Source organism: Niveispirillum lacus (assembly GCF_002251795.1).
GTDB classification, from domain to species: Bacteria; Pseudomonadota; Alphaproteobacteria; order Azospirillales; family Azospirillaceae; genus Niveispirillum; species Niveispirillum lacus.
In genome coordinates this window covers 344,639-402,309 of record NZ_NOXU01000030.1, presented here as the reverse complement: position 1 = coordinate 402,309, position 57,671 = coordinate 344,639, and the positions used below count along the sequence as shown (strand labels likewise).

At 61.9% G+C, this 57,671-nt stretch carries 50 protein-coding genes (2 of these 50 running past the window's edge); 31 read left to right on the top strand and 19 right to left on the bottom strand.

The annotated features are described in order from the left end of the window. Window positions 1–798: the 3' portion of a GGDEF domain-containing protein gene (locus tag CHU95_RS14755; RefSeq protein ID WP_094457076.1), read on the top strand. 429 nt of this gene lie to the left of the window's left edge; only the last 798 of its 1,227 coding nucleotides appear in the window; its start codon lies beyond the left edge, outside the window; the stop codon is at window positions 796–798. 22 nt (window positions 799–820) lie between these two features. Here the strand turns inward: CHU95_RS14755 and CHU95_RS14750 are convergent, their stop codons facing one another. Continuing rightward, a complete protein-coding gene (locus CHU95_RS14750; RefSeq protein WP_094457075.1) occupies window positions 821–1,300 on the bottom strand; it encodes a phasin family protein in 480 nt (159 codons plus the stop codon). A gap of 819 nt (window positions 1,301–2,119) precedes the next feature. Here CHU95_RS14750 and uvrC point away from each other — a divergent pair. The 6 genes from uvrC to CHU95_RS14720 all read left to right on the top strand — a co-directional run bounded on the left by uvrC (window position 2,120) and on the right by CHU95_RS14720 (window position 7,741). After that, window positions 2,120–4,057 (top strand): excinuclease ABC subunit UvrC, encoded by a 1,938-nt coding sequence (uvrC, locus tag CHU95_RS14745; protein ID WP_094457074.1) that lies wholly within the window; start codon window positions 2,120–2,122, stop codon window positions 4,055–4,057. A 59-nt stretch (window positions 4,058–4,116) separates the two neighbouring features. Further along, window positions 4,117–4,680, top strand: a complete 564-nt coding sequence (gene pgsA, locus CHU95_RS14740) for a CDP-diacylglycerol--glycerol-3-phosphate 3-phosphatidyltransferase (RefSeq protein WP_094457073.1) — start codon at window positions 4,117–4,119, stop codon at window positions 4,678–4,680. Between the two features lie 7 nt (window positions 4,681–4,687). Then, window positions 4,688–4,939 (top strand): molybdopterin converting factor subunit 1, encoded by a 252-nt coding sequence (gene moaD / locus CHU95_RS14735; protein WP_094457270.1) that lies wholly within the window; start codon window positions 4,688–4,690, stop codon window positions 4,937–4,939. Next, entirely contained in the window at window positions 4,939–5,406 is a 468-nt protein-coding gene (locus tag CHU95_RS14730) for a molybdenum cofactor biosynthesis protein MoaE (protein ID WP_094457072.1), read from the top strand. Before moaD ends, CHU95_RS14730 begins: the two co-directional genes overlap by 1 nt. Window positions 5,407–5,569: 163 nt before the next feature. After that, complete coding sequence (locus CHU95_RS14725; RefSeq protein ID WP_094457071.1) at window positions 5,570–6,808, top strand: sensor histidine kinase; 1,239 nt, start codon at window positions 5,570–5,572, stop codon at window positions 6,806–6,808. Between the two features lie 243 nt (window positions 6,809–7,051). Beyond that, window positions 7,052–7,741, top strand: coding sequence for a glutathione binding-like protein (locus tag CHU95_RS14720; protein WP_094457269.1), 690 nt, complete (start codon window positions 7,052–7,054; stop codon window positions 7,739–7,741). 12 nt (window positions 7,742–7,753) lie between these two features. Here the strand turns inward: CHU95_RS14720 and CHU95_RS14715 are convergent, their stop codons facing one another. After that, on the bottom strand, window positions 7,754–9,841 hold the full coding sequence (locus CHU95_RS14715; RefSeq protein ID WP_094457070.1) for a ComEC/Rec2 family competence protein: 2,088 nt from the start codon (window positions 9,839–9,841) through the stop codon (window positions 7,754–7,756). A 300-nt stretch (window positions 9,842–10,141) separates the two neighbouring features. Here CHU95_RS14715 and gltX point away from each other — a divergent pair, with 300 nt between their 5' ends. Further along, window positions 10,142–11,545 carry a glutamate--tRNA ligase gene (gltX, locus tag CHU95_RS14710; RefSeq protein ID WP_094457069.1) on the top strand — a complete coding sequence of 468 codons (1,404 nt, stop codon included), beginning with the start codon at window positions 10,142–10,144 and terminating at the stop codon, window positions 11,543–11,545. Between the two features lie 104 nt (window positions 11,546–11,649). Then, window positions 11,650–12,978: a citrate synthase gene (gltA, locus tag CHU95_RS14705; protein WP_094457068.1), complete on the top strand. Its 1,329-nt coding sequence runs from the start codon at window positions 11,650–11,652 to the stop codon at window positions 12,976–12,978. Window positions 12,979–13,211: 233 nt separating this feature from the next. On the opposite strand, the gene CHU95_RS14695 is transcribed toward gltA, so the two are convergent. After that, entirely contained in the window at window positions 13,212–13,811 is a 600-nt protein-coding gene (locus CHU95_RS14695) for a GNAT family N-acetyltransferase (RefSeq protein ID WP_245838263.1), read from the bottom strand. A 98-nt stretch (window positions 13,812–13,909) separates the two neighbouring features. Here CHU95_RS14695 and CHU95_RS14690 point away from each other — a divergent pair, with 98 nt between their 5' ends. From CHU95_RS14690 to msrB, 9 genes are all read left to right on the top strand, one after another. Continuing rightward, window positions 13,910–14,194, top strand: coding sequence for an acylphosphatase (locus CHU95_RS14690; protein WP_165772188.1), 285 nt, complete (start codon window positions 13,910–13,912; stop codon window positions 14,192–14,194). Window positions 14,195–14,333: 139 nt separating this feature from the next. Beyond that, entirely contained in the window at window positions 14,334–15,095 is a 762-nt protein-coding gene (locus tag CHU95_RS14685; RefSeq protein ID WP_207762506.1) for a glucose 1-dehydrogenase, read from the top strand. A 220-nt stretch (window positions 15,096–15,315) separates the two neighbouring features. Further along, on the top strand, window positions 15,316–16,101 hold the full coding sequence (locus CHU95_RS14680; protein WP_094457065.1) for an SDR family NAD(P)-dependent oxidoreductase: 786 nt from the start codon (window positions 15,316–15,318) through the stop codon (window positions 16,099–16,101). A 13-nt stretch (window positions 16,102–16,114) separates the two neighbouring features. Then, a complete protein-coding gene (locus CHU95_RS14675) occupies window positions 16,115–17,185 on the top strand; it encodes a phosphotransferase (protein ID WP_094457064.1) in 1,071 nt (356 codons plus the stop codon). A 172-nt stretch (window positions 17,186–17,357) separates the two neighbouring features. Next, window positions 17,358–18,443 carry an ATP-dependent 6-phosphofructokinase gene (locus CHU95_RS14670; RefSeq protein ID WP_094457063.1) on the top strand — a complete coding sequence of 362 codons (1,086 nt, stop codon included), beginning with the start codon at window positions 17,358–17,360 and terminating at the stop codon, window positions 18,441–18,443. Beyond that, entirely contained in the window at window positions 18,440–18,934 is a 495-nt protein-coding gene (locus CHU95_RS14665) for a TIGR02444 family protein (protein WP_165772187.1), read from the top strand. The genes CHU95_RS14670 and CHU95_RS14665 overlap by 4 nt, the downstream gene beginning before the upstream one ends. 164 nt (window positions 18,935–19,098) lie before the next feature. Continuing rightward, on the top strand, window positions 19,099–21,171 hold the full coding sequence (locus tag CHU95_RS14660) for a M13 family metallopeptidase (RefSeq protein ID WP_094457061.1): 2,073 nt from the start codon (window positions 19,099–19,101) through the stop codon (window positions 21,169–21,171). 81 nt (window positions 21,172–21,252) lie between these two features. Continuing rightward, on the top strand, window positions 21,253–21,693 hold the full coding sequence (locus CHU95_RS14655) for an acetyltransferase (RefSeq protein WP_094457060.1): 441 nt from the start codon (window positions 21,253–21,255) through the stop codon (window positions 21,691–21,693). A gap of 25 nt (window positions 21,694–21,718) precedes the next feature. Next, on the top strand, window positions 21,719–22,117 hold the full coding sequence (gene msrB / locus CHU95_RS14650) for a peptide-methionine (R)-S-oxide reductase MsrB (protein WP_094457059.1): 399 nt from the start codon (window positions 21,719–21,721) through the stop codon (window positions 22,115–22,117). Here the strand turns inward: msrB and CHU95_RS14645 are convergent. The 3 genes from CHU95_RS14645 to hemN form a co-directional block, all read right to left on the bottom strand. Continuing rightward, window positions 22,083–23,786: an ankyrin repeat domain-containing protein gene (locus tag CHU95_RS14645; RefSeq protein ID WP_094457058.1), complete on the bottom strand. Its 1,704-nt coding sequence runs from the start codon at window positions 23,784–23,786 to the stop codon at window positions 22,083–22,085. The two genes, msrB and CHU95_RS14645, sit on opposite strands and share 35 nt — an antisense overlap. Window positions 23,787–23,972: 186 nt before the next feature. After that, window positions 23,973–24,869 (bottom strand): 5'-nucleotidase, lipoprotein e(P4) family, encoded by an 897-nt coding sequence (locus CHU95_RS14640; RefSeq protein WP_207762505.1) that lies wholly within the window; start codon window positions 24,867–24,869, stop codon window positions 23,973–23,975. Between the two features lie 81 nt (window positions 24,870–24,950). Beyond that, entirely contained in the window at window positions 24,951–26,303 is a 1,353-nt protein-coding gene (hemN, locus tag CHU95_RS14635; RefSeq protein ID WP_094457056.1) for an oxygen-independent coproporphyrinogen III oxidase, read from the bottom strand. A gap of 149 nt (window positions 26,304–26,452) precedes the next feature. Between hemN and CHU95_RS14630 the strand changes: the two genes are divergently transcribed. The 7 genes from CHU95_RS14630 to CHU95_RS22510 all read left to right on the top strand — a co-directional run bounded on the left by CHU95_RS14630 (window position 26,453) and on the right by CHU95_RS22510 (window position 30,106). Next, window positions 26,453–27,085 (top strand): ribonuclease HII, encoded by a 633-nt coding sequence (locus CHU95_RS14630; protein WP_094457055.1) that lies wholly within the window; start codon window positions 26,453–26,455, stop codon window positions 27,083–27,085. Window positions 27,086–27,178: 93 nt separating this feature from the next. Beyond that, on the top strand, window positions 27,179–28,270 hold the full coding sequence (locus CHU95_RS14625; protein ID WP_094457054.1) for a site-specific DNA-methyltransferase: 1,092 nt from the start codon (window positions 27,179–27,181) through the stop codon (window positions 28,268–28,270). Between the two features lie 372 nt (window positions 28,271–28,642). Further along, window positions 28,643–28,792 (top strand): hypothetical protein, encoded by a 150-nt coding sequence (locus tag CHU95_RS22530; RefSeq protein ID WP_165772186.1) that lies wholly within the window; start codon window positions 28,643–28,645, stop codon window positions 28,790–28,792. A gap of 37 nt (window positions 28,793–28,829) precedes the next feature. Beyond that, a complete protein-coding gene (locus CHU95_RS22525; protein WP_165772185.1) occupies window positions 28,830–28,982 on the top strand; it encodes a hypothetical protein in 153 nt (50 codons plus the stop codon). A gap of 29 nt (window positions 28,983–29,011) precedes the next feature. Continuing rightward, window positions 29,012–29,164, top strand: coding sequence for a hypothetical protein (locus CHU95_RS22520; protein ID WP_165772184.1), 153 nt, complete (start codon window positions 29,012–29,014; stop codon window positions 29,162–29,164). A gap of 586 nt (window positions 29,165–29,750) precedes the next feature. Further along, window positions 29,751–29,900, top strand: coding sequence for a hypothetical protein (locus tag CHU95_RS22515; protein ID WP_165772183.1), 150 nt, complete (start codon window positions 29,751–29,753; stop codon window positions 29,898–29,900). Window positions 29,901–29,953: 53 nt separating this feature from the next. Further along, window positions 29,954–30,106, top strand: coding sequence for a hypothetical protein (locus CHU95_RS22510; RefSeq protein WP_165772182.1), 153 nt, complete (start codon window positions 29,954–29,956; stop codon window positions 30,104–30,106). A 20-nt stretch (window positions 30,107–30,126) separates the two neighbouring features. Here the strand turns inward: CHU95_RS22510 and CHU95_RS14620 are convergent, their stop codons facing one another. Then, window positions 30,127–32,436 carry an ATP-binding protein gene (locus CHU95_RS14620; RefSeq protein ID WP_165772181.1) on the bottom strand — a complete coding sequence of 770 codons (2,310 nt, stop codon included), beginning with the start codon at window positions 32,434–32,436 and terminating at the stop codon, window positions 30,127–30,129. Window positions 32,437–33,091: 655 nt separating this feature from the next. Further along, entirely contained in the window at window positions 33,092–34,786 is a 1,695-nt protein-coding gene (locus tag CHU95_RS14615; RefSeq protein WP_094457052.1) for an SAM-dependent methyltransferase, read from the bottom strand. A 203-nt stretch (window positions 34,787–34,989) separates the two neighbouring features. Between CHU95_RS14615 and mobA the strand changes: the two genes are divergently transcribed. Then, entirely contained in the window at window positions 34,990–35,652 is a 663-nt protein-coding gene (mobA, locus tag CHU95_RS14610; protein WP_094457051.1) for a molybdenum cofactor guanylyltransferase MobA, read from the top strand. On the opposite strand, the gene CHU95_RS14605 is transcribed toward mobA, so the two are convergent. From CHU95_RS14605 to CHU95_RS22505, 7 genes are all read right to left on the bottom strand, one after another. Continuing rightward, window positions 35,630–38,071: an ABC transporter permease gene (locus CHU95_RS14605; protein WP_094457050.1), complete on the bottom strand. Its 2,442-nt coding sequence runs from the start codon at window positions 38,069–38,071 to the stop codon at window positions 35,630–35,632. The genes mobA and CHU95_RS14605 overlap by 23 nt on opposite strands. A gap of 12 nt (window positions 38,072–38,083) precedes the next feature. After that, window positions 38,084–40,531 (bottom strand): ABC transporter permease, encoded by a 2,448-nt coding sequence (locus tag CHU95_RS14600; RefSeq protein ID WP_094457049.1) that lies wholly within the window; start codon window positions 40,529–40,531, stop codon window positions 38,084–38,086. 21 nt (window positions 40,532–40,552) lie between these two features. Then, the gene (locus CHU95_RS14595; RefSeq protein ID WP_094457048.1) at window positions 40,553–43,045 is read right to left on the bottom strand and encodes an ABC transporter permease; all 2,493 of its coding nucleotides are present in this window, start codon (window positions 43,043–43,045) and stop codon (window positions 40,553–40,555) included. A gap of 95 nt (window positions 43,046–43,140) precedes the next feature. Further along, window positions 43,141–45,624: an ABC transporter permease gene (locus CHU95_RS14590; protein ID WP_094457047.1), complete on the bottom strand. Its 2,484-nt coding sequence runs from the start codon at window positions 45,622–45,624 to the stop codon at window positions 43,141–43,143. Between the two features lie 34 nt (window positions 45,625–45,658). Next, complete coding sequence (locus CHU95_RS14585) at window positions 45,659–46,339, bottom strand: ABC transporter ATP-binding protein (RefSeq protein ID WP_094457046.1); 681 nt, start codon at window positions 46,337–46,339, stop codon at window positions 45,659–45,661. A gap of 146 nt (window positions 46,340–46,485) precedes the next feature. Beyond that, the gene (locus CHU95_RS14580; protein ID WP_094457045.1) at window positions 46,486–47,748 is read right to left on the bottom strand and encodes an efflux RND transporter periplasmic adaptor subunit; all 1,263 of its coding nucleotides are present in this window, start codon (window positions 47,746–47,748) and stop codon (window positions 46,486–46,488) included. A 35-nt stretch (window positions 47,749–47,783) separates the two neighbouring features. Beyond that, window positions 47,784–47,936 (bottom strand): hypothetical protein, encoded by a 153-nt coding sequence (locus CHU95_RS22505; RefSeq protein WP_165772180.1) that lies wholly within the window; start codon window positions 47,934–47,936, stop codon window positions 47,784–47,786. Between the two features lie 306 nt (window positions 47,937–48,242). Here CHU95_RS22505 and CHU95_RS14575 point away from each other — a divergent pair, with 306 nt between their 5' ends. Then, window positions 48,243–50,774: a flagellin gene (locus CHU95_RS14575; protein ID WP_165772179.1), complete on the top strand. Its 2,532-nt coding sequence runs from the start codon at window positions 48,243–48,245 to the stop codon at window positions 50,772–50,774. Window positions 50,775–50,791: 17 nt separating this feature from the next. Here the strand turns inward: CHU95_RS14575 and CHU95_RS14570 are convergent, their stop codons facing one another. Further along, window positions 50,792–51,238, bottom strand: a complete 447-nt coding sequence (locus tag CHU95_RS14570; protein ID WP_094457043.1) for a DUF2948 family protein — start codon at window positions 51,236–51,238, stop codon at window positions 50,792–50,794. A gap of 234 nt (window positions 51,239–51,472) precedes the next feature. On the opposite strand from CHU95_RS14570, the gene fsa reads away from it, so the two are divergent. The 3 genes from fsa to CHU95_RS14555 are packed head-to-tail and all read left to right on the top strand — an operon-like array spanning window position 51,473 to window position 53,861. Beyond that, window positions 51,473–52,153: a fructose-6-phosphate aldolase gene (fsa, locus tag CHU95_RS14565; RefSeq protein ID WP_094457042.1), complete on the top strand. Its 681-nt coding sequence runs from the start codon at window positions 51,473–51,475 to the stop codon at window positions 52,151–52,153. A gap of 41 nt (window positions 52,154–52,194) precedes the next feature. Continuing rightward, window positions 52,195–52,920, top strand: coding sequence for a DUF484 family protein (locus CHU95_RS14560; protein ID WP_245838260.1), 726 nt, complete (start codon window positions 52,195–52,197; stop codon window positions 52,918–52,920). Further along, complete coding sequence (locus CHU95_RS14555; protein ID WP_342744742.1) at window positions 52,917–53,861, top strand: tyrosine recombinase XerC; 945 nt, start codon at window positions 52,917–52,919, stop codon at window positions 53,859–53,861. Before CHU95_RS14560 ends, CHU95_RS14555 begins: the two co-directional genes overlap by 4 nt. Window positions 53,862–54,923: 1,062 nt before the next feature. Here the strand turns inward: CHU95_RS14555 and CHU95_RS14545 are convergent. Beyond that, window positions 54,924–55,334, bottom strand: coding sequence for a DUF2141 domain-containing protein (locus CHU95_RS14545; protein WP_094457039.1), 411 nt, complete (start codon window positions 55,332–55,334; stop codon window positions 54,924–54,926). Window positions 55,335–55,463: 129 nt separating this feature from the next. Further along, the gene (locus CHU95_RS14540) at window positions 55,464–56,003 is read right to left on the bottom strand and encodes a GNAT family N-acetyltransferase (RefSeq protein ID WP_133065534.1); all 540 of its coding nucleotides are present in this window, start codon (window positions 56,001–56,003) and stop codon (window positions 55,464–55,466) included. A 242-nt stretch (window positions 56,004–56,245) separates the two neighbouring features. On the opposite strand from CHU95_RS14540, the gene CHU95_RS14535 reads away from it, so the two are divergent. Continuing rightward, on the top strand, window positions 56,246–57,013 hold the full coding sequence (locus CHU95_RS14535; protein WP_094457037.1) for a TerB family tellurite resistance protein: 768 nt from the start codon (window positions 56,246–56,248) through the stop codon (window positions 57,011–57,013). A gap of 99 nt (window positions 57,014–57,112) precedes the next feature. Here CHU95_RS14535 and CHU95_RS14530 read toward each other — a convergent pair whose 3' ends face one another. Further along, window positions 57,113–57,671: the 3' portion of a tetratricopeptide repeat protein gene (locus tag CHU95_RS14530; protein WP_094457036.1), read on the bottom strand. The gene runs 344 nt beyond the window's last position; 559 of the gene's 903 nt are visible here — the last part of the coding sequence; its start codon lies off the right edge, out of view — the gene reads right to left on this strand; the stop codon is at window positions 57,113–57,115.

The following is a 57,671-nucleotide window of genomic DNA, read 5'->3' as shown; positions in this document are numbered from 1 at the left end:
TGGCGGACCGCCCCCCATGAACGCATCGTGCATGGCATGGCAGCCGGGTTCTATGTGCTGATGGCCGCAGCAGCCGGGTGGCGTTGGACCGTGGCGGTCACCCTGTCACCGGGTGAGACATTCCCCTACCAGACCTTGAATGCCAGCGTCTTCACGCTGGTGGCACTGTTCGGCCTGGGCTGGGTTTACGGGCTGATGCTGTCGGTGAACATGCGTGTACGCCAGCAGGTGCTGGCCGTCAGCCAGATTGACCCGCTGACCCGGCTGGCCAATCGCCGACAGTTGGAAACCGTTCTGAAACGGGCTCTGGCGCGACAGCGGCGGGGGGCCGGCGCCTTTGGTATCACCTATTTTGACCTGGACCGCTTCAAGGCCATCAATGACCGCTACGGCCATGCCGGTGGAGATGCCGTGCTGGTGACGGTGGCCGACCGGTTACGCGAATTCCTACGTGACAGCGATGATGCCGCACGGATTGGCGGTGACGAGTTTGTGGTGCTGTTTAGCAATCTGCGCGATGGCCACGACCTGGACTCTGCGTCTGCCCGCCTGCGACGTGCCATCGAAGGGCCGATGGTGCTGGGCAACGATGTCGAAGACGTACGCATCAGCCTGGGGGCCGCCCTCGCCCCGCGTGATGGTCAGCATATCGACATGCTGTTGCACCATGCCGATCAGGCCATGTACCAGGATAAACGCGCGCGGCGGGCCGGCGGGCCGCCGGACGATGGGGGGCAGGTCATTGCCTTCCCGCCCCCGGACGAAAAAGGCCGCCCACAGGGGGCGGCCTTCAACTGACGGCACCGTCGATCGGGAAGGATCAGGCCTTCTTGGCGGTCACCTTGGCCAGAACGCCCTGCAGCTCTTCGATGCTTTCCTTGACCCGCTTGGACAGGACTTCAGCCGCTTCGCTGTTGGACTTGGCCACCAGTTCCGACAGTTCCTTCAGATTGGCCGAGGCCTTCTCAAAGGAGGCCTTCACCAGAGCGGCCTGCTTAGCCACCTTGTCTTCCGGGGTGCCGGGGGTCAGCAGTTCGGTGACCACGGCGGAGGTCTCTTCCAGGGACTGGCGAATGATTTCAGCCTGACGGCGGGCAACAGCCTGATAGCCCTCGATCGCCAACTGGTTGGCGGCAACAATGGCTTCCACGTTACGGCGCTGCGTGGCGACCACACCCTCGAAGTCGGGGCTGGGCAGCTTGAACTCGCCGAACGCCTTCTGGAAATCGGTGAAGCGGTTCATGTCAAAAAACTTCGCCGGGTCGAAGTCCAGAAACGGATTCTTGGTGTTCGCCATCATGTTCCCCAATGCTGTCTGTCGTCAGTAACGCCGGCGGGCGACACAGGCAGGAACACCCTGCTGCGGCGCAACATTTCCGAGCCTCATCATGCACTTTGCCGCTTTTTTCGTCAACTTTTTTGTTGCAGCGCACAATATCCTTGGCAAATCAAGCCTCTGACTGTTTCGGTCCGATAGGTTTTGAGATGGGCATGGCAGCCATCCCGATTAGCGGGGCCGTGGCCAAGCGGTCTTTATTCCCAGAGCAAGGAACGATCGCCGCTGATGCCCGACCCGCGTCCCTATGGCAGGCCACCAGTCACAGAACACAGGCGATGCCTCCCCCTGACCTCTGTGTAAACGAGTTCTTAACCAACAAAGACGGGTTCAGGTTCCCAGGAACGGACGAATTACGTCCTGCCGCCTGCGTTCATGGTCCTAGTTTTTTGCACAGGCTGACAATGCGCCGCGCTACGCGGGTGCATTTGGCATTGTCAAGCCCCGCAATGCCCTTCATGACAGCCACATGTCAGCTTGACTTCCAAAATTATCAATAAAATCAATGGTCTGATTTTTTATGCCTATTTTTTATGCAAGACGATGGAACCCGCAGACTCCCTAGGTCCCGCCCCGGAAGCCCCGTACTTGTCCGCAGACTTATCCACAGATTTCGTGGAAATCCCGACCGGGGCTTCCCACCCGTCATCGCACCATCGGATGGCCAGGGCAACGGCGTTACCGCTATCTCTTCCGGCCATGGGCTATGACTTCCGGAGGAACGGGCAGCCGGTTTCAGCAGGTGATTGACCGGCGGACGGCGATGCGCCACATGCTGAAATCATGACCGACGATGCCGACCATAATCCCGCCCCCGCCGCCATCCCCGACGCTGCCGCTCCGACGACGGTGAGCAAACGCAAACGCACCGTGGCCGACCTGAACCGGGGGGTAGAGATCATCAAGGGCTATTTGCGCACCCTGCCCGACCGGCCAGGTGTTTACCGAATGCTGAATGATGACGGGGATGCGCTGTATGTCGGGAAAGCGCGCAGCCTGAAAAAGCGGGTCACCAACTACACAATGCCCGTAAAGCTGCCCATCCGGTTGCAGCGCATGATCGCCGAAACCACGCAGATGGAGTTCGTCACCACCCATACAGAGGTGGAGGCGCTGCTGCTGGAATCGAACCTGATCAAGAAACTGATGCCGCGCTATAATGTCTTGCTGCGCGACGACAAGACGTTCCCCCATATCCTGATCACCGGCGGCCACGCCTACCCGCAACTGACCAAGCACCGGGGAACCCGAACGGAGGCCGGATCCTATTACGGGCCCTTTGCATCAGCGGGCGCTGTTAACCGGGTATTGACAGCCCTGCAGCGGGCGTTCCAGTTGCGCACCTGCGCCGATACCATCTTCAACAGCCGCACCCGGCCCTGTCTGCAATATCAGATCAAGCGCTGCACGGCGCCCTGCGTCGAGAAGGTTACGGCGGCAGACTATGCCGAGCAGGTCAAAGAGGCCAAGCAGTTCCTGGAAGGACGCAGCCGTGAGATACAGACGGCGCTGGCCACCGACATGCAGGCCGCAGCCGAAGCGCTGGATTTTGAACGCGCCGCCAAACTGCGTGATCGTATCCGCGCGCTCACCGCCATTCAGGCGCATCAGGATATCAATGTCGAAGGTGTTGAGGATGCCGACATCATCGCGGCCTATCAAGAGGGGGGCAGCACCTGTATTCAGGTCTTCTTCTTCCGCGGCGGCCGCAACTACGGCAATCGCGCCTATTTCCCCAGCCATGACAAGGTGGTGGAGGTCGAGGAGGTCCTCGCCTCCTTCATTGCCCAGTTCTACGACAACAAGGCGGCCCCGCCCCTGATCCTGGCCAGCCATGATCTGGCGGAGGAGGCCTTGTTGCAGGAAGCACTTTCGGTGCGGGCCGGGTCCAAGGTGGAACTGCATACGCCCAAACGCGGCGACAAGAAGCGGTTGGTCGATCATGCCATCACCAATGCCCGCGACGCCCATGGCCGCCGGCTGGCGGAAACCGGCAGCCAGGCCAAGCTGCTGGCCGGCGTGGCGGAGGCATTTGGTCTGGCCGAGCCCCCCAACCGTATCGAGGTCTATGACAACAGCCATATTCAGGGCGCGCATGCCATCGGCGGCATGATCGTGGCAGGGCCGGACGGGTTCATCAAGAACGCCTATCGCAAATTCAACATCAAGGCCCCCGACGCCGCCGGCGACGATTTCGCCATGATGCGTGAGGTCTTTACCCGACGATTCGAACGGGCCCTGAAGGAAGATCCGGAGCGGGCTGGCGAAAGCTGGCCCGATCTGGTGCTGATCGATGGCGGCGAGGGGCAGTTGGGTGTGGTGATGGCAGTGATGGCCGAACTGGGCATCGAAGATGTGCCCCTGGTCGCCATCGCCAAGGGACCGGACCGCGATGCGGGGCGCGAACGCTTTTTCATGCCAGGCCGCCCACCCTTTGGCATGGAGCATAAAAGCCCCGTCCTCTATTATCTGCAACGCCTGCGCGACGAGGCGCATCGCTTTGCCATCGGCACACATCGGGCCAAACGGGAAAAGGCCATCAGTGCATCCCCCCTGGATGAGATTCAGGGAATCGGACCGCGCCGCAAGAAGGCGCTGCTGCTGCATTTCGGTTCGGCACGTGCCGTCTCCCGTGCCGGGCTGGCCGATCTGCAAGCGGTGGAAGGCATCAGCGAGGCTGTCGCCAGAATCATCTATGATCACTTCCATGGGGAAGGATAGGATGCGCGCCACCGACCCCTGCCTAGCCCCACCCTCTTCAACACCCTGACTTGGCGCCCATGCTGACCAGCCTGCCCAATATCCTGACCCTGTCGCGCATCGCCGTGATCCCGGTGATCGTGGCCCTGTTTTTCTTTCCGGGAAAATGGAGCGCCTGGACGGCGCTGGGGCTGTATGCGGCGGCTTGCATCACCGACTGGTTCGATGGCTATCTGGCCCGTATCTGGCGGGAAGAAAGCCTGATTGGAAAGTTCCTGGACCCGATCGCCGACAAGCTCTTGGTGGCCGCCGTGCTGATGATGCTGACGGCAGTCAGCAAAATCGACGGGCTGGCCATTATCCCCGCCATTATCATCCTCTTGCGCGAGGTGATGGTGTCGGGCCTGCGCGAATTCCTGGCCGGCCTGCGTATCTCGGTACCGGTCAGCCAGCTTGCCAAATGGAAGACCACGATCCAGATGGTGGCCATCGGCTGGCTGATCGTCGGGGCCGATGGGCCGGAAGGCTGGCCCGTCACCCTGATCGGGGAGATCGGGCTGTGGCTGGCCGCCGCCCTGACCCTGCTGACCGGGTGGGATTATCTGCGCGCCGGCCTGCGTCATATGCTGAACCCACAGGGGTGATCTTATGCTGAAGCTGCTCTATTTTGCCTGGTTGCGCACCAAGATCGGCATGGCCGAGGAACGCGTGCCCTTGCCGGCGGGCGTCACGGATGTTGCCGGCCTGATCGAGTGGCTGCGGGGCCGTGGGGCCGGCTATGCCGACGCGCTGGCCAATCTGGACGTGGTCAAGGTGGCCGTAAACCAGGAATATGTGCCCTTCAGCCATCCGGTGACCGCCGGTGACGAGGTGGCTCTGTTCCCACCTGTGACGGGCGGCTGATGAGCGTCAGGGTCCAGCAGCAGGATTTCGACATCGGGGCCGAGTTGGCGGCCCTGTCCGATGGCGATACCGGCATTGGGGGGGTGTGCTGCTTCACCGGTCTGGTCCGGGACCTGCATCCCCAGGCTGGCGAGGCTGCGGGCACGGTGCGCGCCCTGACCTTGGAACATTATCCCGGTATGACGGAACGGCAGCTGGAAGCGATTGAGACCGAGGCGCGGACGCGGTGGCCCTTGTCAGCCAGCCTGATCATCCATCGCTTTGGACGGATGGAGCCCGGGGAACGCATTGTTCTGGTTGCCTGTGCATCAGCCCACCGTGAGGCCGCCTTTGATGCCTGCCGCTTCATCATGGACTGGCTAAAGACCAAGGCGCCCTTTTGGAAGCTGGAAGAAACCGACCGGTCGGGAGAGCGCTGGGTGGCAGCGCGCGAAAGCGACGAAAATGCCGCCGGGCGCTGGGTATAAACCGGTGTGCTGAACCGCCGATGGCCGGCCCGGATCGCCCCTGCCGCCATGGGATAAACCCTACCGCCAATTCGTATCGCCCATGCGGTACTGGCGGAGAGGTTGCAGGCGACAAGTCGGACTGCCTGTGCCACATATAGGAGCAGGCAGATAACGCGTCAGCATGGCAATGCACCTGAAGGAAGACCCGGCCACGATCCTGGTGATCGGCGGCAACCAATCGCGCTACCCGGAGTCGGCCAAGCTGAAGCGGCTGACGCCATCTGTCGATCTTCGTTTCCTGCCATCCGAAGAAGGCGTGCTGGCCACTTGCCGTTCCCGCCGACCTGGCCTGCTGGTGGTGGATTTGGAGACGGTCGGCGCGCCGCTGGGTCTGGTTGCCAGCGTCAAAGCCGCCGACCTGCCGGTTGATCCGATCATCATCATGATTGGCGACGATGTCACCGCACAGCAGCGCACCCAAGCCGTGGAAATGGGCGTTCTGGAGGTGATGGAACGGCCGGAAACGCTGGTGGAATTACAAATTCGGCTGTTGGCGCATCTCACGTTGCGGGATCGGCTGACCCAAGCTGAACAACGGGCAGCGGAGCGGAACCAGCGACTGAACGAAGCCATGGAACTGCTGAAGGCAGCCCAACGCAAACTGGTGGACCAGTCGCAGAAAACGCAGATTGAGGATCGCCGCCGCACCAGTGAAGTGGTTGCCGGGGCCGCCCATGAATTGCGCACGCCGCTGCATGCCATTATCGGTTTTTCAGAACTGATCCGCGACGAAGCCCATGGGCCCCACCGCGATCCGCGCTATCGTGAGTATGCTGTCGATATTCATCAGGCGGCCACCCATATGCTGGCCATCGTCGATGGCACCCTCGATCTGGCCCGCGCCGAAGCCGGTGTAGAGCCGCTGGAAGTGCGGGAAATCGATATCGGCCGTACCGTGCAGGACAGCGCCCGTATGCTGCGTCAACTGGCCGAAGGTACGGGCATCATCCTGGACATCAAGGTACCGGACGTGCCGCTGCACATCCGCACCGATCCGGAAAAGATCCGCCAGATCGTGATCAACCTGGCCTCAAACGCCATCAAATTTACCCCGCGCGGCGGTCGTGTGACCGTGGAAGTGGCAGGACAGGATGATGGGGGCGCCGTGATCTTGGTGATCCGCGATACCGGCATCGGTATCGCAGACCAGGATCTGGCCACGGTGATGAAACCCTTTGGCCAGGTGCGTCAACCCGACAAGCCGCACCCTAAAGGGTCCGGCCTGGGGCTACCCTTGACTCGCCGCTTTGTGGAAATGCTGGGCGGTGTTCTGGATATCTCCTCTGTTCCCGGCAAAGGTACAATCGTCAGTGTTCGCCTTCCCCCCGATGTGCCCGGAGCGACGGGCCCGCAGGGCTGAATAGCCGGACGATCATCGGCGTTACCATTTGTGCAGGGATGGTAGGCCGCCCAGAGGAGGGGTGAAGGATTTCGCCCCGGCTACCCTGATGGCGGTGAGGGGGGGGTGATCGGCACAGGGGTCGGGACTGTGCCCGGTCTGCATTCATATGGCGGCTGTGAGCAGCCTCACTTTCGCCATGATCGCTTTGCCGATAGGGTGGCCGCCATCTTCGCCAACCCGTCGCTGCAAGGATCGCCGACGATGACCATCCAGCTTCATGTCTGGCCCACACCCAATGCCTACAAGGTTTCCATCGCCCTGGAGGAAATGGGCCTGCCCTATGCGGTGCATGCCGTCAATATCGGGGCCGGGGACCAGTTCCAGCCCGATTTCCTGAAAATCGCGCCCAATAACCGCATGCCAGCGATTGTCGATCCCGATGGCCCGGACGGCAAAGCGCTGAGCCTGTTTGAAAGCGGCGCCATTCTGATCTATCTGGCGGAAAAGACAGGAAAATTCCGCCCCAAGGACCCCGCTGTCTGGTACACCCATATTCAATGGCTGATGTGGCAGATGGGCGGCGTCGGCCCGATGTTCGGACAGGCCGGACATTTCATCCTTTATGCCCCTGAAAAGGTGCCTTATGGCATCGAACGCTATCGCAATGAAGCCAAGCGGCTGCTGAAGGTGGCCAATACACGGCTGGGTGAAGCGGCCTTTCTGGGCGGCGATGACTATGGCATTGCCGATATGGCAACTTTCCCCTGGGTCCGCAATGCACCGAAATATGATATCGACCTGAACGATTATCCCCATGTGCAGCGCTGGTTCAACGCCATCGCCGCCCGCCCGGCGGTGCAGCGCGGTCTGGCATTGCTGGCCGATAAGGTGAAACCGGCCGGCACCCCCCTGTCTGACCAGGAACGGGAAAATCTGTACGGCAAAAAGTAAGACGAGCGACCATCATTGCCAGGGCCGCGCCCCCGGTGCGGCCCGTACGCTGTCCACATGAATGGCGTTGTCACGCAGATAAAGCGCGTGGGCGCCCCGGTCGGCAACCTGTTTCAGGTCGATGATCAGGGGGATATCGCAAGGTCCAGCCACCTGACCGGTGACCAGGGCATCGGCCCCGGATACGCATAAGGGCCCCAGCGCCGACCCCGACAGGGCGATGGCGACGGTGCGGCCATGCCGCCGGTAAAGACAGGCATCAGGCCGGTCGCAGGTGAGACGCCCATCCGGCGTGCCGACCCTGGCCCAGGTGCGGGGCGCGTTCACCCCATCACGCTGGGCCCATTCGTCGCTGTCAAAACGGCCAGCACGGCGAGTAGAGACGGCCAGTCCCCCGTCGGCCAGCCGCACCCCCACCACCTTACCATCATCATTGATCCGCAGATCGGGTTGCGCATTCAGTGGCAGAAACAGCAATCCCGTCACAATCCCGATCACGCCCAATAAGCGCACCCGCCCCTGCCAGAGACAGAGCCACAGGCCCGACAGGGTGATCAGGGCCAGGCCCGCTGTTGGCAGCAGCGGCAATTGAATGGCGGCACCGGGCATATCCGCCACCCAGTGCGCTGTCCATAAAATCGCCGCCGCCCCCCAGCCCATGGCCGTGACAGCCAAACCCTCCAGCCCGAACGGCATCAACAGATAGACGGCCAAGCCCCAGGGCATGACCCAGAAACTGGTGATGGGCACCGCAATCATATTGGCCAGCAGACCGTAATTCGACATCTGCTGAAAGTGGTGCAGCCCGAACGGGATGGTGGCGATGCCCGCCACCAGCGAGGTGAGCGACAGGCTGGCCAGATAGATCAGACCCTGGCCCAGCCAGCCGCGCCCGCCTTCCTGACGCTGAGCGGCGATCCAGGGGGTTGCAACCTCGAACGCGGCAATCAGTGCCACAACAGCGGCGAACGACATCTGAAAGCTGGGCCCGACCATGGCGTCGGGCTGGACCAGCAAGACCACCAAAGCCGCCACCGCCACAACCCGCAGAGAAAATGGGTTACGGTCCACCAGGATGGCCAGCAGCATCACCCCGGTCATCAGCACCGACCGCTGTGTCGGCACCGGTGATCCCACCATCAACATGTAAAAGACCGATGCCGCCAGCGCGCCGACAGCCGCATATTTTTTGATCGGGTGGCGCAGGGCCAGCCACGGCCACAAGGCCATGCCGCCGCGCAGCAAAAAGAACACCAGCCCCGCCACCAGGGCGATATGCAGGCCGGAAATGGACAAAAGATGCTGCAGGCCCGACTGCCGCATCGCCACCATGTCCGCCTCCGGGATGGCCGTAGGCTGGCCGTTCAGCAGGGCCGTCACCATGCCGGCGGTCGCGGCGTCGGGCAACCGGGCCGCTACCCGTTCGGCGATGATGTTCCGCCACTGTTCCAGGGAGAACCCATCGGCCGTCACCCCGCCCCGCCGTTGCACCGGACCCAATGCAAAACCAGTGGCGCCCACCCCTTGAAAATAAAGATGGCGACGGAAATCAAAGGCGCCAGGTTCCACCGGTGCATTGGCCGGGCCCAACCGGGCGAACAGGCGCACATTTTCGCCAATCGCCGGCACCACACCCATATCCCGCACCGAGATACGGACCAGACGCGGCGTGATGGCGGGGTCCAGCCCGGCCACACGCGGGTCAGCCAGGAACAGGCGCATACCGGATTCCAGACGGTCGATCTGCACCACGCTCCCGGTCACGCCCACCGGACCGATTGCCATTTGCAGGATCGGCGATGCCACCAGCGCCGTGCGGATCTGTGCCGTCGTGAAGCCCAGCGGCAGCGCCACCAGCAGAATCCAGGCCGGCAGGCCCCAACCCGGCCACCGGACCTGCACCAGCCAGGCCGTCAACACCGCCGCCGCCAGGACAGTCGCGCCCGACCAGCGGGGCGGTTCATGGGCAAGCGCAAAATAAAGGCCGATCCCGACCCCGAGCAGCACCGGAAACCACAGCACCCACCGCCCGCTTTCCGCCAGCAGCGCCGTGGTGACCACGGAAATCCCTGTCCATCGTCCCAGTCCCACCACCGGCATGAAGCCCCCACTGATCGGGCGATGACATACATCCAGCGGCTGTGACAGCCGTTTCCACCATGATCAAGGATGACCGGTAACATTACAAGGAGATGAAAACCGTATCAGATACACTCTTTTCTGGCCATCAAGCCCTACCCTGCCCGCGGCCTGGACTGCTGAACGGGGTCCGGCAAGGGTGTACCCACGACTTTTTAAGGGGGGAGTATCCCCGGCCCGGCGCTGTTCACGGGCGGCAACGCTGTGCTAAACCACCCCGCAAACAATCATTCTCCCGTTTGGGACCATAAGAGTTCTGCGATGATCGTCACCCGTTTCGCCCCCTCGCCCACCGGTTACCTTCATATTGGCGGCGGCCGCACGGCCCTGTTCAACTGGCTGTTTGCCAAGCATCACCAGGGCAAATTCCTGCTGCGCATTGAGGATACGGACCGCGCCCGGTCGACCGACGCCGCCGTGGACGCCATTCTGGAAGGGCTGAAATGGCTGGGCCTGGAATGGGATGGCGAGGCGATCAGCCAGTTCCAGCGTAAGGACCGGCATGCGGAAGTGGTGGCACAGATGCTGGCCAATGGTACGGCCTACCGGTGTTACTGCACCCCAGAGGAACTGGAGGCGATGCGCGAGGCCCAGAAGGCCGCCGGCCAGCAACCACGCTATGACGGTCGCTGGCGTGATCGTGACCCGTCCGAAGCCCCCGCTGGCGTGGCGCCCGCCATCCGCCTGAAGGCCCCGCGTGAGGGCGAGACGGTGGTGAAGGACCATGTGCAGGGCGAGGTGAAGGTCCAGAACAGCCAGTTGGACGATCTGATCCTGCTGCGCTCCGACGGCACGCCCACCTATCTGCTGGCGGTCGTGGTCGATGATCATGACATGGACGTCACCCATGTCGTGCGCGGCGACGATCACCTGACCAATACGTTCCGCCAGATCCAGATTTATAATGCGATGGGCTGGAAGACCCCGGAATTCGCCCATATCCCCCTGATCCATGGGCCGGACGGGGCCAAGCTGTCCAAGCGCCATGGCGCGCTGGGCATCGAGGCCTATCGTGACATGGGCTTTCTGCCCGAAACCATGCGCAATTATCTGCTGCGCCTGGGCTGGGGCCATGGCGATGCCGAAATCATTTCGACCGACCAGGCCATTGAATGGTTCACGCTGGAGGGCATTGGCCGCTCCCCCTCGCGCCTGGACTTCGCCAAGATGGAGAACCTGAACGCGCATTATATCCGCGAGGCGGATGATGCGCGTCTGGTCGCCCTGACCACACCGTTTATCGAGGCCAAGATCGGTCGCGCCCTGTCGGATGTGGAAAAGGCGCGCCTGCTGCGGTCCATCCCTGGTTTCAAGCCTCGGGTGAAGACGCTGATCGAACTGGCGGACGGGTCGCTGTATCTGTTCGCCAGCCGTCCCCTCACGTTGGATGAGAAGGCCGCAGGCCTGCTGACGCCGGAGGTGCGGGCGCAGATTGGCGCCCTCGCCGCCCAATTCGCCGAAGCCGGTGAATGGACAGCCGGCACTTTGGAAGCCATTGTCCGCGATTTCGCAGAGACCAACGGCCTGAAGCTGGGCAAGGTGGCGCAACCCTTACGCGCCGCCCTGACCGGTACCTCGGTTTCGCCGCCGATTTTTGAGGTGGCGGAAATTCTCGGACGCGAGGAAAGCCTGTCGCGTTTAGAAGATGTCAAAAACCATGGTTAAAAAAGTGCTGTTGCGTTGCACTCGCTGCGGCGCGGCACTAAACTCCGCCCCACTCTCAAAAACGGGGCAATAACCCCTAACGAAACCCTTGAGGACGTGCCGACATGAGCCAGACAACCCAGACGGCGGGCGATGGAACCGCCGATACGGTGACCCTGATCGATAACCGGACCGGCAAGAAGCTTGACTTGCCTATCCTGAAGGGCTCGACGGGGCCGGATGTCATTGACATCCGAAAGCTCTACGGCGCTACGGGATGCTTCACCTACGACCCCGGTTTCACGTCGACCGCGTCCTGCGACTCGGCCATCACCTATATTGATGGCGACGAAGGTGTGCTGCTGCATCGCGGCTACCCGATCGACCAGTTGGCCGACAGCTCGGACTTCATGGAAGTCTGCTACCTGCTGCTGCATGGCGAGCTGCCCAACGCCGCGCAGAAGAAGGAATTCGAGGCCACCATCACCCGTCACACGATGGTGCATGAGCAGCTGACGCAGTTCTATCGCGGCTTCCGCCGTGACGCACATCCCATGGCGGTGATGTGCGGCGTGGTCGGCGCCCTGTCGGCCTTCTATCATGACAGCACCGACATCAATGATCCCAAGCAGCGCATGATCGCCTCGCATCGCCTGATCGCGAAGCTGCCGACCATCGCCGCCATGGCCTATAAATATTCTGTCGGCCAGCCTTTCATGTACCCGCGCAACGATCTGGGTTACGCGGAAAACTTCCTGTACATGACGTTCGGTGTTCCTTGTGAGCCGTACAAGGTGAACCCGGTCATCGCCAAGGCGATGGACAAGATCTTCATCCTGCACGCCGATCACGAGCAGAATGCATCCACCTCCACCGTCCGTCTGGCCGGATCGTCGGGCGCCAACCCGTTTGCCTGCATCGCGGCCGGTATCGCCAGCCTGTGGGGCCCCGCCCATGGCGGTGCCAATGAGGCCGTGCTGAAGATGCTGGAAGAGATCAAGACCGTTGATCGCATTCCGGAGTTCATTGCCCGCGCCAAGGACAAGAACGACAATTTCCGTCTGATGGGCTTCGGCCACCGGGTCTATAAGAACTACGACCCGCGCGCCAAGGTGATGCAGCAGACCTGTAAGGAAGTGCTGGCTGAGCTGGGGATCAAGGACGATCCGCTGCTGGACATCGCGGTGGAACTGGAGCGGATTGCCCTGTCCGACCCCTACTTCATCGAAAAGAAACTGTACCCGAACGTCGACTTCTACTCGGGCATCATCCTGAAGGCCATCGGCTTCCCGACCAGCATGTTCACCGTGCTGTTCGCGCTGGCCCGCACCGTCGGCTGGATCAGCCAGTGGCAGGAGATGATCAAGGACCCGGGGCAGAAGATCGGTCGCCCGCGTCAGCTCTATATGGGCCATACGCCGCGCGACTTTGTTCCGGTCGAGAAGCGTGGCTGAGCGTAAGCATAGCCAATCCGGCAAAGCGGGTGGCCCCCAGAGGGCCACCCGTGATGCCCTTCTGTTTTCGACGCGCGCCCCGTTTCTGTGGCGTCGCCCCTCACCGGCCAATGACAATCCTGCCCCTTGGGGTAAGCGTCTTCGCCGCGCCGTGAACCTGGCCCTGCTGGTCGGGATTGTCGGCGGTTTAATATTTTCGGCGATCTATTTCCGCTGATCGCCCCCGCCCGGCATTATCCCCCGACACGCGGATCGGCGGCCAGGCGCGCCAGCGGCACCAGATCGGTCCAGCCATACGCTACTTCCATCAATTTGGTGCCCGCAAAGCCAATGGGCTGTTCGGCCAGAAGATCGCCGCCCAGCCTTTCATAAAAATAGCGTGACGGATTGTCCCGCAGCACCCAGACCAGTGCGGCCTGTGTTCCCGCCACCAGCAGATGCTGGGCCATGACAGCCAGAAACCGCCGGCCGATCCCCTGGCCTTGCGCATGATCCAGCAGGTAAAGCGCGTAAAATTCGCCGCCATAGCCGGGTAAACCCGTGCGCTGCGGGCCGCAGGATGCAAAGCCGATAATGCGACCACCGGTTTCCTGCGCGACGAAGGTCCGGCGGCCGCGCGGCGGCGCCGACCCTGACAGAAGGCTGCGCCAGCGCTTCTCGTGCGTTGCCGTGGACAGCCCGATCAGATAACGGTCGGGCAGCATGCCGGGATAGGTGCTTCGCCAGCTTTCGACATGCACCTGGGCAATGCCCGGCGCATCGGCTGGGCTGGCGGGACGGATCAGGCTGGCATTGTGCATGGCCCCCTCCGGATCGGCTTTATCCACCCCCATGCTGCCCCAGAATCGCCGCCTTGGCGAGCGACATTGACAAGCAGCACCACCTTGGGCTGGATAGCGGCAAAACAAGCGAGACATTCATGATACATTCGATGGACGACCGCCGCGCCGTCAGCGTCACCATCACGGGCCGGGTACAGGGCGTCTGGTACCGCGGCTGGACCGTTGAACAGGCACGCGCCCGACAATTGGACGGGTGGGTCCGCAACCGCGCTGATGGCAGCGTGGAAGCCCTGTTTGCCGGTCACGGTCCTGATGTGGACGCCATGCTGGACGCCTGCTGGCAGGGCCCGCCAAAGGCCATCGTCATCAATGTCAAAGTGGCCGAAGCCACCGACCCCGGTCTGACCGGGTTTGAGCAGCGACCCAGCCTGTAACCCCGGCCAGCACGCGGCGGCATCCGCTGCATGGCCTGCACGGAATGGATTGCCCCCGACCGCTGTTTCCCCTACATTCAAACAAACGTTTGAGACGGGGCCGGCACGACCCGGCACGCAGGATCGGGAGGAGAAGATCATGGTGGGACGCCTGCAGGACAAGATTGTCCTGATCACAGGGGGCGCTTCGGGCATCGGGCTGGCGACAGCGCGCGCGGCGCTGCGTGAAGGGGCCAAGGTGGTGATCACCGACCGCAATGTGCAGGGCGGCGAGGCGGCGGTCGCCGAACTGGGCGATGGGATCGAGTTCCTGGCGCAGGACGTGACCAAGGAAGATCGCTGGGTTGAGGTGATCGGCCATGTGGTCCAGAAATATGGACGGCTGGACGGTCTGGTGAACAATGCCGGCTGTGGCTCGCTGCACAATATCGAGGATGAGACGCTGGAAGGATGGCGTTTTGTTCATGCCGTGAATGTGGAGAGCACCTTCTTGGGCTGTAAGTACGCCATCAAGGCCATGAAGCAGACAGGCGGCGGCTCCATCGTCAATGTTTCGTCGGTCGCGGGCCTGATCGGGGCGGCTGATCTGGCGGCCTATTGCTCTGCCAAGGGGGCCGTGCGGCTTTTGACCAAATCGACGGCGAAATGGTGCGCGCAGCAGAACTACAACATCCGCTGCAACTCCATCCACCCATCGTTCCTGTACACACCGATGGTACAGCAGATGATCGACGCCGCCCCGGATTCTGAAAAGATGCGTCGCCGGCTGGAGCGCACGGCCCCGCTGGGCCGCATGGGCAAACCGGAGGATGCGGCCAATGTCGTGCTGTTCCTGCTGTCGGACGAAAGCCCGTTCATCACCGGGGCCGAGTATGCCATCGATGGCGGCACGACGGCGTAGTGAGGGGGCGATGCGTAAGGTCCCGTATTACCGCCTTCCCAGCGAAGGCCGGGACCCAGGGGCCAAGCGCACTTGCTCTCCGCAGCTTTGATCCATGCCGCGTCGAGGTCTGATCCTGTGGCCCCTGGACCCCGGCTTGTCGCCGGGGAGGCGGGACAGAACCAACGGACAGCCCAACACACGATTTCGCAGCCCACGGGGCGATTGAGGAGACTATCCCATGACCACGCATCCCTTGTTCGACCTGTCCGGCAAAGTGGCCCTGATCACCGGCTCCTCACGCGGGATCGGCAAGTCCATTGCCCAGGAATATGCCCGCGCCGGGGCCAAGGTCGTTATTTCGTCGCGCAAGCTCGACGCCTGCGACGTGGTGCGCGATGAGATCATCGCCGCCGGTGGCGAGGCGATCTCGGTCGCCTGCAATATCGGTCGCAAGGAGGATTTGCAGGCGCTGGTCGATGCCACGCTGGCACAATGGGGCCGCATCGACATCCTGGTCGCCAATGCCGCCATCAACCCCGTCTATGGCCCGCTGGCCAGTGTCAGCGATGAGGCCTGGGACAAGATCATGGGGTCGAACCTGCGCAGCACCTGGCAATTGTGCAACATGGTGATCCCCGGCATGGCGGAGCGCAAGGACGGGTCGGTGATCATCCTGTCCTCCATCGCCGGCCTGCGCGGCAATCCCGTGATCGGTGCCTATGGCGTGTCCAAGGCGGCGGAAGCGGCCCTGGTCCGCAATCTGGCCGTTGAACATGGCCGGGCCAATATCCGCGTCAACGGCATTGCCCCCGGCATTGTGGAGACGGACTTCGCCAAGGCCCTGACCGACAATCCCGACATCGCCAAGGCCATCATGCGCCGCGCACCCCTGGGCCGGTTCGGCAAACCAGACGAGATCGCGGGTGTCGCCCTGATGCTGGCCGCCCCGGCCGGAGCCTTTGTCACGGGGCAGTTGCTGGTGGCCGATGGCGGTGCGACCATCGCCGATCCGACGATCCTGTAAGCGGGGACCGGTCATGAGCGAGGGCAAGGGGGCGGCCATCCTGATTGATGTGCTGCCGCAGCATCGGTTTGATGAGGCGGCACTGGACACCTATCTGTCGGCCCATCTGGACGGGTTCCAGGGGCCGGCAAGGGTGCAGCAATTTCAGGGCGGGCAGTCCAACCCCACCTTTCTGATCAGCGATGCGGCGGGCGCACGCTTCGTGCTGCGCAAGAAGCCGCCCGGCAAGCTGTTGCCCAGCGCACATATGGTGGAGCGGGAATTCCGCGCCATGCGGGCGCTTTCGGCCAGCGCCGCGCCCGTGCCCAATGCCCGCCTGCTGTGTGAGGATGCGGGCATTATCGGTACGCCCTTTTACGTGATGGACCATATTGATGGGCGCGTCCTGTCGGATGTGGCGCTGGACGGGTTCAGCAACGCCGACCGGGCGGCCATCTATGACGGGATGAACGCGACGTTGGCCGCCCTGCATAGTGTGGATTGGCGCGCCGCTGGCCTGTCGGATTTCGGCAAGCCGGAACACTATATCCAGCGGCAGGTCGAACGCTGGTCCAAGCAGTTCGTGGCCACCAAGGGCGACAGCGACATTCCGGCCATGGAACGGCTGATGGATTGGCTGCCGCGGGCCGTGCCGGCGGGGGAAGAGGTCACCATTGTGCATGGTGATTTCCGCCTGGGTAACCTGATGCTGCACAAAACGGAACCGCGGGTCGTCGCCATCCTGGATTGGGAACTGGCGACCCTGGGCCATCCCCTGCCCGATCTGGCCTATAATTGCATGGCCTATCATCTGCCGGCGGGGATCAAGCAGTTTCCGGGGCTGGTGGGCGTTGATCTGGCGGCTTCGGGCATCCCCACAGAAGCCGATTATGTTTCAGCCTATTGCCAGCGCACGGGGCGGGCCGGCATTCCCGACTGGCCCTATTACCTGGCCTTCGCCTTCTTCCGCATCGCCGCCATCTGCCAGGGCGTCTATGCCCGCGCGCTGGCTGGCAATGCCGCCGACCGCAAGGCCTTGGCCTATGGCGAGGTGGCACGCGCAGCGGCGGAGACGGGCTGGCGCTTCGTGTCGGATAAGGCGTGACCGGGGTGCGGGGTCAGGCCCTGCCGCTTGCCCCTCGCTCCCCATCGACGTGATATGCCTGCACCTGGGGCGCCCCCAAAAAACAGGGCGCCCCTTTGGTGTTCTGGTTCAACAACCTTGCCCTCTGGGCGGTGATCCTGGCACCCTGGCACCAAAGACCAGGGGAAAAAGAATGACCGCAGCCAAGCGTATCGGCATCCTGACCAGCGGCGGCGACTGTGCCGGCCTGAACGCCGTGATCCGCGCCGCCGTTCATCGCGCCGCCCATTATGGTTGGGAGGTGGTGGGGATTGAGGACGGAACCCAAGGGTTGCTGGCGCGGCCCGTCCGGTATGTGAATCTCGACCTGAAAGGCGTCGATGGCGCCATGATGCGCCAGGGCGGCACCATCCTGGGCACCACCAACAAGGGCGATCCTTTTGCCTATCCAATGGCTGACGGCACAAGGAAGGACCGCAGTCAGGAGATTATCGGGGGCTTGCGGGAACTGGGCGTGGACAGCCTGATCGGTATCGGTGGCGACGGATCAATGGCCATCCTGCGCAAACTGGCGCGTATTGGCGGCATCAAACTGATCGGCATTCCCAAGACCATCGATAATGACCTGGGCATCACCGAGATGTCCGTCGGCTTTGACACGGCGGTGGCGGTCGCGACCGAAGCGCTGGACCGGTTGCAGCCAACCGCCGCCAGCCATGCCCGCGTCATGGTGCTGGAAGTCATGGGCCGCGATGCCGGCCATATCGCCCTGTCGGCGGGGATTGCCGGGGGTGCCGATGTCATCCTGCTGCCGGAACTGGCCTGGTCGGTGGCCGGCGTGGCCGACAAGATCAGGCGCGTGCAGGCCGGTGGCCGCAACTTCGCCCTGGTCGTCGTGTCGGAAGCCGTGCGGACCATGGAGGGCGTGAAGGCGCAGCAGGAATTCACCGATGGGCAGAAACGCTATGGCGGGATTGGCAATTATATCGGCCATCTGATTGCCGAAGCAACGGGGGCCGAAACCCGCGTCACTGTGCTGGGCCATGTTCAGCGCGGCTGCCCGCCGGGCCATAATGACCGGGTGCTGGCCTCTGCCTTTGGCGTGGCCGCCGTCGATCTGCTGGCCGAAGGTAAAAGTGACCGTCTGGTCGCCTGGTCCAACCGCCGGGTTATCGACATCCCCATCGAAGATGCCATCGCCACCTATGCGGCGGTGGATATCGACGGAACATTGGTCAAGACGGCGCGGGGGCTGGGGATTTATGTGGGGGATCGGTGAGCATTCCCGACCTCTGGTCCTTTTCCCTGTCGGTCTACGGTATACCAGATGTGGCAGACGCGTGCCTGACCGCCCAAGATCAGCACGGGGGCGATGTCAATCTGTTGCTCTGGGCCGTGTGGCTGGCTGCGCATGGCCATGACCTGACAGCCGCGGAAGTGTCTGCGGCCGTGACCGCCACCCGCCCTTGGAACGAGGCGGTGGTACAGCCGCTGCGCGCTGTGCGCCGGCAACTGAAATCCGGCCCTCCGCCTGCCCCGGATACGGCAACACAGTCCCTGCGGTCCCAGGTGCAGGCAGCGGAACTGGCCGCAGAACGGGTGCAACAGTCGGTCCTGCAGAACTTGCCCGCCCAACGTCGATGCCAGATGGTGGATGCGGCGCTGGTGCGGGCCAACCTATCACTGCTGCCGGGGGGCGACGGGCTGGCCATGGCCATGATCACCGCCCTTCCCGGTATCATCAGGTCCGTGAACGACGATCCCACTTGAACGGGCCCGGTCTTGGCCCCGATGCAACCAATCTGCAACAGGCATTTACGTGCGTGTTACAAAGCGATGTCGGAACCGGACAGGCAGCCGTGATAATTTCGCCTCCATAAGCAACAGGCCCCGATAGGGCCGAATCCTGCACATAGGTCAAAACAAGGGTTGAGATGATGAAACGGATCGGGATGGGCGCCAGCAGCCTGCTGGCGTTGGGATTGACGTTCATGCTGTCGGGCGCGGCCCTGGCGGATACACAGGTGGCGCAGGTAGCACCCGCCGCCGCCAAGGCCGGCAAGCCGCCGGCGCCGGGCCTGCCGGTCCTGGACGACACCGTGTCGCCTTGCGATAATTTCTTCCTGCATGCCTGCGGCGTGTGGAAGCGCGAAAATCCCATTCCCGACGATCAGGCGCGCTGGGGCAACTTCAACGTCCTGGCCGACAAGAACCTGACCCTGCTGCGCCAGATCCTGGATCAAGCCGCCGCCAATCCGACCCCGAAGACCGCCCGTATCGCCGACTTCTATGCCGCCTGCATGGATGAGGCGGCCGTAGATGCCAAGGGGTTGGCCCCGCTGGCACCGATGCTGGACCGGATCAACGGTCTGACGGACAAAAAGGACCTGGGGGCGGTTATCGGCTTTCTGCATGATCAGGGCGTGAATGCCCTGTTCGGTTTTGGCCGCATGCAGAAATTCAGCGATGCCGTGCAGACCATCGCAACGGTCGGCCAGGGTGGCCTGGGTCTGCCGGATCGCGATTTCTATTTCAAGGATGACCCCAAATCCGCGGAACAGCGCGCCGCCTATGTTGCGCATGTCGCCAAGATGTTCGAACTGGCTGGGACACCAGCCGACGCTGCAAAGGCCAAGGCCGACACGGTCATGGCGTTTGAGACAGCGCTCGCCGAGGCGTCGATGACCCGCCTGGAACGGCGTGACCCGCAAAAGCAGAATAACCCTACGGTTCTTGCTGATTTTGCCAAGTCGGTATCGGCCATTGACTGGGCCGCCTACCTGGCAGCCATCGGCGCACCGGCCTTTAGCGAGATGAATGTCGGGCAGCCGAAATTTTTTGAAGCGGTGAATACCAAACTGACCCAGGCCAGTGTGGAAGACATCAAGACCTATCTGACCTGGCATACGCTGCGCAGCAATGCCCAATGGCTGCCCACCGCCTTCAGCGAAGAGGCCTTCAATTTTTACGGCCGCACCCTGAACGGCACCAAGGAACAGCGTCCACGCTGGAAGCGCTGTGTCGCTGCCACCGACAATGCGCTGGGCGAAGATCTGGGCCAGTATTTTGTGGAGAAGGCGTTCGGCCCGGAACACAAGAAGCGCATGCTGACCATGGTCGGCGATGTGCAGGCGGCCCTGAAGGACCGGATCAGCGGTCTGGAATGGATGAGCCCGGAAACCAAGACAAAGGCGCATGAAAAGCTGGCCAACATGCCCAATAAGATCGGCTATCCCGACAATTGGCGCGATTATTCGGCGCTGACCATCGTGAAGGGCGACCTGCTGGGCAATGTCACCCGCGCCGAAAGCTTTGAACAGCGCCGCCGGCTGGCCCGGATCGGGCTGCCGCGCGACAGTTCGGAATGGGGAATGACCCCGCCGACGGTGAACGCCTATTATTCGCCGCAGCAGAACAATATCAATTTCCCGGCCGGCATTCTCCAGCCGCCCTTCTTCGACTTCACCGCCGACGACGCCTATAATTATGGCGCCATCGGCGGGGTCATCGGGCATGAGATCATCCATGGTTTCGATGACCAGGGTCGCAAGTTCGCCGGTGATGGCAACCTGAAGGACTGGTGGACCGAGGATGACGCCAAGCGCTTCACCGAGCGGGCGCAGTGCCTGGTGGATCAATATTCTGGGTTCCAGGCTGTGGAAGGCGTCAACCTGAACGGCAAGCAGACGCTGGGCGAAAACACCGCCGACAATGGCGGTCTTGCGGTGGCGCTGGACGCGCTGAAGCGCCGGCTGGGTGAGGCCGGGATGCGGAAGAAGATCGGCGGGCTGACCGCTGAACAGCGCTTCTTCTATGGCTGGGCCAATGTCTGGTGTGCGCAGGAACGGCCGGAATTCCGCCGCCTGCAGGCCCAGACAGGCGTGCATTCCCTGCCCGAATACCGCGTGAACGGCACCTTGTCGAACATGCCGGAATTCGCCAAGGCCTTTAACTGCCAGCCAACCGACAAGATGGTCCGGGGCGACAAGGCCTGTAAGGTCTGGTAACACCCCCCTTGCCTCTGTCACCATGGGGCCGGTCCTGTGTTCGGGACCGGCCCCTTCCATGTTGTTCGGGACTTTGGCCCGATGCCGACAGCAATCCGCCTGTCCACACCTGCCGACAATGCCAGCATCCACCGCGTCTGGCGCGCGTCAGTGGATGCCACGCATGGGTTCATTGCCCCGGCGGATGTGGCCCTTTATGAACATCTGCTGGTAACCCTTTACCTTCCCAGCAAACCGCTTTGGCTGGCCCTGTCCCCCGATGGCGTGATCCAGGGGTTCATCGGACTGGCAGGCCCGAAAATCGAAGCCTTGTTTGTGCATCCGGACTGGCATCGCCAGGGGGTGGGCCGCCGCCTGATCGCCCACGCGCTGGGTCTCCGCCAGCATCTGGTGGTCGATGTGAATGTGCAGAATCCGGGAGCCGTGGATTTTTATGTATCGCAGGGTTTTCTGGAGATCGGACGGTCACCGGTGGACCATGCTGGAAAACCCTATCCGTTGATCCATATGGCGAAGATCTGATCTGGAGTCTGACCTGGAGACGGCAATGGCACCCACCTTCCCCATCACCCGCAGCGATGCCGAGTGGCGCCAGCTTCTGACCCCGGACCAGTATCGGGTGATGCGGGCCCATGGCACCGAGCGACCCGGGTCCTGTGGCCTGCTGCGGGAAAAGCGTCCGGGCCGCTTTTGCTGTGCCGGATGCGGACAGGCGCTGTTTCAATCCGGGGACAAGTTCGAGAGCGGCACCGGCTGGCCCAGTTTTAACGACCCGCTGCCGGGATCGGTCGGCACCCATGTCGACCGATCCCATGGGATGGTCCGTACCGAAGTGCATTGCAGCCAGTGCGGTTCCCATCTTGGCCATGTGTTCGAGGATGGGCCACCGCCGACCTTCCTGCGTTACTGCATCAACGGGGTGGCCCTGGCTTTTGTGCCGGATTGACCGCTGCGGCTGCCTCGATGATATCGGCAGCGTCGATCAGACCGCGGTCGCGGGCCGCCTTTCCAGCACCGATACCGTCCTGATTGATGGCGCGCGGGTTTGCTCCCGCGCGGAGAAGAAAGGCGGCCATGGCAGCGGCCTCCTCCTCCCCTTCCGGCAGGGCGAACAAAGGCAGCGTGCCGAATTTCGGGTGCGGGGCGTTCACCAGTGCCGGTTCCTGGGCAAACAGGTCGGTCAGCCGATCCACCAAACCCAGATAGACCATTTCCGACACGTCCCGGCTGAACGGGGCCAGGAAGGCGGCGATATCGCGCCGGCCAAAATGCGCGGCGAAGCCCATGGCACCGCCGCCATAATCAGTGGCCGTGGGCCGGTCGACATCTGCTCCGCGTGTCACCAGCAAGCGGACAACATCCAGCGCATCGCCCATCACGGCGTACTGGATGGCCCGCTGACCGCCCGCATCGGCCAGATCGACAGGCACGCCCAACGCCAGAAGCAGTTCCACAACCCCCACCCGACCCTGCTGTGCCGCATTGTGCAGGGGTGCTGGGTCGTCCAGAACCTGTGGATGCGCCAGGGCCAGGGTCCGGGCCTGTTCCCGGTCGAGCGCCATCGCCGCCGCCTGAAACGCCATGGCCGGTGACAGGTCGGGTTCGCGCGCGCCATGGCGACGCAGCAGATCCGCCATGGCACGGTGACCATAGACCAGGGCTTCGACAAGCAGTGACCGGCCGGAATAAGCGTGAATACCATCCGCATCTGCCCCATGCCGCAGCAGCCAGTCGGCCCCACTCAGATGGTTGTAGGCCACGGCATTGCCCAGCAGATAGTCGATCACCGGCAGCGGGAAACGGCCCCCGATCCGCGGCGCGTCCAGTCGTTCCAGCCAGGCCCCCGTCACGCCGCGCGCCGCACAGGCCGACCAGATAACATCCAGCCATTCCACCTCATCCCGGCTGATGGAGGTATTGTACAATGCTTGAAGATCAAACGGATCGGCGCCGCGCTCCACCAGCAGGGCCATCAGGGCGCGGGCATCGGGATGCGGGGGCCGGTCACCTTCCCCCTGCCCGATCAATCCAGTCAGAATGGTAAAGGCATTGCCCCAACCATCGTCAAAGCGGGCATTGGGATCGGCCCCATGGTCCAGCAGCAGGCGCGCCATCTCCACCCCCGCCCCACCCGGCAGGCGGGCATAGGCAAGGTAGAGCAGCGGTTCCCAGTTCAACGGGCCGGTCTTGCGGTTCACCAGACTGGCATCGGCAGCCAGTCGCCGTGCCACAGAACTTGTGTGCCCACGCAAAACATCCAGCAGCAGGTCGCCAGCCCCGATATCGGGCCAACGGGCCAGAATGCGCGCTGCCGCCGCCCGGTCGCCACCATCCCAGGCGGCGCGCAGGACAGTATAAACCTTGGAAGCCTGCGACTGCCGTGTGAGTGCCAGATCCGCCACAGCCTGCTTGAGCGCTGCCCAGCCCGCAAACCCGTAGTCGCGGGCCAAGGCCAACTGGACATCACGCAGGCCGGGATCAGCCGGGGCCTGGGGCGTGAGTGTGCTCAGGCGGGTGCGGGCGGCGCTATCACCGGCGCGAATGGCCTTCAGCCATCGCTTGGCCTCCCGCCGCAGCGTATCAAGATGGGTGGCCGGGGTCAGTGTGCGGGGCATGGTTCTTCCTTCCCATGGTGCCCTTGTCCGCTGAAACGGGCGGGAGGAAGCGGATCGACATGGCGAACCAGCTCGGATGGGTGGAAGCAGGCTTCCTTGCCGCGGACAGGAGGCGCCCCAACGCGCACTGCCGACAGGATCAGCCAAAGGGGTGGGCGCCGTCAATCCCCACGGCGCCCCTGGCCCCTACTTGGTGCGCAGCGAACCGCTGATCGGCTCGGGCAGAACATCAACCCATTGCCCATAGGTCGGGTTAGGGATGATGATCCAGCGGCTGTTCCACAAATCCTCATGTTCAGCCGCGATACGGGCACGGGCCGCACTGTCATCCTGACGGGTCACGGTCATCATATCGCTGAACTGATCGCCCAGGGACATGACGATACGGTGGGTGCGAATGACCTCTTGCCGCCGCGGGGCCTTGTCGCTGGGCCAGCCATTCTGACCCTTCAACAACAGGTCTTCCGGCGCCACCGGACCCAGGCCAACGGCATTCAGATTGGCCAGCGTGTCAGCATGCTGCGGACACGGATCACCGGGGTTGACGGGACGCGGACGACATTCACGGTTGGTGATGAAAACAACGCGCACCTTGTTACGGCGCAGTTCCTTCACAAAATCGACAGCGCCGGGCATGGGGGACGCCGCCCGTTCACCCACCCACTGATCCCACCGCGACAGGTCGAAATGGCGGGTACCGGACAGGATGGCCCGGGCCTGTTGCGGGCTGTTATCCAGCACCGTTTCATCGACGTCGAAAATGGCGGCCGGTGGTTTGCCGGTGCCGCCATCGGTCTGTTCCAGCGCCGACGATCCCGGCTGTTTCAGCGCGGCGGGCAGGCGACTCGTGGCCAGCGCATAGGCCTGCTTCGAGAGGCGGCGCAATTCTTCGGCTTGTTGCATGTACAAAGTGGCCAGCAGGCGCGGATCATCTTCCGGGCCCGGCTTGGGCGTGGCTACCGGGGCTGGCGTGGTGATGGCTGCTGGTGGCGGGGCTTTGTCGGCAGGGGCGGCGATATGGATGGCACAACCGGACAGGGCAACAGCCGTTGCCGCCAGCAGCAGGACGCGGATGGATCGCATGTTCATTGCACTTTTATGACGGTCTGGTGAGGGGCGACAATGCCGTGCCCCTGCCCCCCTGTCCAGTACCGCGGCCCCGCATCAAATCGCCTTGCTGTGCCGCCCGCCCTCTGGGTCCAGATGCCGGTCGAACAGGGCCGCGACGGAGCGGACCAACGGTCGTGCCGCCTCCGGAACGACCAGCCGTGTGCCGGACAGATGAACAACCCCGTCGCCAGCCAGATCGGCAATCGCATGCGGATCGGGCATGATGGCTTCGTGCGGGGTGTCAAACGCCGCTGCCACCTGAGCCAGATCGACATCGAAACGACACATAAGTGCTTCAATCACGGTGGCGCGCAATTTGTCATCCAGGCTCATCCGGTAACCGCGCGCGGTGGCCAGACCCTCGGTCTCCATCGCCTTCAGGTAGCCTGGCAAGGACAGGATATTGGCGACATAGCCTTGAGGCAGCTTGCCAATGGCTGAAGCGCCGAAGGCCAGCAGCAGGTCGGCCTCGTCCGTCGTATAGCCCTGGAAATTGCGGCGCAGCGTGCCGTTTTTGGCAGCGATGGCAATATCATCATCCGGCCGGGCAAAGTGATCCATGCCGATACGGACATAACCTGAGGCCATTACCGCCATTTCCATGGCCCGCAACTGCGCCACACGTTCATCGGCGTCCGGTAATATTTCGGGATCGATACGGCCCTGGTGAGCCTTGAATCCTGGCATATGTGCATAACCGAAGATCGACAGACGGTCAGGTTTCAGGCTCACGGCTTGGCGCACCGTATCCACACAACTGGCCACGGTCTGGCGCGGCAGGCCATAGATCAGGTCCAGATTGACGCCCCGGATGCCGACTGCCCGCAGCCGCTGGACTGCCGCTTCGGTCATGGCAAAGGGCTGTATCCGGTTGATGGCGGCCTGCACCTCGGCATCGAAACTCTGCACACCCAGCGAAGCACGGGTGATGCCGACATCGCCCAGAGCCTCTACCATGTCCGGTGTCAGGGTGCGGGGGTCGATTTCGATGGCGATTTCTGCGTCCGGGGCGATCTGAAAGCGGGTACGCAGTTCGGCCATCAACGCCCGGAAGCCCTGTACGGGCAGCAGCGTCGGCGTGCCGCCCCCAAAATGCACATGCCGTACAACCGGCCCCTGCGGCAGCAAGCCCGCAACATTGCGCAGTTCGGCCGACAGGGCCGCCAGATAGGACCAGATCGGGTCCTCGTGTCGGACCACGGTGGTGTGGCAGCCACAGTACCAGCACATGGATTTACAGAAGGGCAGATGCAGATACAGCGACAAGGCGGATCGCGGATCGGCCGATGACAGCCAGTCGCGATAAGTATCCGCCGTGACAGCATCGGTGAAGTGCGGCGAGGCCGGATAAGACGTGTAGCGGGGCACGCGCTGATGTCGGTACTTGGCAACAAGATCGGGACGCATGACGGGCCTCGCACAGGGCTGGTCGGATCGCGGATGGGGCGAACATTGCGCCCACCGCACCGATGCAGCCTTGATCCATCGCAAATCGACGAAAGTCTGTCTGCATGTCGGCCTTGCACGGATGCCCGGCATTTGCCACACCAGCAGGCATGCCTGATCTTTCGCACGAATATCGCCTGGGCCATGGGCCTGACTTCCCGGTCTGCGGTGTGGACGAAGCCGGGCGCGGCCCCCTGGCCGGGCCAGTGGTGGCCGGCGCCGTCCTGTTGCCCCCTGGGGCCATACCCGCCTGGTGCGATGGCATCAATGACAGCAAGAAGGTGAAGCAGGCGCAGCGCGAAGCCATGTTCACCCGGATCATTGCCCATAGCCCCTATGGAGTGGGCGTCGCGTCGGTGGAGGAAATCGACGCGGTGAACATTTTGCAGGCCACATTCCTGGCCATGGCCCGTGCGGTGGACGATCTGGCCACAAAAATCGGCCGTCTGCCATCGCTGGCGCTGGTGGATGGAAACCGTCCGCCAAAACTGCGTTGCCGGGTGGAAACCCTGGTGGAGGGTGATGCGCTGTCGCTGTCCATCGCCGCCGCGTCAATCGTGGCCAAGGTGACACGGGACAAGATCATGGGGCAATTGGCGGTCCAGTACCCCGGATATGGTTGGGAACGCAATCAGGGCTATGGCACCGCCGCGCATCTTGCGGCCATCAAAAAGCTGGGTCCGACGCCACATCACCGGCGCTCTTTTGCACCAGTTTCCGAACAACTCTCCCTAACTCTCTGACTCTTCTGACTCTTCCAAAATTTTTCTGTTGACGGCGACTCGGGCCCGACTCATTGTCGGGGAAATTCCTCCTCCGAGTCGGCAGCAAAAAACATGAACGACAAGCCTGCAACAAACCGGATTCTCGTCGGTGATTGCGTCCAACTGATGCGCGATATGCCGGCCCGGTCGGTCGATGTGGTCTTCGCCGACCCACCCTATAACCTGCAACTCAATGGCGACCTGATGCGCCCCAACCATACCCGCGTCGACGGGGTGGATGAGGAGTGGGACCGTTTCCAGGATTTCCAAAGTTATGACCGCTTTACCCGCGACTGGCTGGATGCGGCGCGCCATACGCTGAAAGATGATGGGACCTTGTGGGTGATCGGGTCCTACCACAATATCTTCCGCGTCGGCGCCATCCTCCAGGATCTGGGGTATTGGGTGCTGAACGATATCATCTGGCGCAAGTCGAACCCGATGCCCAATTTTAAGGGCCGGCGTTTTGCCAATGCCCATGAAACCCTGATCTGGGCGTCAAAGTCGAAAGACAGCAAATATTACTTCGCCTATGAGGCGATGAAGGCGCTGAACGAGGATTTGCAGATGCGGTCCGACTGGACCCTGCCTCTGTGCACCGGGTCGGAACGGCTGCGCGACGAGACGGGACAGAAAGCGCACCCCACCCAGAAGCCGGAAAGTCTCCTGTTCCGCGTACTCATGTCGTCCACCAAGGTTGGTGATACGGTGCTGGACCCGTTCTTTGGCACCGGCACCACGGGCGCCGTGGCCAAACGCCTGCGCCGCCGCTGGATCGGCATCGAGCGTGAGCATGAGTATGCGCGTCTGGCCAATGAACGCATCGCCCAGGTCGAAGAAGTGGCAGAGCCGGAACTGCTGGAAATCACCTCCAAGCGCAGCCAGCCGCGTGTACCGTTCGGCAATCTGATCGAACGGGGCTTCCTGAAACCCGGCACCATGCTGTTCGACAATCGCCGCCGTCATATTGCCAAGGTGCGTGCCGACGGCACCCTGGTGGCCCAGAACCATCTGGGTGAACATAAGGGCTCCATCCATCAGGTGGGCGCTGCCATGCAGGGCTTGCCAGCCTGCAATGGCTGGACATTCTGGCATTTCCAGCAGGGTGGCGCGCTGGCCCCCATTGATGTCCTGCGCCAGCAGGTGATCAGCGAAAAGCACTAATCAGGGACAGGGGGCGGATCGGTCCCCATTGGCCCCCGGTTCTGACTGTTCATTGCCCCCGCCGGCCCGTCCGGCGGGGTTTTTGCTGTTTTTGCATGCCTGTTAAGCCATGTGATGCAAATCACGCATGCCACAGCGACAAGAGCGTAAACCGTCCATCAGCGAACATCTGGCCCCGATCACTGTCCGTTTCCGGACAATCGCCGCCCTAGGATGATCGCAATCCAATCCACTTTTTGCAAAAATCACCACTTTGTCGCCATAAACGCCCTGTAGATGCCTACCGATTTTCCAGAATGCGCCAAAAAGCCACTTGGCACGGTGTTTGCTGATACAGGTTCATCAAGACGACACACACTGACGGAGACCAAAATGACCGATCTGACCAATAACAGCCAAGCCGATGAGAGCCTGCTGAGCAGCTTCCTGGCTTCCCTGCCCACCGCGGCAGACCTGATCGAAGCCGGCGCGGCCCTGGCCGTTGGCGCCCTGATGACGATCAGCCTGCATGTGATGCTCTGATCACTGCCCCCATGTTTTTGAAATGATGGAGAAGACAATGCCCGCTTTTATCCACACCGCCGCCGATGACGCCCACGACGTGCTGTCGGGCCTGCGAACCTCGCTGCCCACCATCGCCGATGTGATCGAGGCCGCCACCCTGGTTCTGGCCGCCGCCTTCGTGGCGATCAGCCTGAACACCCTGTTCTGATCCCCCACCCCACCCCGAAGGAGAACATCATGTCCGCTTATCTTCATGCCGCCGCCCATGATGCCGAAGATGTCCTGTCCGGTTTGGCCAGCACGCTCAAAGACAGCGCCGGCATCATCGAAGCAGCCACCGTCCTGGCCGTTGCCGCCTTTCTGTCCATCACACTGCATGCCTTGATCTGATCCACCCTTCTCCCCCATGCCGCCCGGCGGCGGGGGATGGGGGTGGCGATGGCCGGAGAGCCGTCACACCCTGCTGCGCACCGCCCCCTTAACGGCAGCGCCACACAGACCGCCCTGACGGTCGCGCCCAAAGCGCCCCTTCTGCTTTCCAGTCCCCGCTTCAGCACAGGCATCCGCCCGGTCGGACGCCGGCATTGCGCACCCGCCCTCGCCGGGTCGACGCGCCGGTCCCTTAGATCACCCAGATTACGCCCCTCCTCGCATCCGCGCCCGCCGGCCTTTCCGGCGGGTTTTTGCGTTTGTCGCAAAACCGACCTGCCGGAGATCGCCGGAGCAGGACAACGTAAAACTACGTTCGGCGACATTGTTCGCACACGGACAGCGAACGAGATGCCATTGTCCGTTTTCGGACAGTCGCCATCACCACCACATGATCAATGGGCCATAATATCGTTATTTTTTCCATCAAGTGAATAAAGCGACCATCATGATGGCTAATTATTTTCCAGAATACACCCAAATAGCACTTGGCACGGCCTTTGCTGTACTACAGACATCCAGACAACAAATCATGATGGAGATAAAAATGACCGACCTGACGAACAAGATCGAAACCGAAGGCTCCCTGATCGAAACGGTGCTGGCCTCGGTGCCGACAGCCGCAGACCTGGCCGAAGCGACGGCCGTGCTGAGCATCGCGGCCGTCCTGACCGCCTGCCTGAACCTGATGCTCTGATCAAACCCGACCCCAGCCCTTCCCTGCCCCACCCCACCCTGAAGGAGAACATCATGTCCGCTTACATCCACGCCGCCGCCCATGATGCCGAAGATGTCCTGTCCGGTTTGGCGAGCACGCTCAAAGACAGCGCCGGCATCATCGAGGCCGTCACCGTCCTGGCCGTCGCCGCCTTTCTGTCCATCACGCTGCACGCGCTGATTTAAGGTAGACGGTACCCCTGCTGTCAGGTTGGCAGGGGAAAGAAGGCCGTGGGAACATAGTTCGGCACTTCGCGCGGAATGCGCACTGTGGCCACGGTGCCCTGGCCCAGAACACTGTCGATGGTGATGGCCCCGCTAAGCCGTTGCGTCACCTGATTAAACACAACATGCAGACCCAACCCCATACTGCCAGCCGCCCGACGGGTGGTGAAGAACGGATCAAACACCTTGGGCAGGATATCGGCTGGGATGCCACAGCCCTGATCCACCACCGCAATTTCCACCATATAGGCGTCAATCGCCCGCCCGCGCAGAATGATGCGCCCGGGCCGGTCGGGTGCATAGGCATGATCAGCGATATTGGTCACCAGATTGGTGATGACCTGGGCCAGGGCGCCAGGATAGGTATCCATCTGGATCGGCATGACATCGATTTCGATGCGATTGCCGTTACCGGCAACACGGGCCCGGATCAGCGACATGATCTCTGACAGATAATCGCCCAGTTCAAAGATACGGCGTTCATCACTGCCATGATCCACCGCCACGCCCTTGAAGGTGCGGATCATGTCAGCCGCACGGGTCACATTGCGCTGGGCCAGGGCAGCCAGTTCCCGCCCATTATCCAGCGCCTCTGTCAGACCGGACCGGGTCAGCAGTCCCTTTTCGACCTGCCCGTGCAGAGAGCGAATACTGTCATTCAACTGTGATACGGCAGACAGGGTGACGCCGAGCGGTGTGTTGACCTCATGCGCCACGCCGGCCACCAATTGACCCAGGGCCGCCATTTTTTCCTGCTGCACCAGACGCTGCAGAGCCTCGCGGGTTTCACCCACGGCGCGGTCCAACTGCTGATAGGCCTCAGCATTGGCCATGGCGATGGCCCCATAAGCGCAGATGGTCCGGAAAATCAGCAGTTCCCGGGGCCCATAGGCATTGGGCTGGTCGCTCTGAACGGACACAACACCCAAAACACGATTGCCAAGCGCCAGCGGTCGGAACAGGACCGTGCGCATGTGACGTGTACCCGGCACGCTGTCGGGAATGGTGCGTTCCCCCCAGGCCACCAGGATCTCCTCATTATCCCGCACACAACGGGCAGAGAGTTTGTCAGATGCCAGCGGCACCTGACGCGGCGGCAGGCGCCGGCCATCCTCCGTACGGAAACGAATATCAATGATCTGGTTGACTTCGTCCTTCAGTCCCACGAACAGGGTGTTGGTGGGCATGAGATCGTGCAGATGGCGCGACAGGGTGGTAAACACTGCTTCCGCATCCAGACGCGCCGTAATTTCCTGCCCGATCACACCCAGCCGTTCCAGTGTCTGATTGGCATGGTCCAACTCGGCCGCCCGCGTCGCCTCAGCCTCTGCCAGCGCTCGGTTATGCTCCGCCTCTGCCTTGGCCCGGGCGGTATCAAAACGAACCTGCAAGGCCTGAATACGCGCACCGTTCTGGCGGTCGAAGTTACGCTGCCAGCTTTCGCGGCTGCGCCGTTCATAGGCTAGCGCCTTCCGGTAATCGCCAGCCGCCTCGTAATCACGGGCCAGCTCAGCATAAATTTCTGACCGGATCATCATCCCACTCAGGCTGTCACCCAAGGCGATGGCCTGTTCCATGATTTCAATAACCGGAGCCAGGTCTGTCGGCGACGTGGTGCGCAGAATGGCAGCCCGCACCCTTATCGCTTCAATTTCATAATATGGATTGCGTTGGTCACACGCCTGCCGACGAACCTCTTCTGCCATGGCCGCCGCAGCCTCAAGTCGGCCGGTCTGGAGAAGGGCCGTCACAACCCCCACGCCATTGGGCAACTCCAAATCCGGTTGCCCAAGTTTACGCGCAATCGCAAGGCCCTTCTCAAACCAGGACAGGGCTTCTTCCGGCGCGTTCATCAGCAGGCAAAGACCACCGAATGCATTATAACTGATAACGTGCCGACGAATACTGTTGAGCCTGTCCAGATAAGGCAAAGCATCTTCAAACAACACACGCGCCCGTTCGAGCTGCCCGAGGCTCGTCGTCGTCTCCGCCATCGAAGCGAGTGACGTACCGATGGCTTCTGGCCAGCCGGTTGGTGCGGCGAGGTTGTAAGCCTTTTCTTTCCACTCCATCGCAGTGGAAAGATCGTACAGATTGGCGAAAGCGGACCCGATCATCATTGCCAGATGGACGGCCAGCCAAACTGCACCTGTTGTTCCCGCACTTTCAAATCCGGCCTGCCAGATACGAATGGCCGTTGGAAAATCACCGCGCTGGAACGCTACGCCACCGCGAAAGGCGGCCATATAGGCCAGAACACCGGGATGGGCCGGAAGCAAGTCTTCCCGCAACGTATCCATCCACTGGCGTGCCGCACTTTTCAAATCTTCGTATTGCCGCTGATATGCCACCCGACATCTGACAGTAAACAGCCGGATATCATCATTGGCCGCCTGATAGAAGCAGATCGCTGAATCGAAATCCGCATACGCAGAAGAGACCGTTCCCGACATTAAATGGATTTCAGCGCGACAAAAAGCACTGTCACCACGCCCCAGACTGTCCCCAGCCGCAGCAAAATAAGAATCAGCTTCGTTCACGTTACGAAGTGCTTCATCAAACTTCGCTTGTAATCTCAGACTTTCTGAAACTGATAAAAGAAGCCGACCTTTCAAAACGTCGGAAAGCTGGCCGGCGCTGGGCAGCACTGAGGCAATGAGATCCTGGCATCGCATCGGATTGCGCTGCCGCAGGTACCACGCAAGAATAACCACATCCCGCCAGTCGGCATCAGGCCCATTGGCGCGCAATTCAGCCTCAGCCACATCGCTTGGCAAGCCGAAATAGTCAATCGGAATGCCAGAAACAGAGTCGCGCACAGATCAGGTACCCCGATATCTCACGTTCTGGGCACTTCCACCCTCTGGCCTCATCAGCCGAGCCATCTAGCCTTTACCGCGCAGGATGGCGCGGGAACAAGTCTAACCTGTTCCCGCGCCTACAGCTTTACTTATCTGTCACGTGTTGCTCAAGCACATCATGCTGCTCCATGGCATCATGCTGCTCCGTGACGTGTTGTTCCGTGACGTGTTGTTCCGTCTCGTGCTGCTCCGTGACGTGTTGTTCCGTGACGTGCTGTTCCGTCTCGTGCTGCTCCGTGACGTGCTGCTCTGCCTCGTGCTGCTCCGTCTCGTGCTGCTCCGTGACGTGCTGTTCCGCTTCGTGCTGCTCCGTCTCATGCTGCTCCGTGACGTGCTGTTCCGCCTCGTGCTGCTCCGTCTCGTGCTGCTCCGTGTCATGCTGGGCCGTGACGTGCTGCTCTGCCTCGTGCTGCTCCGTCTCGTGCTGCTCCGTGACGTGCTGTTCCGCCTCGTGCTGCTCCGTCTCGTGCTGCTCCGTGACGTGCTGTTCCGCCTCGTGCTGTTCCGTCTCATGCTGCTCGGCGTGAGAGGCACTGGTCGGCGTCACCAGAGGCGGAGTGTCCACAGGTTGCTGACCAACCGCGGTATGCTTCTGTCCGGCTGACAGAACCGGCGATTGAGCACCGGACGCATCGGACACAGCGCGGTCGATTTGCAATGCAACAGCGTGGAGGGCCGGGGCGCTGCGCTGTGCCAGCGCCGACTTTTCTTCGATCGTTAGGCCACTGAACAGACTGACATAGGTTTTGGAGTCACGTCGGTAGGCATCCGTGGCATCGGGATTGGTCGCCATTTGCGCCAGGACGCGGAAAAGCGCCTTGGACGGCATGCGTTCACGGCCCCCAAGCCCTTCACGATCCAGTCGGGCAATCGCGTCCAACTCGAACAGACCATAGTCACCGGTACGGCTCGGCGGCAGGGCATCACCGGGACGGGTGGAGGAACTGGCGGGCAATCCCATACCCAGCTTCTCCGCCATCTCCTGATCCAGCGGCAGAATGTCCTTCGGCGGCAGATAGAAGGTGCAGGCGGAATGCACAGAGGCGCGTACGGCCGGATCACGGTAGGCCTTCAGCGGCCGGCGCACGATCTGGCTCTCCATACCGGGGAAGGTAGCGCCAACATAATGGTAGGAGGGGTGGTTCTCACCATACAGCTCAATCAGGCGCTCAAACAGAATGGCGCGCTTGTTGTTCTTGAAACCCTTGACCGAATAATAGCTGTCACCGACAGAACCCACCTGGAGAAGGACGACATGGCTGGAAGTGACGACCGGCCGGTTGCGCAGAAGCATGTCGCTGGCTTCCAGGATCTGGCAGCCACTCACCGCCGGATCAATGCGCAGGTCGGCAAACAGATAGTCGGTGGAGGAAATGCCAGGCAGCATCTCCGTACGATGGCCTTCCTTGCGCGCGATATTCAGGGCGCGGCGGGCCGGTGACACAAAGAAACCCGGATGTCCATAGAACACAGCGGTCACGCGCTTGCCTTCGCGTACGGCCCGCAGGATAATCTCCGCCATCTGCACATAGGTGACCAGGCGACGCTTATCCTCGCCATAATGCAGGGCAAGATTATAAGCGTCTGGATTCAGATCGCGGATAAAACTGGCGGTGACACCATCCGGCACAGCAAAAAACACCGCATCAGCATCGCGGATATGGCCGATGGCTTCCTGCGTGAAGTGCGAAATCGAACGAATACCAGTGCCAACCACGGTCAGGCTGCCGTGCGTCTGGCCGGCGACAAGCGGCTTGGACACATCAATGGAATTGGGCATCGTCTTTGTTCCCCCTGGATGCGAAGATCAAGCTGAGATTGATTTCCAAACGGGCTACGCCGAAGGCGCCATGACCCTAACGCATTCGAGGCATGAATGCATTCCGTAAAATTAGAGAGAGCCAATTCGATCTACATCTCTGGCTTGTTGCGGGTCATGGGACCGGGCGGCGCGGTGGTGCCGGGAAAGGGGCTGTAGGAAAAATGCAAAACAGCGGCAGCCCCGCACCACCGTGCCCGATTTGTCCGGTCTTGGTGGTCCTGGCCGGTGGGCAGGCACAGCGGATGGGCGGCGGCGACAAAGGACTGCGTCTGCTGGCAGGGACACCCATCCTGCACCATGTACTGGCGCGGGCGCGGCATTGGACGGATCTGGTCTTGCTGTCCGCCCTTGGCGATCCGGGCCGTTTCCACAATGTGGACGGGCTTGCCTTCATTCCGGTTCTGGCGGATGGCGTGCCCGATCAGCCAGGACCGCTGGCCGGTATTCTGGCCGCCATGGAATGGACAGCCGAACAGGCGCCGGAACGAACCCATGTCCTGAGCGTACCCTGCGACACGCCTTTTCTGCCCGCCGAACTGGGGCCGATGCTGTCGGCGAAAGCTGGGAACGGTATTGCCATGGCCCAGGGACCGGATGGGCAGCGGCAACCGACCGTTGCTCTTTGGCCCGTCGCCCTGCGCCATGACCTACGCCACGCGCTGGTGACCGTGGGGCTGCGCCGGGTCGGAGAATTCGCCGCTCGCCACGAACTGACCTTGGTCCCCTTCCCAGCCGGGTCTGGCGGCGTCGATCCGTTTTTCAATATCAACGACCCGGCAGACCTGGACCGGGCCGAACAACTCATTCGTACCGCAAGGCCTTGATCGGCTTTTCCACCGCAACACGGGCCGCTTGCCCCGCGACGGTGACCCAGGCGATCAGCAACGCCCCGCCCCCAGCCGCCAGAAACAGCAACGGGTTCAGGTCGATCCGATACGCAAATCCTTCCAGCCAGCGGCTTAGCCCATACCAAGCGACCGGCCAAGCGATCAGGTTGGCCAGCAGCACCGGCCTTGAGAATTGCCAGACCAGCAGGCGCACCAAATCCGCAACAGAAGCGCCCAGCACCTTACGGATACCGATCTCCTTTGTCCGGCGTTCGGCGGTGAAACTGGCGAGGCCAAACAGGCCCAGACAGGCAATGATTACGGCCAGACCCGCAAAGGCCGCGAACAATTGCCCCTGGCGAACATCCAGCGCATAGAGCTGTTCGATCCGCTCATCCAGGAACTGCCGACGCACCGGCACTTCCGGCACAAGTTCTTTCCACAGACTGTCGATGCGGTTCAGCACGGCGGGAACGGTATCGGGCCGGACCCGTACCATCAAGGTTCCGGTGGCGTCGGGCGCAGCCTGATAAACCGTGGCCACAGTGCGGTCCCGCGCGCTGCGATATTGCAGATCTTCCACCACGCCGACAACGGTCAGGGTCACATCGCCGCCATCATCGGGATACAGCAAGGTGCGGCCCAGGGCCGAGGATGCATCCCCCCAGCCCAGTTGCCGCACCGCCGTCAATGACAGGACGGTCGCGGCTGTTCGCCCCTGTATCACCTTTCCGTCAGCCGCAGAGAGCACGGCATCGGTTCCATAATTTTCGTCAAATGTCCGGCCGGCCAGCAAGCGGGCACCCAGCACCTCGAAATATCCAAAATCAACCAGATCGGTGCGGATGGTGATGGCGGCCCCTTGGCCGTCATCGGTGCGGCGATAAGTGCTGGTGGTTTCCGACGTATCGGACGGAACCCAAGGCGCGCCGGCCACGGCCACCACGCCGGGATCGGCCGCCAACCGCTGCTTCAGCATCTGCATGCGGGGCAGCGCTGCCGGATTATCCATACCGCGCAACAGGACGACATTGTCCTTGTCAAAACCCAGACGCTGCGAACTGGCATAACGGGTCTGTTGTAACACCACAAACGTACCAACAGTCAGGGCGATGGCCACGGCAAACTGCACGACCACCAGGATGGCCCGCAGCCGGCCAGCCCCGGCACCGCCCTTACTGCTGCCCCGCAATATGTGCGCAGGCCGGAAACCCGACAGAACAAGGGCTGGATAGAACCCGCCCAGCACCCCCAGGCCGAAAGACAGGCCGGTTGCGATGACCACCATGCTCGCCAGACTGCGATAGTCGGGTTCAATGGCCATGGACATCATGTCCTGGAAGGTTGGCAGCAAGATCTCCACCAGCGCCACCGCAATCAGCCCCGCGATGAAGGTCAGCAGCACGCTCTCCGCCAGAAATTGCAGCACCAGTAATGCGCGTGACGCCCCCAGCGTTTTGCGCATTGCCACCTCCCGCGCCCGCGTGGTGGCCCGCGCCGTCGCCAGATTGACGAAGTTGATGCCGGCTATGCCCAGAATGAGGAAGGCCAGGGCCAGCAGGCCGGAAATCATCGCCATGCTGGTGCCTTCATCGGCATTCAACGGCGCAGTATGGATATCCCGCACCGGCTGCAGGGTCAGGATGGTGCGATCGCCGTTGCGTTCATACTCGGCCGCAGCAGGATTGTTACGGCGCAGGAAATCGGGCAAAGCCGCCTCGATCCGCCTGGCATCGGCACCCGGCGCCAGCCGGACATAGGTGTCGATCCAGTTCCACCCCCATTGATCGCGTGTCCGGTCGATTGACTGCAACGGGGTGGAAAGTGCGATCAGTGCCTCCGGGCGATGCGTGACATTGAGGGGCGGGTTCTCAATCACCCCGGTCACCCGCAGCACCACTCCGGACCCCAGTTCGACCGTCCGGTCCAAGACATTGCTGGTGCCGAACAGTTTCTCGGCAGTCGCGAGGGTGAGAACAGTCGTATTGGGCTGGGCCAGCGCCGTGGCCGGATCACCCGCCAGGAAATGCCAATCAAAAATGCTGAAATAATCCGGGTCAACGGCAGTGAACAACTGATAGAGGCTGTCACCACCTCGCCGCACCACCTCACGCACGCGGGCCGCCCGCACCGCCTGCACGATTTCGGGGAAATCCTGTGTCAAGGCGGGGCCGACCGGCATGGAAATGGCGGCTGTCGCCTCTGGCGCCCGATCATTGATGATCATGGTCCGGTTGACACGCCAGACATCATCAATTTGGGTAAACCGCTCATTGTAGGACAGTTCATGGCGGACAAAGACCATGATCAACAGCGCCGCCGCCAGACCCACGGCCAAACCCACCACGTTAATCGCGGTATAGAGCTTATGGCGCATGAGGTTGCGCACCGCCACCAGTATCCAGTTCCGCAGCATGGCCCCTCTCCCCTATTCATACCGCAAGGCGCGGACGGGCGTTTCCGCCGCCACCCGTGCCGCATGACCCGCAACGGTACCCCAGGCAATGACCAGAGCCGCCAGACTGACACCAATAAAGACCAATGGGTTGAGAGAAATTCTGCTAGCGAACCCCTCCAGCCACAGGCTGACGCTATACCAAGCTAGCGGCCAAGCAATGAGATTGGCCAGCAGCACCGGCCTTGAGAATTGCCAGACCAGCAGACGGACAATGTCCGGCACGCTGGCCCCCAGCACCTTGCGGATGCCGATCTCCTTGGTCCGCTGCTCCGCCGTGAACGCCGCCAGACCGTATAGGCCCATGCAGGCGATGATCACGGCCAGACCGGCGAAGGTGGCGATGACCTTGCCGTGGCGGGCGTCGGCGGCATAAAGACGGTCAATGTTCTCATCCAGGAAGGAGCGGCGGATTGGCTGGTTTGGCGCCATCCGGCTCCAAAGCTCGTCAATAGCCGACAGCGTGGCGCGTTGGTCACCCGGCGCCAGCCGAACCAGCGTCGTACCCCGCTGCATCAGATCGATCGTGAAGATCGTTGCATCCAGATCGCCACGCGCGCTGCCGAACCGGATATCCTCCACCACGCCGACGACAGTCAGGACCTGGCCGGTCGGATTGCCATCAAGGGCTGGGCGTCGGATCACCAGGCCGAGCGCATCTTCTGGCCGCGACACACCAAGTATGGGCAGGGCTGCGCGCGAGACGAGCACATTCGCTTGCGGTCGATCCGCTCCCTCGTTATCGGCACGCAGAATGTCGGTGGCGTACGCAGGATCGAAGGTCCGGCCAGCCAGCAGAGGCACACCCAGTGTCTTCATATAGCCGAAATCCACCGGCTCCACCCGCATGGTCGCAGGCGCGATGCGGCCAGGTACGATATAGACCGAACTCGACCGTGATCCATCAGCCGGGGCCCAGGCCGACATGGCCACCGAAAGCACACCCGGAAGACGGGCCAATGCGTCCAACCTTGCATCAGCCACCGGCTCCGTGCTGTTGCCCAGCGCACCCCATATCACCAGAACATTCTCCCGGTCGAAGCCCAGGCGTTCGGTGGCGGCGAAACGGGTCTGGATCAGCACGAACAGCGCACCGATCGCCAGAGTGATGGCAATGGCGAACTGCATCACCACCAACGCTGATCGCAGCTTGCCGCCTATCCCCATGGCCCCGCGCACCCCTTCGGACGCACCGACACGTGACAGGATCAGGGCCGGGTAAAGACCGGCGATCAGCCCGAGCAGGGGCGGCAGCAGCAATAGCGACACCAGAAGCACCGGGTCTGCGAACGGATCGATAAAGCCCACAACCTGGAGGGCGGCCAACACCACTGGCAGCAGCAGTTCCGTTGCCGCCAACGCCACAATGCCGGCGACTAAACTGAGCATCACAGATTCCAGAAGGAACTGTGCCACAAGCCCGCCGCGCCGGGCGCCCAACGTCTTGCGCACGCCGATTTCACGCAGGCGCAGGCTGGCCCGCGCCGTTGTCAAGTTCACGAAATTGATGCCGGCAATCAACAGCACCAGAATGCCGATCAGGGCCAGTCCGCGCACAACTTCTATCGGCGTTCCAGGCTCCCCGGCGACGGGATCGGTGCGGATATCGGTCAGGGGCTGCAATGACAGGGTAAAGCTGTAGCGCCCATTGGCATCGTCGGGGGATACGTAGTCGGGGACCGATGCGGCCAGCAGCGCACTGAACCGCGCCTCCACAGCCGCCGGATCGGTGCCCGGTCGCAGCAGCAGATAAGTCTGAAGCCAGGAATTGTTCCAGGAAAACTCCCGCCGTCGAAAATCACGGTCACCAGCATCGCTCAGGCTGGTCGCTATGTTGGTCAGAACGCTCGCCTGGAAGCGTGAATTGACCGGCGGGTCCTCCATCACGCCCGTGATACGCAGGACGCGACCGCTATCCAGTGTCAGGGTCCGGCCCAGGGCTTCGTCACTGCCGAAGAATTTGGCAGCGGTGCTTCTAGCGATCACCGCATCACCTGGCTGTGCCAGGGCCAGAGATGGATCGCCCTTCAGAAAGACAATGTCGAAGATGCGCGCATAGGACGGGTCGACGCGCAGCATACCCTCCTGAAACGGCTGCCCGCCATGGATGATCATGGCTAAGGAAGGGATCAGCCGCACCGTGTCCTCCACCTCCGGCAAGGTGGCAAGAGCCGGCGCTACGGGGAGAGCCGTGACGTTGCTGCGCAAACGCGGCATATCCGCGAACTGGTCCGTGCGGTTGACGCGCACGATACGGTCGGCCTTGGCATGGAAGCTATCGAAGCCGGTTTCAAAGCGCACCTGCACCGCGATCATCATGCAGGCTGACAGCCCAATGGCCAAACCCACCACGTTAATCGCGGTGTAGAGCTTGTGCCGCAGCAATTGCCGCCAAGCGATCAGAAGCCAGTTCCGCAGCATGGCCCCTCTCCCCGTTGATATCTACTCGTACCGCAAGGCCGTGATGGGCCGGGACCGGGCGACACGGGCGGCGTGCAGGCCCACTGTCAGCCAGGCGATCACAAGGGCAACCAAACCCGCGCCCATAAACAGCAACGGATTCAGATCAATCCGGTAAGTGAAGTCCGACAGCCAGCGGTCCATACACACCCACGCCACCGGCCAGGCAATCAGGTTGGCGACCAGAACCGGTTTGGAAAATTGCCAGACCAGCAGACGGACAATGTCCGGGACACTGGCGCCCAGCACCTTGCGCAAGCCGATCTCCTTGGTCCGGCGTTCGGCCGTGAAGCTGGCCAACCCATAAAGCCCCAGGCAGGAAATGAAGATCGCAAGCGCCGAGAAGGTGGCGAACATCTGGGAAGTTTTCTGTTCGCGCTGATATTGGTTGGCGATGTTGACATCGAAGAAACTGCGCTGGATCGGCCGGTCAGGGACCAGTTCGGCCCAGACACGGTCGATCTTGTCCACCACTGCCTGCAGGTGCCCAGCCTTGGCCCGCACAGCCATGGCATGGTGACGGGTTTCGTCGCTGATATACATGACGGGCCGGATCGGTTCATGAACAGAGCGATAGTGGAAATCCGCCACCACCCCGATGATGGTGCCCAACAGATAGCTGACCGGGCCATCCATGATTTTCACCTGCTGGCCCAGGGCTGCTGCCGGTCCCTCGAACCCCAGCGCCTTAACCGCGCTTTCATTCAAGATGACACCTGCCGGCAGGAAGAGTTCGGTGGTCCCCTCTGGCGGCGGGCGGTTCTCCGTCATCCAGTCAGGGCGCTGCACCAGATCTGCGGCACGGTCGCGGTCAAAGGATCGGCCGGCGACCATCTGCATGCCCAGCGCCTCGAAAAAGCCGGGGCTGACACTGTCCTGCCGCATCAGCAGATCATCAGGGGCACCACCGGTCAGGCGCTTGATCAGGGTATTGTTCTCTCCGGCGTCACCAGGGATATGGCCGGACAGCCCAATGCCAACGACACCCGGGTCCTGACGCAGCATGTCAATGAAGGTCTGCGTCTTCTCCCGGACCCCATCATCGCGGAAATGACCAATGATCAGGGTATTGTCCGTGTTGTATCCCAGGTTTTTATGCTGGGCATAGATGAACTGGCCATACACGACTGAGGTCGCCACCATCAGCGCAATGGAGATGGCGAACTGCACCACCACCAGCGTGGTGCGCAGCCGACCCGAACCGCCCGTGGTGCCAGCGCCGGCACTTTTCATCGTGTAGGCCGGATTGAAGGAGGATAGCAGGAAGGCCGGATAGGCCCCCCCGCCAATACCGACCAACAGCACAAGGCCCAGCAGCATCGGCAGCAGCAGCGGGTCCTGCTGCACATCCAGCGACAGTTCCTTACCCAAAAAGTCACTGAAGGCCGGCAAAGCCAATTCCACCAGGGCCAGGGACAGCAACAGGGCAAAAACGGTCATCAGTACGCTTTCGCCAAGAAACTGTGCCACCAACTGGGCCCGGCTGGCGCCCACCACCTTGCGCACGCTGACTTCCCGCGCGCGCTGGGTGGCGCGGGCCGTTGCCAGATTCATGAAATTGATACAGGCAATGATCAGGATCAGAAAGGCGACTGCCGTAAAGGTGGTCAGTTCCGTCTGGCTGATCCCCGGCGTGATGTCGCCTGCCAAAGGATGGGTATGGATATCCGTCAGGGGACGCAGATCGGGATAGACCAGTTCCGCCAGATCGATGGGTCCTTGTGGGGTCTGCAACGGGGTGACGGTCCGTTTCACCCAATCGCGCATGCCGGCCCGCAGCGCTTCGACACTGGCGCCCGGCTTCAGCCGGATGAAGGTTGCCCCGTTCGAGTTACCCCAGTGCTTCTCCTGTTCCAGCATCCAGGCGGAGACGGGCGAATGCTGTGGCAGCAGAAGGTCAAAATCCAGACTGGTATTGGGCGGCAGATTGGCCAGCACCGCTGTTACCTTCAACGCATGCTTACGGTCCACCGTCACAACCTGACCCAGCGCCGGGGCATCGCCGAAATATTTACGGGCCATTTCTTCGGTCATGACGATGGATGACGGATCGGTCAGCGCTGTCGCCGCATCGCCTGCAATCAGACGGAAATCAAACATGGAGAGAAAATTGGGATCAACCGTGACCGTCCATTCATAAAATTGCCGGTCGCCAGTGGATAAAATGGACCGTCCCTGGGTGAAACGGGTGAAATCCTGGACCTCCGGATGGGCATTCTTGAAGGCGGGGCCGAAGCCCATCTGGCTATAGGCAGCGCGTTCCGGCTTGCGACCCGGCACCCGCCATTCCAGGGTCACCTGATAGAGGCGGTCGGCATCCGTAAAGAAACGGTCGTAACCCGTCTCATGGCGCACGAACAACAGGATCAGGAGGCAGGCGGACAGACCGACTGCCAAACCGGACAGATTAAGGACAGCGTGCAGCCGGTGGCGCAGCAGCGTGCGCAAGGCCACCATGATCCAGTTGCGAAGCATCTCATCCCCCCTTCGCGAAACACGCCCCCGTGCTTAAAACGCGGGATGGTTCGGCATGGTCCGGTCCCCACAGGACCATGCCGAACCGTTTCCAATCATTCGTACCGAAGCGCCGTCACCGGCTTGGCCTGGGCCACCCGGGCCGCATGCAGACCCACGGTCGCCCAGGCGATCAGCAGGGCCAGCCCGCCCGCCGCAACAAACAGCAGCGGATTGAGGCCAATCCGGAACGTGAAGCCGTTCAGCCACAAGTCCATGAAGTACCAGGCCACAGGCCAGGCAATGAGGTTGGCGATCAGAACAGGCTTGCTGAACTGCCAGACCAGCAGGCGCACAATGTCCAGGACACTGGCACCCAGCACCTTGCGCAGGCCAATTTCCTTGGTCCGGCGTTCAGCCGTAAAGCTGGCCAAGCCGAACAGACCCAGACAGGCGATCAGGATCGCGAGGCCGGAGAAGGTGGCGAACATCTGCGAGGTCTTGGCTTCGCGGATATATTGCGACTGGATACGGTCGTCCAGGAACTCCCGGTTCAGCGGGCGGTTCGGGAACATGTCGCGCCAGACCCGCTCAATATCCCGCAGGGTGGCCTGCACATCACCTGGCTTTACCCGGACCAGCACGTCGGAGAACCGGTCCCGGTCAATGAAAAACATCGCCGGCGGGATGGGGTCATGGATCGACCGGAAATGGAAATCCGCTACGACCCCGATAATGGTGAGCTTGTTGGTGCCATCATCATCGGCCGGTGCCTCGAACTGTTTGCCAATTGCCTCTTCATTGCTGGCAAAGCCCAGACGTTTGACCGCCGCTTCGTTGAGGATGACGGAACCGGGATAGGTGGGGGCAGCGCTACCACCGGCCGGCGCCTCGGCCGGGTCGGCCAGGGGCGGCAATTGGTCGGCCGGACGGTTACGGTCAAAGTCCCGGCCAGCGACCATGCGCAGGCCCAGCGCCTTCACAAAGTCCCAATCAACCCCACTTTGGCGCAGCACCAGCATCTGGTTGGGATCGGTGCCAGGCAGCCGGACATTGGTGTTGTTTTCACTGCCATCACCGGGCGTGCTGTTGCTGCCCGCCACGGCAACCACACCATCCAGTTTGGCCAAGGCTTCCACCAGCGTCTCCTGCCGGGCCCGGTCCGCGCTGCGCGCGAAGCCGCGAACGACCAGGGTGTTTTCTTTCTCAAACCCCAGATTCTTGTTCTGGGCATAAAGGAGTTGGCCATAGACAACAGCCGTCGCCACCATCAGAGCGATGGAGATGGCGAACTGCACCACCACCAGGGCCATGCGCAGACGGCCAGAACCACCGCCCACACCCGATGAGGCCCCTTTCAACACCCGGGCCGGGTTAAAGGAGGACAGGAAGAACGCCGGATAGGCACCCCCTGCCACCCCCACCACAAGAGCCAGACCGATCAGGGCCGGCCCGAGAAGCGGATCCGTGAACAGGTTGAAGGTCAACTTCTTGTCCAGGAAGGCCGAATAGGCCGGCAGGGCCAGCTCGACCAGGGCAATGGACAGAACAAGGCCGATCAGGGTCAGCAGCAACGACTCTCCAATAAACTGCAAGATGATCTGGCTGCGGGACGCACCCACAACCTTGCGCACACTGACCTCCCGCGCCCGCTGGGTGGCGCGCGCCGTGGCCAAGTTCATGAAATTGATCGACGCGATGGCCAGAACCAGGGCTGCCACGGCCGCGAAGGTGATGATCTCCGCGTAGGACGTGGCGGGCCGCATGGAAGACATGACCGGGTCGGTATGAATATCCTTCAGGTTACGCAGGCGGGGCGTAAAAATCTCCCCCAGCACGACATTGCCGGTGGGGGAATTCAACGTCGGGGCGGCCGTCTTGAACCAGGCGGGCATGCGATCACTGAGCGCCTTACCATCCGTCCCCGGTTTCAACCGCACATAGGTTTCGCAGCAGACACCGCCCCAGTTGGATTCCAGCGGGCGCATGACCTGAGCCACCGCCGCATAGGGGCGGATGATTTCGAGGTCGAAATGGGTGTTGGAGGGCATGTCCTGAATGACGCCCGTAACCTTGGCAGGACCGGACCCGTCAATATCCAGTGTCTGGCCCAAAGCCTCCGCGTCCTTGAAATATTTCCGCGCCATGCTTTCGGTCAGGACAATGCTGTTCGGCTCGTCCAGGGCGGTCAGACGATCGCCACGCAGGAACTGAAAATCAAACATCCGGAAAAAGTCGGGATCAACGGCGCGGGCGGACTCCGAAAAACTCTCCCCCGCATGTTTGATGACGATACTGCTCTGCACCACACGGGCTGCCATTTCCACCTCCGGCAGCCCTTCCTTCATTGCGGCGGCCAAGGGCAGCATGGAGACGGCGAAATGATCGACCTGACGTCCTGGCAATTGCGCCTTGAAGGCCACCTGATAAAGGCGGTCGCTGTCGGTGAAGAAACGGTCGTAGGAGGTTTCATTACGCACAAACAGCAAGATCAGCACACAGGTCGCCAGACCAACCGCCAGACCCGTGACATTGATTGCCGAATAGAGCTTGTGTTTAAGGAGGTTGCGCAAGGCAACCATCAGATAGTTCTTCAACATGGCAGATCCCCCCGGATGCCGTGGGTGACACCGATCAGGCAGCGCGCAGGTTTTCGGCCACAACCTGGCCGTCAAACAGATTGATGATGCGCGTTGCGTACTGAGCGTGCGGCATGGAGTGGGTGACCATGACGATGGTGGTGCCTTCGGCGTTCAAGTCGGTCAGCATGCGCATGACCTCGTCACCATTCGCGCTGTCCAGATTGCCGGTCGGTTCATCGGCCAGCAACATTTTCGGTTTGGCAACCACGGCACGCGCGATCGCCACACGCTGCTGCTGACCCCCGGACAGTTGCTGCGGCAGATGGCTCTCACGATGGCCGATATTCACCTTCTCCAGGGCCGCCTTCACCCGTTCCTTGCGTTCACGCGCCGGGATATCATGGTACAGCAAGGCCAGTTCGACATTCTCGAACACAGTCAGCTCGTCGATCAGGTTGAAGCTCTGGAAGATAAAACCGATATTTTTCTTGCGGATATCGGCCAGCTTACGCTCCCCATATTTCGACACTTCTTCGCCGTTGAACCAATATTGACCGCTGGTAGGCGTATCCAGCATGCCCACGATATTCAGCAAGGAGGACTTGCCACAGCCCGACGGGCCCATGATGGCGACGAATTCGCCATCACGGACATGGATGTTCACCGAATTCAGCGCCGTGGTTTCCACTTCTTCGGTGCGGTAAGCCTTGACCAGATCGACCAGCTTCAACATTCCCTTGTTCCTTCCTGTAAGATATCGTTGTCCTTGTACTGCCGGGGGCCGCCAATGAGCGGCTCTGGCTTGCGCGCCCTGCGGCGCGGTCCACCCGCCGGCGGGTTCCGGCGGTCATTTTTTGACCACCGGCCCTCTTCCTTCTGTTAATTCAACTGGATACGGTCCATGCGGATCATGTCGCCATAAGCCGAGGTGACGACCCGCTCGCCCTTGTCCAGACCGCTTTTGACTTCAATGACCTGGGCATTGCGCCGGCCAAGCTGGACATTGCGCTTGGTGGCGTATCTGCCGTCAGGACCGACGACAAACAGCCACGCTCCGCCCGTATCCTGATAAAAGGCGCCGTTGGGGATCAGCAGCGCCGTGGTGGTATCGCCCAGCTTCAGCCGCAGTTGCAGGCTCTGGCCGGGACGGATGTCCTTGGGTGCCTCCCCGGCAAATTCCAGTTCGACCCGGAACTGACCATCGCGAACCTGCGGGAAAATCTTGGCGACGCGCAGGACATAGGTGTCTGTCCCCATGGCGACTTCTGCCGTCTGCCCCGTGGCGAGGCGTGGCAGATAGAATTCATCGACCTGGGCCACCACCTTGAAGCCGTCCATGCGGTCGATCCGGCCCAATCGTTCACCGCGTGTCTTGTTCTGGCCCACCTCGGCCTCAAGCGAGGTTAACTGCCCATCGACCGGGGCCTTGACGATAAGATTGTCCAGGTTGCGGCGGGCAAACTCCAGGTTCTCCTGTAGCTTGCTGGTGCTTTCTTTCAGTTTGTCATACTGCTCTCCGCGCAGACGATCGGTGACGTTCTGCGTTTCTTTCAGCACCTCGCGGCGGCGAAGCAGATATTCATATTCATCCTGTGTCTCATCGAACTGCGCCTGGCTGATGGCTTTGGTTTTGATCAGTTCGGCCCGGCGGTCCAGGGTGCGCTTCAACTGCACCAGCCTATACTCCACCTCCACCAGACTTTGCCGGTTGTTCAGGCGGGTCACTTCCAGGTTCAGTTCCACCGTGCGCAACTGGTTCAACTGTTCAATCACCTGTGCTTCGCGGCTGATCACCTCCAGCTGCAGGTCGGTGTTGGTCAGTTCCAGCAGCGGCTGACCGGCCTTCACGAACTGCCCAGCTTCGGCAAAGCGGCGCTCCACCCGTCCTCCTTCAACACTGTCCAGGAAGATACTGGTCAACGGCTCCACAGACCCGCGCACGGGGATAAAATCTTCGAACTGGCCCTGAGAAACACTGGAGACGATCAGCCGATCCTCGGCCACACGTACCGTCTGCCCCCCCGTTCCGCCCAGCGCCAGGTAAAGTCCACCCGCCCCGACCAACAGGGCGATGGCGGCACCGGCAATTGCCTTCTGGTGCTTCTGAAAACCTGTTTTTTCGATCCGGCGATCCATCGCCATGGTGCCACTCCCCTCACCCGAAATTCATTGCCGCATCAGAGCAACCGGCCAAGCCAACTGATGGCGACCACCAGCACAAGGGCGGCCAGCCACAGGTCCGGGTTGACGCTGAGCAGCGCATCCTCGATCCGATCCATCAGCGCTGTCTCATCGCTGATCCTGTCGATCTGCCCCTGCATCCGGTCCATGGTCTGCTCCCCACAGGCTGCTGGCTCTGTTCTTCGACCATGGTTTCGCAATCGGCATGCCAGAGACCATCCCATTGATTTAAATATATATTTCCGGCCCGGAACCTTGTTCGGAAACGGACAGTGTCCGATTTCGGACAGCTACTTTCACAACAAGCGAACACTGGACGATCTAAGACTTTTTAGGTAAATCTATGAGGTTAATGTCTGAGGGAAAAAATCCTGACGACGTTGGCATCGACGGCAGGTGACTTGCCGCCGATTGGGGAAACGTCGGCCAAAGGGCGGGCATCGGGTATGCAGGACATGTCGGTCAATATGCCGGCATCCTTGCGCAGCACGACATCGATGCTGCGAACCCTTTCTGCTGGCCAAAGTGATGCGCTCAAGCGGTTGGCCACGGGGCAGAAAATCAGCGCCCCCCTCGACGGTCCGACCCAGTATTTCAAAGCCCGCGATCTTCAGCAGCGCGCCAACGATCTTGATGCCCTGAAATCCGGGATCGCGCAGGGCATTTCCACCCTGCAAGCAGCCAGCGCCGGTGTCAGTTCCGTCAAGGCGTTGATGGATCAGGCGCGAGGCCTGACCAGCGTCGCCCTGTCAACCCTGGATAATACCCCGCTGGCCATCACCGCCCGCCAGCAACTGGCCGACCAGTTCAACACGATCCTGGCAAAGATCGGCGATATTGTTGGCGACAGCGGTTACGGCGGTAAGAACCTGCTGCGCGCCCAGCCCGCGACATTTTCCGCCACAGACGAAACCATCCGCGATGCCAGCCAGATCACGGGTATCACCAAGGTCGAGATGACCGGTGTGATCGGCCAGGATGACTACCGTATCGAGGTTGACGGCAATGGTGAGATCACGGGCGCTGCCGACGATATCGTCGCGGCCGAGGACGCACTTGGGCTGGCCCAATTGACCGTTGGCGGCATCAATGCCCTCAATGGCGGCCGGATGGACGATATCCGCTTCGAACTGTACGGCACCCCAGGGCGTGATGCCCGCCTGGTGGTGCTGGATGGCGATGAAACCTGGACCACCAGCCTGAGCCAAGTGCAACTGACCGCCGCAGCGGACAGCGGTCAGAAGATTGAGCTAAGCCACAGTTTCCGGTCCGGCGCCCAGATCGACCTGCTGATCGACGGCAACAGCATGAAACAGGCGCTCCAGGCGTCCGGTGTGGTCAAGGCGCAGGTGCAACGGGATATCGATCTTGAAATCCGGGTGACGAATAATGAGGGCATCACCATTTCCCGCGATGCCCGCACCCAGGATCAGTCCACTCGCCTGCGCGCCGGCGAAAACAGTTTCCGTTTCGACGATGGGACCGTCCGCCTGACCATCGACCCGTCCCGCATCCAGGATGCCGCCGATGTCAGCAGCAATACCTATGGTGACCTGGGGGGACTGACCGATATCCTGAGACCCGGTTCTGTGCTGACCAAGGAGATGCCGGAGACCAGGGTCAGGGTGGGTGTAGAACGACTGGGTTTTGGTGCGGGAAACATCGCCTTGAACCAGTATACTCAGTTGGCCAACGCCAGCAGCGCCACCTGGTCCTACAGTGACATTTCGGGTGGTAACGGGGTGCTGGGCGGCAACAGGGCCGATGTCAGCCGGGCCGAGTTCGGTATCGACACGCAGGCCCTGCAAGGAATGAGCAGCAGCAACACCTTCATCTATAACCGTGATCCCGGTGGGGGGGGGCTGACCACCGTCGCCGATGGCGACTGGGACAATGGTGAATTCCTGAACCCCTATGTCACCGGATGGCGCGCAAATGCTGAGCTTCAGGTGACCTATGGTGCGTTGGTCAACGGCAACCGGACGGTGTCCATCAATGATGGGCTGGGTGGCAGTTTCAACGGCACCCTGACAGACAGGGGCAATGGTCAGCCCAGTGTCGTGCGGATCTCCGGTGGCGTTAACAACGGCGCCACCATCGGTTTGTTCCATAAGGATGGCAGTGCCGGCCAGCGGACAATCTTTATCCTTCCTGGTCAGGATTCATGGGTCACCGCCGACGATGCGGACAGCTTGTCGCGGCTGGACTTGCAGGACATGTCGCAATGGAACGGGTTTCAGACCGATGCAGCCATCAACGTGTCCATTGGCGGCGCCGACAGTGCCGGGCTGGGTCTGCGCAGCCTGACCATCACCCAGACGGCGATTGATACGGGCCAGACATCACAGGAGAGTGTGACGATCAGTAATGGCGCATTCAACAATCTGTTTTATGTCCTGACCACTGGTCCCAATGCCGGCGCCAATATCCGTTTCGACGGACCCGCCAGCGCCACAGACCTGAATTTCCGTGTTGCCGCCATGGGTAAAACGCTGCAACAGGCGCCCACCGTGGTGGTCCGCAGTCAGGCCGATGGCGAAACAGCCACCATTTCCACGCGGCAGGTCAGCGTGGCGACAACGGAAAATGACCTCACTGTCAACCTGAATGCCAATGGCAGCAGCCGGCTGGAGATCAAGGCGGTGAATGTCGATGCCGGACCACTGGGCCTTGGCATTGACAATGCAGCCAATGGCTGGCGTGACCGCAGTGATGTCGCGGTTGCTATCCAGGATCTGACGCGGGCCGATAGCCGGCTGGAGGGCGCGTTACGCAGCCTGCAGGTCAATGCCGACCTTCTGCGCGCACGCGATAATTTCACGTCCGAATTTGCGGTTGTGCTGCGCAGCGGTGCCGAAAATCTGGTCGCCGCCGACGAAAAGCTCGAAGCCGCCAAGGTTCTGACAGCCAATGTCCGCACGCAGTTGGCCGGCACCATGCTCAGCCTGATGGTGCAGCAGCAGCAGCGAATCCTGGGCCTGTTCTGATCGGGACGGGGAAGGTCTTAATCCAGCCCATGATCGGGACGGGCCGGCACCGGCCAGGGGTCACCCCGGTCGGACAGTCGGCATTCAATGGCCCCACCTTCCAACCGGATATCCGCACCGCCCGACAGGCGCAGCAACAGGGCGCCTTCCGACGGTTCCAGTGCCAGCAAGGACAGGAAAGCGCCGCGTTGGCGTAGGTCAACCCCCCGCCGGCGCACGGCGGTCACACCGGAAAAATGGACCGCACAATTGATGCGTGTGGCGGCTTCTGCGCCATCATCCGGGGTGGGGCCATCCTCGGGCGCCCTGCCCTCCCACTGGAATCGGCTGGCCAGCATCACAAACTGCTGGGCATCGGGCAAAAAGGCCATGTCAGCGATAGGGATGATCGCATCCTGCAACAGAGCGGAAACCACCCGTAAATCCTCTATATCCACAGCCCGCAGCCGCACCACGCCGGTCATTTCATCCCCCCCGCCTGTTCCGGCCGACAAAGTACGAAGATGGAGAGCACTTGCCAAGGGCAAGCCCTTGCTACGGGTCACGGCTTTTGTCAGAATCCCTTCCATCGCCGGCCACCCATGCGCACGGACGATATTGGCCGTGCTGGCGACGGGGGCGGGATATTGGTAGTTTCCCGCGCATGTTCGGGCGTGCGGCCCGGATGCCCCTTTCATCGCCCGTCAGGACCCGATCCCATGAAGTTCTTCGTCGATACCGCCGATCTCGCCGAAATCCGCGACCTTGCCGATACCGGCCTGTTGGATGGCGTCACCACCAACCCGTCGCTGGTCGCCAAGGCCGGCCGTAATTTCGTGGAACTGATCGCTGAGATCTGCGACGTCGTTGAAGGCCCGGTCAGCGCCGAAGTGGCCGCTACCGATTTCGACACGATGCTGAAGGAAGGCCGTTATCTGGCCCAGATCGCCCCGAACGTGGCGGTCAAAGTGCCGCTGACACCGGCGGGCCTGAAGGTCTGTCGCACCCTGGCCAATGAAGGCACCATGGTGAATGTGACCCTGTGCTTCTCCGCAGCCCAGGCCATCCTGGCCGCCAAGGCCGGTGCCGCCTTCATCTCTCCCTTTGTGGGCCGTCTGGATGATATCGGGCAGAATGGCCTGAACCTGATCCAGGAAATCGTTGAGATCTATGCCAATTACCCGGCCTTCACCACCGAGGTGCTGGTGGCATCGGTCCGCAACCCGATCCATGTGGTGGAGTCGGCCCGCATGGGGGCACATGTCGCCACCATGCCGCCCAGCGTCATCCGTCAGTTGGGCAACCATGTGTTGACTGATAAAGGTCTGGCCACCTTCGTTTCCGACTGGGCCAAGACCGGTCAATCCATTCTGGATCAGCCGCTGCCCAAGAAGGGCTGATCCCCGTTCAGGCTGACCAACAATAAAAAGAAAGGCCGCCCATGACCACCGGACCCGGACAGATCACCACCAACCCGATGGATGAGCTGACGGCGGAGGATGTGGCGGCCTTTCTGCTTGAACACCCCGATTTCCTGGCACGACGGCCCGACCTACTGCGCCATCTTCTGCCGCCCAGCGGGCCGGAGCGCGGCCAGGGCATTGTCGATCTTCGCGAACGTATCCTGGAGAAACTGCGGGGTGAGGTCGGGCGCCTGTCTGATCAGCAGCAGCTTCTGGTCGACACGACCCGCGCCAACATGATGAATCTGCGGCGTGTCCATGCTGCGGTCCTGCATCTTCTGTCCTGTCGTGGATTGGAAGCCATGGTGCAGGCGATCACATCCGATCTGGCCGTTCTTCTGGACCTGGACGCCGCGACACTGGTGGTGGAACAGCCGTCCGGTCCGGTGGCCATGATCGGCCCCGCCGGACTGGGCATGGCCCATCCCGGTACCATCCACCGCGCCATGGGCCGTGCGGATGTGGCCTTGCAGTCCGACATTCTGGGGTCGGTGGAATTATGGGGACATCAGGCAGGTCTGATCCGCAGCCAGGCGCTGGTGCGCCTGCGTCTGGGTGACGGAGAGGAAATGTCGCCGGCCCTGCTGGCCTTCGGGTCTGCCGATGCCGAAATGTTCCATCCGGGCCAAGCCACGGATCTGCTGCTGTTCCTGGCCGGCGTGGTCGAACGGGTCATCGCCGCCTATCTGGACCCGGTCTGGTGACCAGCGCCCTTGGCTTTGCGGCGCAAGCCGATCTTTTGAACGCGGTTGAGGCGTGGCAGCGCTGGCTGACCACCGAAAAGGGTGCCTCGCCTGCCACGATCCGTGCCTACGCTCATGATCTGGCGGGGTTTCTCAGCTTTATTGCGGATTATCGTGAACGGCGGCCCGGTCTCAACGACCTGTCATCCCTGACGCTGACCGAATTGCGGGCCTGGCTGTCGGGACGGGCACGCGATGGGGCAACGGCGGCCACACGCGCCCGCGCCATCGCCGGGGTGCGCAACCTGTTCCGGTGGCTGGACCGCCAGGGCATTGTGCATAATCCACATATCGGCGTGCTCAAGGCTCCAAAACTGAAACCGCCGATCCCGCGGCCCCTGACAGCACCCGATGCCGCCACCCTTCTGGATGAAGCAGCCGCGCTGCCGGAAGCAGCCTGGATTGGTTTGCGCGACCGGGCGCTGTTCACCCTGCTCTATGGCTGTGGCCTGCGCATTTCCGAAGCGCTGGCCCTGAACCGCAATGACCTGCCACCCGGATCGGCCACAGTGCGGGTGCTGGGCAAAGGGTCGAAGCAACGGCAGGTGCCGGTGCTGCCCGCCATACATGCTGCTCTTGACGCCTATCAAGCAGCCTGTCCCTTGCCGGCAACGCCCGAAACACCCTTGTTTGTCGGGGCACGGGGTGACCGGCTGAACCCGTCGGTGGCCCGACGGCAGATGCAAGTGCTGCGTCAACAAATGGGCCTCCCGGATAGCGCCACCCCGCACGCGCTTCGCCATAGCTTTGCCACCCATCTGCTGGGCGGTGGGGCGGACCTGCGCGCCATTCAGGATCTGCTGGGCCATAGCAGCCTGTCGACCACCCAGCGCTATACCGATGTCGATACAGAGCAGATGATGGCGGTTTATGAAAAGGCCCATCCGCGGGCGCAGAAATAACCAGCAGGGGCCGGCGCCAAGGGGCTGACAAATGTTCAGCCGGAAGTGGGCGGCTGGCACAAGCAACAAAAGCCCTGCCCTTGGTCGATTACTTGTCCACCGCCGCATAAATCCATCATGATTGTCCGGGAACCTCCGGAAAGTTCTGCATCCCCGGTTTCTGCATGCAGATGGCGCATAACATTGGGAAGTGTGTGTTTCCACATCTCCATGCCGCATCACCGGAGCGGAGACGGTCGTTGTCCACTAATACACTGATTTAAAAGAAAATCTTAACCGCGGGCTGCAGGTTTGGCATTTCCATTGGCATCAAACCGCCCATTTTTTAGGCAAAACCCGCAGACCCGCACCACGCCACGAACCGGCGCGGTTACCGACCCATTAGCCACAGACTTATCCACAGATTCTGGGGAGATCATGGGGCAATCGGGCGGCAGGTAGGCAGCGGCCCTTTTGCCCGATCGTCGGGGGCGCGGGACAGCGCAGTGCGCCGACACGCAGACAGCAATGGCCGGGAAACCGCCTGCCGCAAGGGAAGCGGATGATAGGTGGACGCTCCCGTTTCCACTACCGCGACATGGCCTGATCGGCGGTGGCAGCGGCATGGATGGCAGTGGTGTCGAACAGCGGAAGGTCGGTATCCTGGGGACGTGCCAGCATCGAAATCTCAGTACAACCCAGGATCACCGCCTAAGCGCCGCGCTGCTTCAGATCCCCGATGATGCTGATCCGTTGCATGCCGTCTGCCTCATGTCGTTTTGCGGTGACCAGAACCGGTGGGTTCTGATTACCGGCCCCTCTCACCATCATCCCGATCGGTTGGCTTGGCAGCGCCGCATCAGCGGGGCGGCGGCGGCGCTGTCTGACCAGGAGACACCCGTCCTGCTTGCGCAGACAGAGCGCCCGACGGCAATGCGGATCTTGTCCTGAAGACAAGCCTATACCCCACTCCGGTGCGTGGACCGCATCGCAGTGGGGTACAACGGCGATGGAAGCAATGCGTTACAGGGCAGTGCTGGCGATTGATGCCCGGTGATCAGTCGCAATCATCGGGCCTTGGCATCAGTCCAGGTCCATCTTCAAGGTCAGGGGCTGGTCGGTGACCTCCACCTTGGCATCGTCGAAGGCCGGCGGACCCATATGGCCCTTGGCATCGCGGCTCACGGCCCAGGGCTCGCTGGGGGCGCCATACATGCCGCGATCCAGCTTGGCATTGCCATTCATGTCCTGAAATGCCGTGGCGGCATAGGTGCCGGGCGGCACGTTCTTAAACAGCACCGTCACGGTGTCATCCTTGGCGGCCAGACGGTCACCCACAGCACAGCGTTGCAGGAATTCCGCCTGGGTGCAGAGCTGAACATACACCATCCGGCCATCGGCTTCTGCGTCGCTGATCTGGATGGTGACATCACCGGCGTGGGCTGCGGGCGACAGGATAGCGAAGGCCAAAAGGATGAATGCAATGGCGCGCATGGCAGGAACTCTCCCGAAAAATGGTGGATGAAGGCTACATCCACCGGGAGAGGGGCCGGATAAAGGCTGGCTTCGTGCAACAAACCGGTCGCTTCGTGAAGCGATTTCACGAAGCGCCAAACGGCATGTTCACGCCGCGCGCGGCAGGGCCGCCGGTTCCAGCATCAATGTCAAGGCGGTGCCACCACGATCCATGGCTTCCAGCGCCAGGGAAAAGGCGTCGGCGGGTGCCAAGTGAAAATCGCACTGCACTTCGCTGCCATCAAAGCGGGTCAGGGCCGACAGGCGGCCGGCGATCCGCAGCATACGATGGTTGTCGCCCAGGCAATAAAGCGCGATCCCCCGGATCGCGCGGTTACGGGCCATAGTGAAAGCACGACGGACCAGGACACCGCCCAGTCCCTTGTTCTGCCAGTCCCCCTCGATGGAAATGGCCAGTTCGGCGCGATCAGAGGCAATGAGCAGTTCTACTGCACCGCGCACCTCTCCCTGGCAGAGAGCGGCCAGGATGATGGACCGGGACCAGTCGATCCGGCCAACATGCGCGCATACCGCTGCATCGCTCAACCCGCCCATAAAACGCGCACGGCGGTCAGCAGCAGAAAGGCGCAGCAAGTGGGCAGCGTAACGGTCGGCTTCGGTGGGCAGCAGGGGACGGAACACAGTCATCAGGACAACCTCGGGCAAACAGGCACATGACACACCCCTCCGGTGTCCCCTTCCCCGAGAACTGCCCCGCGATACCTTGCCGCCGGATCATTGTGCGCCGCAATATAGCGCCGGGGGTCGGGGCTGTGAAGATTTGGGCAGCCATGCCGGAAACGCAGTACGGACGGGTGTAACACCAACATCATTGCATCCTCGCCCGCCCCCGCTATCCTGAGACCCGACATCGGCGATAGGCGGATATCATGAGCATCTGGGGCAAGGTCATTGGCGGCGCGGCTGGTTTTGCCATGGGGGGGCCGTTGGGCGCGCTGCTGGGCGCGCTGGCCGGTCACGCCGTGGATGGATATCGCACGACGGAACAGACCCCACGCGGTGCAGATGATCAGGGCCGTCCCGATCAGACGCAAACAATTGCCTTCACCGTCGGGGTGATCGTCCTGTCCGCCAAGATGGCCAAAGCTGATGGGGTCGTCCACCGGGTGGAAATCGATGCGTTCAAGCGGATTTTTCATGTCCCGGACCATGAATTGCGCAATGTTGGCCGTCTGTTCGATGCGGCCAAACGCGATAGCGCCGGTTTCGAATCCTATGCCAGACAGTTGGCGCAGATGTTTCAGGACCGGCCCGAGGTTCTGGAAGAGTTGCTGGCCGGGCTGTTCCACATCGCGGTTGCCGACGACATTGTGCATCTGGCCGAGCTCAACTTTCTGCGCCGGGTGGCAGAGATTTTCGGATTCCCACCGGACGAGTTTGAACAGGTCTGGCGTCAGCACGGGACGCGGGTAGAGGGAGAGAGCGCACCCGCCGATGATCCTTATGCCATTCTGGGCGTATCGCCCGATGCCGACATGGCGACGATCAAATCCGCCTATCGCAAGCTGGTACGCGAAAACCATCCCGATGCGTTGATCGCCAAGGGATTGCCGCAGGAATTCATTGATCTGGCGCAGGAAAAAATGTCGGCCCTGAACGCCGCCTATGAGCGGATCGAAAAGGAACGACGCGGCTAAGGTGTGAGCGCGTTCACCGCCGCCATGCACGTATAAAAAGGGCCGCCATCCTGATCGGATCGCGGCCCCGTTTGTCGTTGTTGTGAACGCGGATCAGGATCAGGCGTCGGTGGCCCCTGTGGCGTCGGCAGCCGGTTCGGACGGGCTATTGGCCGCCGCCTGCTTGGCAATTTCTTCCAACCGGGCGAAGAGCTGCGGCACAATGGGGCTGTCCGGGTGGGTCTGCCGATAGGTATCGGCCAAGCCCTGGGCCTTGGCCAGGTCAGTACCGGCAACATGCACAATCAAACCGGCCAGTTGGGTATGGCCCTGCCCTACCTGCGGCGCAATGCGGGTCGCCGCCAGATAGGCCTCAGCAGCGGTGTCCACGCTGCCCGCCTCTTCATGCACGCGACCCAGGGCATAGACGGCTTCCGGCATGTTGGGCCGGCGGGCCAGACAGCCCTGGAAGGCGTTGGCCGCTTCTTGCAGCATGCCCAGGCGGAACAGGCAGTTGCCGAAATTGAACAGCGGCTCCACCGCGTTGGGATCGGCCTGGACGGCGCGCTGCCACGCCTCGGCGGCCAGCGGGATGTCGCCCATCTGTTCGCGCACCAGGGCCAGCCCGGCCCAGGCATCGCGGAAATTGGGGTCCAGTTCACAGGCGCGCTGCAGGCTT

What these genes read in the sequence shown, in the direction of transcription:
- CHU95_RS14750 (WP_094457075.1), bottom strand. Translation starts at nt 1,300, where the DNA reads ATGATGGCGAACACCAAGAATCCGTTTCTGGACTTCGACCCGGCGAAG.
- uvrC (WP_094457074.1), top strand. Translation starts at nt 2,120, where the DNA reads ATGACCGACGATGCCGACCATAATCCCGCCCCCGCCGCCATCCCCGAC.
- pgsA (WP_094457073.1), top strand. Translation starts at nt 4,117, where the DNA reads ATGCTGACCAGCCTGCCCAATATCCTGACCCTGTCGCGCATCGCCGTG.
- CHU95_RS14730 (WP_094457072.1), top strand. Translation starts at nt 4,939, where the DNA reads ATGAGCGTCAGGGTCCAGCAGCAGGATTTCGACATCGGGGCCGAGTTG.
- CHU95_RS14725 (WP_094457071.1), top strand. Translation starts at nt 5,570, where the DNA reads ATGGCAATGCACCTGAAGGAAGACCCGGCCACGATCCTGGTGATCGGC.
- CHU95_RS14720 (WP_094457269.1), top strand. Translation starts at nt 7,052, where the DNA reads ATGACCATCCAGCTTCATGTCTGGCCCACACCCAATGCCTACAAGGTT.
- CHU95_RS14715 (WP_094457070.1), bottom strand. Translation starts at nt 9,841, where the DNA reads ATGCCGGTGGTGGGACTGGGACGATGGACAGGGATTTCCGTGGTCACC.
- gltX (WP_094457069.1), top strand. Translation starts at nt 10,142, where the DNA reads ATGATCGTCACCCGTTTCGCCCCCTCGCCCACCGGTTACCTTCATATT.
- gltA (WP_094457068.1), top strand. Translation starts at nt 11,650, where the DNA reads ATGAGCCAGACAACCCAGACGGCGGGCGATGGAACCGCCGATACGGTG.
- CHU95_RS14695 (WP_245838263.1), bottom strand. Translation starts at nt 13,811, where the DNA reads ATGGGGGTGGATAAAGCCGATCCGGAGGGGGCCATGCACAATGCCAGC.
- CHU95_RS14690 (WP_165772188.1), top strand. Translation starts at nt 13,910, where the DNA reads ATGGACGACCGCCGCGCCGTCAGCGTCACCATCACGGGCCGGGTACAG.
- CHU95_RS14685 (WP_207762506.1), top strand. Translation starts at nt 14,334, where the DNA reads ATGGTGGGACGCCTGCAGGACAAGATTGTCCTGATCACAGGGGGCGCT.
- CHU95_RS14680 (WP_094457065.1), top strand. Translation starts at nt 15,316, where the DNA reads ATGACCACGCATCCCTTGTTCGACCTGTCCGGCAAAGTGGCCCTGATC.
- CHU95_RS14675 (WP_094457064.1), top strand. Translation starts at nt 16,115, where the DNA reads ATGAGCGAGGGCAAGGGGGCGGCCATCCTGATTGATGTGCTGCCGCAG.
- CHU95_RS14670 (WP_094457063.1), top strand. Translation starts at nt 17,358, where the DNA reads ATGACCGCAGCCAAGCGTATCGGCATCCTGACCAGCGGCGGCGACTGT.
- CHU95_RS14660 (WP_094457061.1), top strand. Translation starts at nt 19,099, where the DNA reads ATGATGAAACGGATCGGGATGGGCGCCAGCAGCCTGCTGGCGTTGGGA.
- CHU95_RS14655 (WP_094457060.1), top strand. Translation starts at nt 21,253, where the DNA reads ATGCCGACAGCAATCCGCCTGTCCACACCTGCCGACAATGCCAGCATC.
- msrB (WP_094457059.1), top strand. Translation starts at nt 21,719, where the DNA reads ATGGCACCCACCTTCCCCATCACCCGCAGCGATGCCGAGTGGCGCCAG.
- CHU95_RS14645 (WP_094457058.1), bottom strand. Translation starts at nt 23,786, where the DNA reads ATGCCCCGCACACTGACCCCGGCCACCCATCTTGATACGCTGCGGCGG.
- CHU95_RS14640 (WP_207762505.1), bottom strand. Translation starts at nt 24,869, where the DNA reads ATGCGATCCATCCGCGTCCTGCTGCTGGCGGCAACGGCTGTTGCCCTG.
- hemN (WP_094457056.1), bottom strand. Translation starts at nt 26,303, where the DNA reads ATGCGTCCCGATCTTGTTGCCAAGTACCGACATCAGCGCGTGCCCCGC.
- CHU95_RS14630 (WP_094457055.1), top strand. Translation starts at nt 26,453, where the DNA reads ATGCCTGATCTTTCGCACGAATATCGCCTGGGCCATGGGCCTGACTTC.
- CHU95_RS14625 (WP_094457054.1), top strand. Translation starts at nt 27,179, where the DNA reads ATGAACGACAAGCCTGCAACAAACCGGATTCTCGTCGGTGATTGCGTC.
- CHU95_RS22530 (WP_165772186.1), top strand. Translation starts at nt 28,643, where the DNA reads ATGACCGATCTGACCAATAACAGCCAAGCCGATGAGAGCCTGCTGAGC.
- CHU95_RS22525 (WP_165772185.1), top strand. Translation starts at nt 28,830, where the DNA reads ATGCCCGCTTTTATCCACACCGCCGCCGATGACGCCCACGACGTGCTG.
- CHU95_RS22520 (WP_165772184.1), top strand. Translation starts at nt 29,012, where the DNA reads ATGTCCGCTTATCTTCATGCCGCCGCCCATGATGCCGAAGATGTCCTG.
- CHU95_RS22515 (WP_165772183.1), top strand. Translation starts at nt 29,751, where the DNA reads ATGACCGACCTGACGAACAAGATCGAAACCGAAGGCTCCCTGATCGAA.
- CHU95_RS22510 (WP_165772182.1), top strand. Translation starts at nt 29,954, where the DNA reads ATGTCCGCTTACATCCACGCCGCCGCCCATGATGCCGAAGATGTCCTG.
- CHU95_RS14615 (WP_094457052.1), bottom strand. Translation starts at nt 34,786, where the DNA reads ATGCCCAATTCCATTGATGTGTCCAAGCCGCTTGTCGCCGGCCAGACG.
- mobA (WP_094457051.1), top strand. Translation starts at nt 34,990, where the DNA reads ATGCAAAACAGCGGCAGCCCCGCACCACCGTGCCCGATTTGTCCGGTC.
- CHU95_RS14605 (WP_094457050.1), bottom strand. Translation starts at nt 38,071, where the DNA reads ATGCTGCGGAACTGGATACTGGTGGCGGTGCGCAACCTCATGCGCCAT.
- CHU95_RS14600 (WP_094457049.1), bottom strand. Translation starts at nt 40,531, where the DNA reads ATGCTGCGGAACTGGCTTCTGATCGCTTGGCGGCAATTGCTGCGGCAC.
- CHU95_RS14595 (WP_094457048.1), bottom strand. Translation starts at nt 43,045, where the DNA reads ATGCTTCGCAACTGGATCATGGTGGCCTTGCGCACGCTGCTGCGCCAC.
- CHU95_RS14590 (WP_094457047.1), bottom strand. Translation starts at nt 45,624, where the DNA reads ATGTTGAAGAACTATCTGATGGTTGCCTTGCGCAACCTCCTTAAACAC.
- CHU95_RS14585 (WP_094457046.1), bottom strand. Translation starts at nt 46,339, where the DNA reads ATGTTGAAGCTGGTCGATCTGGTCAAGGCTTACCGCACCGAAGAAGTG.
- CHU95_RS14580 (WP_094457045.1), bottom strand. Translation starts at nt 47,748, where the DNA reads ATGGCGATGGATCGCCGGATCGAAAAAACAGGTTTTCAGAAGCACCAG.
- CHU95_RS22505 (WP_165772180.1), bottom strand. Translation starts at nt 47,936, where the DNA reads ATGGACCGGATGCAGGGGCAGATCGACAGGATCAGCGATGAGACAGCG.
- CHU95_RS14575 (WP_165772179.1), top strand. Translation starts at nt 48,243, where the DNA reads ATGTCGGTCAATATGCCGGCATCCTTGCGCAGCACGACATCGATGCTG.
- CHU95_RS14570 (WP_094457043.1), bottom strand. Translation starts at nt 51,238, where the DNA reads ATGACCGGCGTGGTGCGGCTGCGGGCTGTGGATATAGAGGATTTACGG.
- fsa (WP_094457042.1), top strand. Translation starts at nt 51,473, where the DNA reads ATGAAGTTCTTCGTCGATACCGCCGATCTCGCCGAAATCCGCGACCTT.
- CHU95_RS14560 (WP_245838260.1), top strand. Translation starts at nt 52,195, where the DNA reads ATGACCACCGGACCCGGACAGATCACCACCAACCCGATGGATGAGCTG.
- CHU95_RS14545 (WP_094457039.1), bottom strand. Translation starts at nt 55,334, where the DNA reads ATGCGCGCCATTGCATTCATCCTTTTGGCCTTCGCTATCCTGTCGCCC.
- CHU95_RS14540 (WP_133065534.1), bottom strand. Translation starts at nt 56,003, where the DNA reads ATGACTGTGTTCCGTCCCCTGCTGCCCACCGAAGCCGACCGTTACGCT.
- CHU95_RS14535 (WP_094457037.1), top strand. Translation starts at nt 56,246, where the DNA reads ATGAGCATCTGGGGCAAGGTCATTGGCGGCGCGGCTGGTTTTGCCATG.